53 protein-coding genes (1 of these 53 running past the window's edge) are annotated in these 57,671 nt (G+C 45.1%); 9 read left to right on the top strand and 44 right to left on the bottom strand.

Features of this window, described 5'->3' with window-relative positions; genetic code table 11:
• On the bottom strand, window positions 1-707 hold the 5' portion of the coding sequence (locus tag J2Z65_RS21990; RefSeq protein WP_167058310.1) for a glycosyltransferase family 4 protein. The gene continues 463 nt to the left of window position 1, outside the view; the window shows 707 of its 1,170 coding nt (coding positions 1-707); the start codon lies at window positions 705-707; its stop codon lies off the left edge, out of view.
• 173 nt (window positions 708-880) lie between these two features.
• On the opposite strand from J2Z65_RS21990, the gene J2Z65_RS21985 reads away from it, so the two are divergent.
• Window positions 881-2,017 (top strand): GGDEF domain-containing protein, encoded by a 1,137-nt coding sequence (locus J2Z65_RS21985; RefSeq protein ID WP_167058307.1) that lies wholly within the window; start codon window positions 881-883, stop codon window positions 2,015-2,017.
• 376 nt (window positions 2,018-2,393) lie between these two features.
• On the opposite strand, the gene J2Z65_RS21980 is transcribed toward J2Z65_RS21985, so the two are convergent.
• The 20 genes from J2Z65_RS21980 to J2Z65_RS21885 all read right to left on the bottom strand — a co-directional run bounded on the left by J2Z65_RS21980 (window position 2,394) and on the right by J2Z65_RS21885 (window position 25,856).
• Entirely contained in the window at window positions 2,394-2,693 is a 300-nt protein-coding gene (locus J2Z65_RS21980; protein ID WP_167058304.1) for a DUF6509 family protein, read from the bottom strand.
• 199 nt (window positions 2,694-2,892) lie between these two features.
• Window positions 2,893-4,230: a sialidase family protein gene (locus J2Z65_RS21975; RefSeq protein ID WP_167058301.1), complete on the bottom strand. Its 1,338-nt coding sequence runs from the start codon at window positions 4,228-4,230 to the stop codon at window positions 2,893-2,895.
• A gap of 19 nt (window positions 4,231-4,249) precedes the next feature.
• Window positions 4,250-5,971 (bottom strand): type 2 periplasmic-binding domain-containing protein, encoded by a 1,722-nt coding sequence (locus J2Z65_RS21970; RefSeq protein ID WP_167058298.1) that lies wholly within the window; start codon window positions 5,969-5,971, stop codon window positions 4,250-4,252.
• Window positions 5,972-6,016: 45 nt separating this feature from the next.
• Window positions 6,017-6,889 carry a carbohydrate ABC transporter permease gene (locus J2Z65_RS21965; RefSeq protein ID WP_240159698.1) on the bottom strand — a complete coding sequence of 291 codons (873 nt, stop codon included), beginning with the start codon at window positions 6,887-6,889 and terminating at the stop codon, window positions 6,017-6,019.
• A gap of 16 nt (window positions 6,890-6,905) precedes the next feature.
• Entirely contained in the window at window positions 6,906-7,856 is a 951-nt protein-coding gene (locus J2Z65_RS21960; protein WP_167058292.1) for an ABC transporter permease, read from the bottom strand.
• 129 nt (window positions 7,857-7,985) lie between these two features.
• Window positions 7,986-10,670, bottom strand: a complete 2,685-nt coding sequence (locus J2Z65_RS21955) for a sensor histidine kinase (RefSeq protein WP_193580921.1) — start codon at window positions 10,668-10,670, stop codon at window positions 7,986-7,988.
• Window positions 10,667-12,253 (bottom strand): response regulator, encoded by a 1,587-nt coding sequence (locus J2Z65_RS21950; protein WP_167058285.1) that lies wholly within the window; start codon window positions 12,251-12,253, stop codon window positions 10,667-10,669. Before J2Z65_RS21950 ends, J2Z65_RS21955 begins: the two co-directional genes overlap by 4 nt.
• Window positions 12,254-12,342: 89 nt before the next feature.
• Window positions 12,343-13,443, bottom strand: a complete 1,101-nt coding sequence (locus J2Z65_RS21945) for a Gfo/Idh/MocA family protein (protein ID WP_167058282.1) — start codon at window positions 13,441-13,443, stop codon at window positions 12,343-12,345.
• A 22-nt stretch (window positions 13,444-13,465) separates the two neighbouring features.
• On the bottom strand, window positions 13,466-14,551 hold the full coding sequence (locus J2Z65_RS21940) for a Gfo/Idh/MocA family protein (RefSeq protein ID WP_167058279.1): 1,086 nt from the start codon (window positions 14,549-14,551) through the stop codon (window positions 13,466-13,468).
• Between the two features lie 24 nt (window positions 14,552-14,575).
• Window positions 14,576-15,538: an acetylxylan esterase gene (locus J2Z65_RS21935; RefSeq protein WP_167058276.1), complete on the bottom strand. Its 963-nt coding sequence runs from the start codon at window positions 15,536-15,538 to the stop codon at window positions 14,576-14,578.
• A 6-nt stretch (window positions 15,539-15,544) separates the two neighbouring features.
• Window positions 15,545-16,030 (bottom strand): YhcH/YjgK/YiaL family protein, encoded by a 486-nt coding sequence (locus tag J2Z65_RS21930; protein ID WP_167058273.1) that lies wholly within the window; start codon window positions 16,028-16,030, stop codon window positions 15,545-15,547.
• Window positions 16,027-17,007, bottom strand: a complete 981-nt coding sequence (locus J2Z65_RS21925; RefSeq protein WP_167058270.1) for an ROK family protein — start codon at window positions 17,005-17,007, stop codon at window positions 16,027-16,029. The genes J2Z65_RS21930 and J2Z65_RS21925 overlap by 4 nt, the downstream gene beginning before the upstream one ends.
• On the bottom strand, window positions 17,004-17,699 hold the full coding sequence (locus tag J2Z65_RS21920; RefSeq protein WP_167058620.1) for an N-acetylmannosamine-6-phosphate 2-epimerase: 696 nt from the start codon (window positions 17,697-17,699) through the stop codon (window positions 17,004-17,006). The genes J2Z65_RS21925 and J2Z65_RS21920 overlap by 4 nt, the downstream gene beginning before the upstream one ends.
• A gap of 37 nt (window positions 17,700-17,736) precedes the next feature.
• The gene (locus tag J2Z65_RS21915; protein WP_167058268.1) at window positions 17,737-18,654 is read right to left on the bottom strand and encodes a dihydrodipicolinate synthase family protein; all 918 of its coding nucleotides are present in this window, start codon (window positions 18,652-18,654) and stop codon (window positions 17,737-17,739) included.
• An 89-nt stretch (window positions 18,655-18,743) separates the two neighbouring features.
• On the bottom strand, window positions 18,744-20,072 hold the full coding sequence (locus J2Z65_RS21910; RefSeq protein ID WP_167058265.1) for an ABC transporter substrate-binding protein: 1,329 nt from the start codon (window positions 20,070-20,072) through the stop codon (window positions 18,744-18,746).
• A gap of 111 nt (window positions 20,073-20,183) precedes the next feature.
• Window positions 20,184-21,014 (bottom strand): carbohydrate ABC transporter permease, encoded by an 831-nt coding sequence (locus tag J2Z65_RS21905; RefSeq protein ID WP_167058262.1) that lies wholly within the window; start codon window positions 21,012-21,014, stop codon window positions 20,184-20,186.
• A gap of 13 nt (window positions 21,015-21,027) precedes the next feature.
• Window positions 21,028-21,921 carry a carbohydrate ABC transporter permease gene (locus tag J2Z65_RS21900; protein ID WP_167058259.1) on the bottom strand — a complete coding sequence of 298 codons (894 nt, stop codon included), beginning with the start codon at window positions 21,919-21,921 and terminating at the stop codon, window positions 21,028-21,030.
• Window positions 21,922-22,133: 212 nt separating this feature from the next.
• Window positions 22,134-23,735 carry a response regulator gene (locus J2Z65_RS21895; RefSeq protein ID WP_167058256.1) on the bottom strand — a complete coding sequence of 534 codons (1,602 nt, stop codon included), beginning with the start codon at window positions 23,733-23,735 and terminating at the stop codon, window positions 22,134-22,136.
• A complete protein-coding gene (locus tag J2Z65_RS21890) occupies window positions 23,707-25,491 on the bottom strand; it encodes a sensor histidine kinase (RefSeq protein ID WP_167058253.1) in 1,785 nt (594 codons plus the stop codon). Before J2Z65_RS21890 ends, J2Z65_RS21895 begins: the two co-directional genes overlap by 29 nt.
• Before the next feature lie 152 nt (window positions 25,492-25,643).
• Window positions 25,644-25,856 (bottom strand): helix-turn-helix transcriptional regulator, encoded by a 213-nt coding sequence (locus J2Z65_RS21885; RefSeq protein ID WP_167058250.1) that lies wholly within the window; start codon window positions 25,854-25,856, stop codon window positions 25,644-25,646.
• 217 nt (window positions 25,857-26,073) lie between these two features.
• On the opposite strand from J2Z65_RS21885, the gene J2Z65_RS21880 reads away from it, so the two are divergent.
• On the top strand, window positions 26,074-26,478 hold the full coding sequence (locus J2Z65_RS21880; RefSeq protein ID WP_167058246.1) for a helix-turn-helix domain-containing protein: 405 nt from the start codon (window positions 26,074-26,076) through the stop codon (window positions 26,476-26,478).
• A 108-nt stretch (window positions 26,479-26,586) separates the two neighbouring features.
• Here J2Z65_RS21880 and J2Z65_RS21875 read toward each other — a convergent pair whose 3' ends face one another.
• From J2Z65_RS21875 to J2Z65_RS21865, 3 genes are all read right to left on the bottom strand, one after another.
• Complete coding sequence (locus J2Z65_RS21875; RefSeq protein WP_167058243.1) at window positions 26,587-26,889, bottom strand: Dabb family protein; 303 nt, start codon at window positions 26,887-26,889, stop codon at window positions 26,587-26,589.
• A 31-nt stretch (window positions 26,890-26,920) separates the two neighbouring features.
• Window positions 26,921-27,610 (bottom strand): metal-dependent hydrolase, encoded by a 690-nt coding sequence (locus tag J2Z65_RS21870; RefSeq protein WP_167058240.1) that lies wholly within the window; start codon window positions 27,608-27,610, stop codon window positions 26,921-26,923.
• A gap of 105 nt (window positions 27,611-27,715) precedes the next feature.
• Window positions 27,716-28,621 carry an ATP-dependent DNA ligase gene (locus J2Z65_RS21865; protein WP_167058237.1) on the bottom strand — a complete coding sequence of 302 codons (906 nt, stop codon included), beginning with the start codon at window positions 28,619-28,621 and terminating at the stop codon, window positions 27,716-27,718.
• A 138-nt stretch (window positions 28,622-28,759) separates the two neighbouring features.
• Between J2Z65_RS21865 and J2Z65_RS21860 the strand changes: the two genes are divergently transcribed.
• Entirely contained in the window at window positions 28,760-29,143 is a 384-nt protein-coding gene (locus J2Z65_RS21860; RefSeq protein WP_167058234.1) for a DoxX family protein, read from the top strand.
• 69 nt (window positions 29,144-29,212) lie between these two features.
• Here J2Z65_RS21860 and J2Z65_RS21855 read toward each other — a convergent pair whose 3' ends face one another.
• Window positions 29,213-30,304: a threonine aldolase family protein gene (locus J2Z65_RS21855; RefSeq protein WP_167058231.1), complete on the bottom strand. Its 1,092-nt coding sequence runs from the start codon at window positions 30,302-30,304 to the stop codon at window positions 29,213-29,215.
• A 96-nt stretch (window positions 30,305-30,400) separates the two neighbouring features.
• On the opposite strand from J2Z65_RS21855, the gene J2Z65_RS21850 reads away from it, so the two are divergent.
• Together J2Z65_RS21850 and J2Z65_RS21845 are read left to right on the top strand one after the other, a co-directional pair.
• Entirely contained in the window at window positions 30,401-30,697 is a 297-nt protein-coding gene (locus tag J2Z65_RS21850) for a Rieske (2Fe-2S) protein (RefSeq protein WP_167058228.1), read from the top strand.
• Window positions 30,698-30,772: 75 nt separating this feature from the next.
• Window positions 30,773-32,173: an amino acid permease gene (locus tag J2Z65_RS21845; RefSeq protein WP_167058225.1), complete on the top strand. Its 1,401-nt coding sequence runs from the start codon at window positions 30,773-30,775 to the stop codon at window positions 32,171-32,173.
• A 2-nt stretch (window positions 32,174-32,175) separates the two neighbouring features.
• On the opposite strand, the gene J2Z65_RS21840 is transcribed toward J2Z65_RS21845, so the two are convergent.
• Entirely contained in the window at window positions 32,176-32,802 is a 627-nt protein-coding gene (locus J2Z65_RS21840; RefSeq protein ID WP_167058222.1) for a LysE family transporter, read from the bottom strand.
• Between the two features lie 164 nt (window positions 32,803-32,966).
• Between J2Z65_RS21840 and J2Z65_RS21835 the strand changes: the two genes are divergently transcribed.
• Window positions 32,967-33,731 carry a MerR family transcriptional regulator gene (locus tag J2Z65_RS21835; RefSeq protein ID WP_167058219.1) on the top strand — a complete coding sequence of 255 codons (765 nt, stop codon included), beginning with the start codon at window positions 32,967-32,969 and terminating at the stop codon, window positions 33,729-33,731.
• 165 nt (window positions 33,732-33,896) lie between these two features.
• Here J2Z65_RS21835 and J2Z65_RS21830 read toward each other — a convergent pair whose 3' ends face one another.
• From J2Z65_RS21830 to J2Z65_RS21820, 3 genes are all read right to left on the bottom strand, one after another.
• Window positions 33,897-35,279 (bottom strand): MATE family efflux transporter, encoded by a 1,383-nt coding sequence (locus tag J2Z65_RS21830; protein ID WP_167058216.1) that lies wholly within the window; start codon window positions 35,277-35,279, stop codon window positions 33,897-33,899.
• A gap of 134 nt (window positions 35,280-35,413) precedes the next feature.
• Window positions 35,414-36,433 (bottom strand): Gfo/Idh/MocA family protein, encoded by a 1,020-nt coding sequence (locus J2Z65_RS21825; RefSeq protein WP_167058213.1) that lies wholly within the window; start codon window positions 36,431-36,433, stop codon window positions 35,414-35,416.
• Between the two features lie 3 nt (window positions 36,434-36,436).
• Complete coding sequence (locus J2Z65_RS21820; protein ID WP_167058210.1) at window positions 36,437-37,279, bottom strand: sugar phosphate isomerase/epimerase family protein; 843 nt, start codon at window positions 37,277-37,279, stop codon at window positions 36,437-36,439.
• A gap of 154 nt (window positions 37,280-37,433) precedes the next feature.
• On the opposite strand from J2Z65_RS21820, the gene J2Z65_RS21815 reads away from it, so the two are divergent.
• Complete coding sequence (locus tag J2Z65_RS21815; RefSeq protein ID WP_167058207.1) at window positions 37,434-38,339, top strand: AraC family transcriptional regulator; 906 nt, start codon at window positions 37,434-37,436, stop codon at window positions 38,337-38,339.
• A 50-nt stretch (window positions 38,340-38,389) separates the two neighbouring features.
• Here the strand turns inward: J2Z65_RS21815 and J2Z65_RS21810 are convergent, their stop codons facing one another.
• The 9 genes from J2Z65_RS21810 to J2Z65_RS21770 form a co-directional block, all read right to left on the bottom strand.
• Window positions 38,390-40,102 carry a hypothetical protein gene (locus tag J2Z65_RS21810; protein ID WP_167058204.1) on the bottom strand — a complete coding sequence of 571 codons (1,713 nt, stop codon included), beginning with the start codon at window positions 40,100-40,102 and terminating at the stop codon, window positions 38,390-38,392.
• A gap of 36 nt (window positions 40,103-40,138) precedes the next feature.
• The gene (locus J2Z65_RS21805; protein ID WP_167058201.1) at window positions 40,139-41,437 is read right to left on the bottom strand and encodes an efflux RND transporter periplasmic adaptor subunit; all 1,299 of its coding nucleotides are present in this window, start codon (window positions 41,435-41,437) and stop codon (window positions 40,139-40,141) included.
• A gap of 12 nt (window positions 41,438-41,449) precedes the next feature.
• Window positions 41,450-44,563: an efflux RND transporter permease subunit gene (locus J2Z65_RS21800; RefSeq protein ID WP_167058199.1), complete on the bottom strand. Its 3,114-nt coding sequence runs from the start codon at window positions 44,561-44,563 to the stop codon at window positions 41,450-41,452.
• A 116-nt stretch (window positions 44,564-44,679) separates the two neighbouring features.
• On the bottom strand, window positions 44,680-46,071 hold the full coding sequence (locus tag J2Z65_RS21795; protein WP_167058196.1) for a HAMP domain-containing sensor histidine kinase: 1,392 nt from the start codon (window positions 46,069-46,071) through the stop codon (window positions 44,680-44,682).
• Window positions 46,068-46,745 carry a response regulator gene (locus J2Z65_RS21790; protein ID WP_167058193.1) on the bottom strand — a complete coding sequence of 226 codons (678 nt, stop codon included), beginning with the start codon at window positions 46,743-46,745 and terminating at the stop codon, window positions 46,068-46,070. Before J2Z65_RS21790 ends, J2Z65_RS21795 begins: the two co-directional genes overlap by 4 nt.
• Window positions 46,746-46,781: 36 nt before the next feature.
• Window positions 46,782-47,486, bottom strand: coding sequence for a 7-cyano-7-deazaguanine synthase QueC (queC, locus tag J2Z65_RS21785; RefSeq protein ID WP_167058190.1), 705 nt, complete (start codon window positions 47,484-47,486; stop codon window positions 46,782-46,784).
• Between the two features lie 61 nt (window positions 47,487-47,547).
• Window positions 47,548-48,228, bottom strand: a complete 681-nt coding sequence (locus J2Z65_RS21780; RefSeq protein ID WP_167058187.1) for a 7-carboxy-7-deazaguanine synthase QueE — start codon at window positions 48,226-48,228, stop codon at window positions 47,548-47,550.
• Window positions 48,228-48,701, bottom strand: a complete 474-nt coding sequence (gene queD / locus J2Z65_RS21775) for a 6-carboxytetrahydropterin synthase QueD (protein ID WP_167058184.1) — start codon at window positions 48,699-48,701, stop codon at window positions 48,228-48,230. Before queD ends, J2Z65_RS21780 begins: the two co-directional genes overlap by 1 nt.
• Window positions 48,702-48,764: 63 nt before the next feature.
• On the bottom strand, window positions 48,765-49,046 hold the full coding sequence (locus tag J2Z65_RS21770; protein ID WP_240159707.1) for a hypothetical protein: 282 nt from the start codon (window positions 49,044-49,046) through the stop codon (window positions 48,765-48,767).
• 219 nt (window positions 49,047-49,265) lie between these two features.
• Between J2Z65_RS21770 and J2Z65_RS21765 the strand changes: the two genes are divergently transcribed.
• Window positions 49,266-49,895 carry a nitroreductase family protein gene (locus J2Z65_RS21765; protein WP_167058178.1) on the top strand — a complete coding sequence of 210 codons (630 nt, stop codon included), beginning with the start codon at window positions 49,266-49,268 and terminating at the stop codon, window positions 49,893-49,895.
• 65 nt (window positions 49,896-49,960) lie between these two features.
• Here the strand turns inward: J2Z65_RS21765 and J2Z65_RS21760 are convergent, their stop codons facing one another.
• Window positions 49,961-51,037 (bottom strand): hypothetical protein, encoded by a 1,077-nt coding sequence (locus J2Z65_RS21760; protein WP_193580924.1) that lies wholly within the window; start codon window positions 51,035-51,037, stop codon window positions 49,961-49,963.
• 158 nt (window positions 51,038-51,195) lie between these two features.
• Between J2Z65_RS21760 and J2Z65_RS21755 the strand changes: the two genes are divergently transcribed.
• Window positions 51,196-51,279, top strand: coding sequence for a hypothetical protein (locus J2Z65_RS21755; RefSeq protein ID WP_167058617.1), 84 nt, complete (start codon window positions 51,196-51,198; stop codon window positions 51,277-51,279).
• Window positions 51,280-51,339: 60 nt separating this feature from the next.
• Here J2Z65_RS21755 and J2Z65_RS21750 read toward each other — a convergent pair whose 3' ends face one another.
• The 5 genes from J2Z65_RS21750 to J2Z65_RS35905 form a co-directional block, all read right to left on the bottom strand.
• Entirely contained in the window at window positions 51,340-52,773 is a 1,434-nt protein-coding gene (locus J2Z65_RS21750) for a glycosyltransferase family 2 protein (protein ID WP_167058172.1), read from the bottom strand.
• Between the two features lie 6 nt (window positions 52,774-52,779).
• A complete protein-coding gene (locus J2Z65_RS21745; RefSeq protein WP_167058169.1) occupies window positions 52,780-54,618 on the bottom strand; it encodes a hypothetical protein in 1,839 nt (612 codons plus the stop codon).
• 107 nt (window positions 54,619-54,725) lie between these two features.
• Window positions 54,726-55,532, bottom strand: coding sequence for a Cof-type HAD-IIB family hydrolase (locus J2Z65_RS21740; RefSeq protein ID WP_167058166.1), 807 nt, complete (start codon window positions 55,530-55,532; stop codon window positions 54,726-54,728).
• Between the two features lie 73 nt (window positions 55,533-55,605).
• Complete coding sequence (locus J2Z65_RS21735; protein WP_338111681.1) at window positions 55,606-56,292, bottom strand: PKD domain-containing protein; 687 nt, start codon at window positions 56,290-56,292, stop codon at window positions 55,606-55,608.
• A gap of 112 nt (window positions 56,293-56,404) precedes the next feature.
• Window positions 56,405-57,565, bottom strand: coding sequence for a group II intron reverse transcriptase (locus tag J2Z65_RS35905; protein WP_338111680.1), 1,161 nt, complete (start codon window positions 57,563-57,565; stop codon window positions 56,405-56,407).
• Window positions 57,566-57,671 lie beyond the last annotated feature (106 nt).

The raw sequence follows: 57,671 nt of genomic DNA, 5'->3' as shown, positions 1-57,671 counted from the left end.
TCCCCAATAATATGTAAAACGAAAGGATGACCTCGCTTTTTCAGCTCTCCGCAAGCGATCAGCAGCGTATCCAATCCTTTCGCAGGAACCAGACGACAAACCGTAATAAATTGTGTCACGGCGTTTTCATGGGAAATCGGACGGAAACGCTTCTCATCAAATCCGTTCGGGATGACCCCGATCCTTTCGCTGTCCTGCACAAACTCTGAAATGTATTGCTTGAACGAATTCGACACCGTGATGATCTGATCGACCTTTGATTCAAGCTCCCCATAGATCTGAGTAAGGAACTGATGCTCTACGCCATTCTCCTGTATCCGTCCGTTCAAAACGAGCTCTCGCTCAAAACTGGAGTGAATGGTCAGAATCACCGGCGTTGCCGGATAAATTTGCTTCATTGCCAGCGCTGCAATCGGATGATGCGCATGGATAATATCATATTTCTTGGTCAATCTTAGCTTCGTCCACCATACATAATCCTTGAAAGTCTGAATGTATTTATCAACGATCGGGTTTCCGGCATACTTCCGCCAATCGAAAGTGGCGAATTCCACTTCCTCTGTGCCCTTATTGCGAATCCGCTTAGGCAGCGAAAATAGTTCCATTTCCCATCCCTTTTTATTAAAACGGTCCAATATATAGGGAACCATGGATGACACCCCACCCGGTTGTTCCGGGGGGAAAAACAATGCTTGCAAGATGTTCATTGCATGAGCCCCTCTCCCAAAGCCTTGAGCTTTCCTTCTTATTGTAACTTGTGCGCGCCGAATAGAAAAGAGAACAACTATCGAGCCCTATGAATCGATTCTATCCCTCTTTTCCATTTTCCTTTATAATAGAGTGACTACTTGTCGAAAAATAGGTTTTTTTGGGGGAAAGCATGAACACTGTTGATCTCTTGTTCGGTGATTTAGCTTCATTATTATCGAATGCTATTGTGTTGGTCATTGTTACACTTATGTTCGTCATTTCTCTTCGATTATTTCTCGATCGTCGTAAAAAAGGCTACATGTCCATGACCTTCTCGCTTGTTTTCGTTGGCATTCATTATCTGCTCAAGTTATACGTCTTGCTCACAGCTTTAAATACGAGCTTAACGGCTTACTCGCTGCTTATGCTGAAAATTGTCTCGTTTGTACTCCTCAACTTCGGGATCTATCAATTATACAATCGCACGCACCGCAAACAGTACATATTCTTCTATGGCTTAATTATCATGGGTTTCGTCGTTTCTATTCTTCATTTTAGCGTGCCGCAAATGTATAACGGAACGATTCAGCAGGTCCGGATGCTGCAGGACATTGGTCTTGAGCTGTATGTCTTTGTGCTGATCTTCCTCTGCTTTTACATGATTCCTCCCTATATCGGCCAACAGGTGAAATATCAATCAGCGCTTACGATCTATTTTTTCATCCAATCCTGTCATCTTATTAATGTATATATGTATGGCGATGCGCAGATTTGGCTAACCGTGGCGGGTAATATTTTGCCCATTGTCTTCTATTTCGTATTATTTACCTTACTGTTCGATCGTGTTGTTGAACTGATGCAGGCTATTTACAATTCGTCTATCACGGACGGGCTAACCCGCTTGTACAACCGCAAGTTTTTCTATAATCGTGTCACACAGTACGTCGGGAGACATCTTCCCGTGTATATCTTGTTCAGTGACATTGATAATTTCAAGAAATTGAATGATACAAAGGGTCATCAGATGGGCGACGATGTGCTGAAGCAAGTGGCTCAAATCATGAAGGAAGAAGTCGAGGAATGCGGCATAGCCGGCCGCTATGGCGGGGAAGAAATGGTGCTTATGGTCACGGACCCTAGTGTCAAAATGGATGCATTTGCGGAACGCGTTCGCAGCCGGATTGAAAAGGAAACCATCGTTACCGCCAGTATCGGGTATAGTAAATATAAAAACGGCGTAAGCGCCGAGGAACTCATCAAGCAAGCGGATGAGGCTATGTATAAAGCGAAAACAACCGGGAAAAACAAGGTCGTCAAATATGCCTAGCCTGCCTAACCTGATGGTTTAATCAAGCACCTGCACCTGCATACTCGCCCCACCCGATTTAAGAGAACTCCATTCCCTTATTCAGGCGAAATGCGAGATTTCGAGGGCTGAAGGGGAACTACAGGGTCTTAATTCAGCTAAATCTGGCGCTTATCTGTCCAGAATGGGAAATAGCGGACCCCAGTTCCCTTGCCCTCGCCCATTGGGCTCCTTTTGGCAAAATAGCGGATTGTAGTGCCCCTACCTGCCTGTGATATGCATGGAAACTCGCCGTCTCCGAATGAAATTCAGGGTACATTTCGCCCACCCCAACCTCATTCTCAAAGAAAGGGCTGTCCCCCGGGTCAATACATGACCTTCGAGACAGCCCTTCGTTCTACTCGTCGTCCGCTTCCAGCACATGCTCTTTGCAAAATGCTTCCACTGCCGCGACTTCATCATCCTCTAGATCAAAATCCAAGTAAATTTGCGTCGTTTTCTCATAAAGCTCGTATTTCAACAGACCTGACTTGCCTTCGTCCACGTTATAAATGGCGCGAATATACAATCCGCTCTCGGAGTATAACTCATCATCTTCCTCGACTTCGATATCTATGAGAAATTCGTATCGCTGCCCGCTCAAAATGCCAAACGGATCTTTGATCACTTCAACGGTATAACTCGTAATCGTAAACATCGTATCCCCCCTTTTTCATCTGCAGGCTATAGTATACCTGATTCTGGGAAGAATCGCACACAACAGCAGAAAGAAGCCCGCAGATTCACCTTTAATTAAAAGGAACCTGCGGTGCCTTATCTCAATATGGAGGATAGCCCTATTTTCCCTACCTTCAACCTGCTAAGACAAACCATTCATGATTCCCGTAGGACTGATCTCAGGATGACGCGAGCCCGTCCAGTGTAAACGTTGTAAATTTGATGGTCATCTCTTTGGTTTCAGAAAAATCGCTTTCATACAGCAGTGCAATATCCCCATTAGCCAAGACCGTCAAACAGCTATACGAAAACGTATAGGCATCGACCTCTTTGGCATACTTCCAGGTGCTTCCTCCGTCTTCGCTCAAACGGATCGTCCCGTTTCTCCGCTTGTTGGGATCCGCTGGATTGGCAAACAAAACTCTTGTTTTTCCGTCTCCCATGTCCGGATAAGTGATTACGCTAGATTGGCAAACCGGGTCCAATAACACCTGATCATACTTCGTATCACTCCAGGTCTCACCGCCATCCATGCTCATTGCCACAGCGGTACGATGCAGACCGGCATGGTTTCTCATATAAACGCGCAGCCCGCCATCCGGAAGTTCAATTACCTGCGATTCGGTCAAATCCGCACCCTCCGCGCTTAATGTCTCTGCCATCATCGTTTGCCCGATGAACGTTCTTCCATCATTCGGAGAGGCACCTCTGCGCCAGCTTTTCCCATGGTCATCGCTGAAAATAACAGCGCATGACATTTTTCCATGGTGATTCGAAAAATAAATCGGGAAGACAAGCCTTCCTTTGTAATCACCACGCTGGATCTGAATGCCTCTTCCGGGCCCTGCCCCAATAAATGCCATCCAGGCTTCTTTCACCGCGGGATTTAACTCGATCGGCCTCGACCATGTCAGACCGTCATCATCACTTTTAATGATTTGCAAAAAAGATGTTCTCGCTTCTAATAACGTTTCATCGGGGTCTATCCCTTTTTTCAGAAAAATATTGCCCTTTGTCCCCCCGTCAACATGAACGTTTCCTTCTTCATCAACCGTGAAAGGGGTCATCTCTCCTTGGCTATTGGCCACATGACCGTTCGGAAGCAGTCGATAGGCGCTCCCACTGCTGTCAAATAGCAGTCTTTCGGCGTTCTCGCTAAACCCCGTTCCTATCTCGGAGGACCTTAGGCCAATCCCCCCAGGTGTATGTGAAAATAGCATCCAAATCGTTCCTGTCACTTCGTCCTCGAGCAGAGCGGTGTCGATCGCTGCCGCCCCGTCCCGTCCTTCTCCCGGATAGGACACAAGCTCCTGCACATCATCCCATGTCATTCCATTATCCCTACTTCGTCTTATTGCTGTATTGATTTTATTGGGATTATCCAAGCTGTTGCTTATACGCGCATCGATGCCGGCAATAATTGTTCCTCTTGAAGTCGTGATCATGGATGGGATTCGATAGGTCGCCGATCCAGCTAACCCCGGATAAAATAAAGAAATCGCTTCGCTTTTTTTCATGAGATACACATCCTATTTTTTATTTTTGATTGAGCAAATCGATGACTTTCGGCGCCTTATCAAGTTCGGCCAAAATTTCTTTTCCCCCGCTGTTCAAATAATTCTGAACATATTTATCCCATTCCTTATCGATATCGACTTGTCCGGCAATGGCTTTCAATCGGAATTCATTCACGATCGTATTCAGTTGACCGCTGTATTGTTTGTTGAGATCGGCATATTTCGTTTGGTTCATCAAATCCCATTTGAAAGGTCTGATTTCCATCTTCTTCAACACGTCCGGTTTGCCGAAGAAATCATTTTTCAACTTGGTCGTTGCTTCGGAGGTCTGATAGGACGCCCGTCTATCATCGTACGATCTGAAGTTATATGCCCAGAAGCCCATATTCCCTTCGTTCTCTGGGTACTCTGGCTTGACTTTAATCTCCGATTTCTCCGGAGTTCCCTGCCATGTGGAATGGGTACCGATATCTCCGTAAAGTGTCCAGCGGGAATCGTCATCAAAGTTGATATAATCGAAAATTTGCAGAATACGCGCCAGCTGCTCATCCGTCACTTTCTTGGAAATGTAGAAAGCATCGCCCAGCCTGTTAACTGGAGTGAAGGCGCCTTCCCCTTGCTGCCCGTTCGGGCCGATCTCGGGTGCGGTCACGAGTAATTTAACGGCGGGGTCCTTCTCTACAATGTTTGCCGGAGCACGTCCCTTCGTCCAAGCGTCCATACCGACATAAGCAGGCTGCGCCGGATAATAACCGGTTTTGCCGAGCTTGAATTTCTCCCAGCTCTTGTTCACGTCGATCGTCGTCCACTCTGGATCGATCAAGCCTTCTTTGTTCCATCTCGCCATCATCTTCAAGAACTCTTTGTATTTATCGGAAATTTCAGCGGCAGTCAGTTTGCCGTTCTCCTCCAGGTTGTAGCCGCTAGCTACCCCGTATGCCCCAAGCAGCGTGCTTCCCCAGGCAGTAAACGAATTGTTGAACGGCAGCATGCCATAAGTATCGTTTTTCCCGTTGCTGTCCGGGTCCTTCTGGGCGAAAGCCTTTAGGATTTCTTCCGTCTGCTCCAGCGTATATGCCTTATCCGTGAAGTAAATCCGTTCCAGGCCTCCGCTTGTGCCAATAGGTTTAATGTCGCCCGGCGGCTTAATCCCCAGTTTCTCAAGCCAATCGAGCCGGAAGGTTGGAGCCCATATTAAATTTTTGGTATGTCCCTGATAACCGACGAGAGCTAAATATTCGTCTTTTTTGCCCGGCGCAATATTCATATCCCAGCCCGGCACATTCTCATCCAGCATTTTGGAATAACGGGGCGCGTATTTCTTCAGCATCTCTTTCGGGACCGTTCTCGTCAGGCCGTTTTCGTAAAATTCCAACGCCGACAGGGACTGCACCGTAAAAGAAAACGTATCCGGCAAATCTCCAGATGCGACCAGCAATTGCACCTGGTCTTTGTTAAACGTATCCACCTTCACGTTGCTGATCTTGATATTGTACTTTTCTTCCAATTTCTTCTGTACCCAGTTCCCGTCCTCAATCTTCCCTCTTGTAAAAGATCCTGTCAGCCTTAAATTAAGCTGCTTGGCGAAGTCCCCCGGCGCAGGCAGCCCCGAAGCTGTATCTCCTTGCGCCTGGCCTGTTGAGCTGACGCCGGATGCCTCTTGCTGACTGCACCCTACCGATCCGATCACTAGCGATCCGGCAAGCATCGCCGAATATAAAACCTTGAATCGAATTTGCATATAAACTGCCTCCCCTATATTTGTCTTATCGGTTCGCGACTGTTACTAACCTTTTAAAGAGCCGATCATAATGCCCTTGATGAAATATTTCTGCGCGAACGGGTAAATGAGAATGATCGGACCAATCGACATCATAACCGTCGCTGCACGAACATTGCTCAGCAATAAATTGGTATTTGTCGCCCCGCCGCCGCCGAATTGTGTCTGCGACAAATCCAAAGCAACGATCATTTGCCTGACAATCATCTGCAGAACCGTTTTGGAAGGGTCGCGAATATAGATCATTGCATCAAACCATGCGTTCCAGTGCCCCACCGCCGCCCACAGCGCAACTGTCGCAATGACCGGTTTGGACAAGGGGACGATAATCTTGGTCAAAATCTTGAAATAACCGGCTCCATCCATCAACGCCGACTCCTCAATCGCTTTATCGAGCGTCATCAAATAATTGCGCATAATGATAATCGAGAACACATTAACCGCCCCGGGTAAAATGAGTGCAAGACGGTTATCAAGCAGACCTAAATTTTTAATCAATAAGTAGGTGGGGATCATTCCCCCCGAGAAGAACATGGCGATAAGGAAAAAGGCTGTGAAGTAGTTACGGAAAGGCAGATCTTTCTTGGATAACGGATAAGCGACCAGTAAGGTAAAAAAAACGATGAGCGCCGTACCGATAACGGTTCGAAGGATCGTATTCAGATAGGCGGACGTAATGTTTTGATAGCTAAAAACGAACTGATAGGCAACCGTTACCCATTGCTCCGGCCATAGATGAATGCCAAGTGTTGAGGCGCCATTCGCATCCGAGAAGGACAGAACGAACGTTTGCCAGAACGGATATAGGACTGCGAGTGAAAATAAGCTAATGCCTAACATATTTAAAGTGTCAAAAATGGATAATCGCGTTTTGAGCATTCCCTGCTTCTCCTTCCTACCAAATGCCATGTTCACTTCGTTTGCGGATGATCGCATTCGCTCCCAAAATGAGAATCACGCCCACGACATTTTTGAATAAACCGACCGCTGTCGCATAATCCAATTGAAACTGTTCCAGACCTTTCCGGTATACGTAGGTATCAATGATGTCAGCGACTTCATAAACGACCGGGTTATAAAGGTTTAGAATCTGATCGAAACCCCCGTTCAAAATATTGCCTAGGCCCAGAATAAACAAGATCACGATCATCGGAATGAGCGACGGGATTGTAATGTGCAGCATCTTCTTGAAACGTCCCGCCCCGTCTACATCTGCTGCTTCATAAAGATCCGGATTAATCGAAGAAATAGCTGCCAAATAAACGATTGCCCCCCAGCCGATCTCTTTCCATACATCCGTCAAGATCAGCATGGGAATAAAATAATGGGTATCCGATAAAAAATTGATCGGTGTTCCCCCGAGCGAATGGATGACATAATTGATGATCCCCCGTTGAGGAGAAAGCACCTCGCCCACCATGGACGCTAAGATGACCCAAGACATAAAATGTGGCAAATACGAAACGGACTGAGCCACTTTTTTAAACAACACATGTTTGACTTCGTTTAACAGCACGGCCAGCACGATGGGAGCCGGAAAAGCCACGACCAACTTTAACACGCTGATAATCAGCGTATTTTTAAGAGCTCGAATAAAAAGGGAGTCGTGTAACAAGCTTTTGAAATGCGCAAAATCGTTCCATGGACTTTTCCAGATACCTAAGCCGGGCGAAAACTTTTTGAAAGCGATCACAATGCCATAGATAGGAATGTAATGAAAAACGAATAACAAAATCATCGGAAGCAGCATCATGAGGTAGAGCATCTTCATCTTCTTGGCTCTAAGCCAGATTTCATTTTTTTTGCGTACCGACTGAGCGTCAGCATGCTGAAGGGTGATTTCCATGGTTAAGTTGCCTCTCCTTTCTACGATATCTTGGTAACGCTTACAATTTCGATTATAGAAAAAAGCAGCTTCGATTAGTGACACGATCTTTAGATCTTGTACCACAATCTCAATATGTTTCGGCTGCTTTTAATATTTTGCCGGAAGTTGGATGGTCACCCTCGTACCCTCTCCATACTGGCTGTCAATGTCCAGTCCATATGCCTCTCCGAAATGCAATTTGATCCGTGCATGGACATTATAAATGCCTGCCTTCTTCACACTGGGATCCGCAAGCTGCTCGCGAACTTCCGACAATTGTTCCTGCCGCATGCCTAACGCATTGTCCGTAACGGTAATACGGATAGTACCCTCTTGCAGCATACAGGAAATTTCAATGGTTACCTGTTTTCTGGTTTGCCTTGCTCCATGATGTATGGCATTCTCGATAATCGGCTGCAGAATCAGCTTTAGGGCGCCGCATTCCAGGATCGCATCATCCATAAGCCACACACATTGAAAGTTATCGTACCTGCAGGACATGATGTGTATATAGGTTTTGGCATACATGATTTCATCTTTCATTCGGTTCATTTGTTCCCGGTTCGTGATATAGCGAAATAGTCTGCTGAGCGAATTGATCATTTCGACGGCTCTGTCCACTTCTTTTGATTCGACAAGATAAATGAGATTATCCAATGTGTTGTACAGAAAATGCGGGTTGATTTGCGATTGCAAGGCGATCAATTGAATTTCTTTTTTCTCATATTCCAGCTTGACTCTTTCTTTGTCTGCAACGAGCGTTTCAACGACCAAATCATCGATTCGTCTGACCATTTGATTGAAATTACGGCTGAGCAGATCCACTTCGTCAATGCCGGAAATACGGTCCAAAACAATCCGGTGGCTTTCCCCGAGCTCATATTCATTCAACATATGATTCAGTCTGCCGAGCGGTTTGAGCATGCGCTGCGACATATAGAAAGAAAACAACAGCATGAGAAGGAAAATAAGAAAGAACAAATACGAATTGCTTAAAAATAAGTCGATAACCTGGTTTTCCACGTCCGATTCGTTATACCTGGATATAAATGTCCATGAAACACCGCCTATCTCCTTAGCGAAGTCGTAATAATTCCCCCTGTAGGACCCAATTGGCGAATCTAGCACTTTCCCGATTTGTGCCGCAATAGGATGGGATACAATCCGGCTGTCTTTGTCAACGATAAACATTTCACTGCCGTTTTGCTTGAATTCCCCATACAGATTGGAAAGGTACCCACTATCTAATTCGACTGTCACGTAGCCTACAATTTCCGGATATTTCTCCAGCGAGATGATCGGCATTCCCAAGACGATTGAAGCATTGCCGAAGTCATCCTTGGTCAAATGATAACTTATTTTTCTTCCTGATCCTTTCATTTGATTGTAAAAGTCAAGGTCCAGCTCTCCGGTTTGTTTATATCGATTTGAAAATATCAACGTGTTGGATCGGTCGTAAATGCGAATGACATCCCGATTCAGCCCTAAATCATGATTCTCATAAAGCAGCTCTTTTTCAAGCGTTTTAATATCTTTTGCCAAGATCTCATGCTGTACGGCCGTATCCAATGAAATTCGAGCCATCAGCACTTCTTTTTGATTGATATCATGTTCTAAATAACTGGCTGTTTTCGCAAATAATGAATAATGGCTCTTTTTTAAATCGTCTACCACGATGTTGGAGGATTTCCAGTAAAAGATAACCATATAGACTACAAGAGGCAGTAATATTGTGATGATAAAATAAAGTAAAAACCGGTCTCGCAGATTGAACCGGCCTTTGTCCGTCACGAATTTCCTTTCATCCGAACATCGGTCTTTGGCAAACTCATACGTCTTAAATAATTGGATGACCTGATAAACCGGCTTTAGGATTTTGCTTGAAATGACCCTGGAAGAAACGAAGGCAACAAGTAAAGCCAGCAGACAAGTCGCTGCCGTTAATTTGGCCATGAAAAGGAGCTGCTGCTGATAAAAGTCCATCCGCTCAACGTAGACCAGTTGCATATTATTAAAAGGTATGGTCGTAGAATGAGCTTCCACGCCAACAGATAAATTCACTTCAGCCCCTCGGAAAATCAAATTGCGGTTTGCATCAAACAACATGATGTTCTCGTTGTAAGGTACAGCGTCCTTCACATACTGAGGGTTCAATAGGATCAAAATAACGCCGTTATTGGCCCCGTCTTTCCCTATCAGATTGGCGGCAAAAAACACTCGTTTATTCAATTCTTCGAGCGCACGCGACACTCCCTTTGGATGATCTGGATCAGAAGGCGGGATGATGCTTGCAGCGGCTTTCCCCTGGAGCACCAAATGATGTTCTTTTGCTAACTCGCTTTTCACTTGAATCCCGTTAAGATCGAAGTCCAAATAAGTGTGATCGGAACTGAACTGATTTTGGGATGTAATGACGACGATGGAGTCGATGAATTCATTTTCTTGCCGGATGTTGTACAAATATTTTTCAAAATCCATGGAGAGTTCGTATTTCGTGATGACGTTTGTATTCGGCACGCCCATTTGCTGCATATAGTCGGCAATCCGCCCATTCGTCGTTAAATTATTGACCATCGCGTACATGTTGCCCAGGCTCGTATTTAACTCATAGGAAATCTGGTTCATTCGGGTACTGATGACAAACTGCTTTTTTTCTTCAATGAAGTTTTTGATCTTAACAAAAAAAACGCTGCTTAGCAGCAATAATAAAATAAGCATGGCGCTTAAAGAGAACAGCATAAGAAAATTTCGAAACGAAATCCTCTGGAATCCCCTCATTTTCCGAAACATCATAAACCTCCGCTTTGGTTACAAGTAGGGTTGGACCGAAATACAAGAGGTTTGACGCCCATCACTTTCTTAAACACCTTATTGAAATAAGAATGATTATGAATGCCGACCATCACAGAAATTTCCTTGATCTTATAATCTTTGTGCTTTAGTAATTCTACGGATTTGCGAACCCTGACTTCATTCACATAATCAATAAAATTATGACCGGTTTCTTTTTTGAAAATCGAACTGAAGTAAGACGGATGAATAAATAATTGCCCCGCCATATCCTCCAGCGTAATCCTTTCAGTGTAGTGCTTATGCACGTATTGCTTGGCTGTATGTACGTAACGATTTTCATCTCTTTGTTCGATAGGAGCGATTGATATCTTTTCGATCGTTTGTTTTAGCCATATTTTCAAATCTCCGAGGGATGGAGCGGCATAAATATAGGCAAGTGCCTGCTTCTTATCCAGAGTCGGCATCGCCAGTCCTTTTTCTTTGGCTTTCAAAGAAAGCGACAGAATGATCTCTGAAAAGGCAATTCTGATTTCTTCTATATTCAATCGTTTCCCCTGTTCCACTGCATCAAAGAAGCCCCGGAGCCGGGAAGCGGTATCATCATTTTCACGGGTAAGAACGGATTGAATCAATCTGTCCATGACAATGCTCAATTGTTCTTGCTCATTCTCTTTGGCACTTTCGCCAATGTCTCCATCCAACAATTCCTGGTAAAAAAAGATCGCATGTTGATGATTATAAAATTGATAACTCAATGCATAAACGGCTTGATTAAAGGAAGAATGGATCTCGCTAGGATCCTTAATCAGATTGCCGACACTGATTGACAGCACGCATTCTTTCCCAAAGACGGATCTGAGCGACGCTTTGAGCAAATCAGAATAATGTTCAAGTTGGTCTTTCAGATCATATTTGCTGATTGGCCGGGGATGGTGTGCAAAAAGAACCAATTGGTTGCCATAATATAAGACTGGAGTCTGGCTATCCTTCCAATAATCCATCGTCCATTCGGCAATATAATGCCTAATCGATAAACTTAAGTCCTTTTCAAACCATCTTCCGAACGAACACACGATGACCCGCATATAATCCCGAAGCCATGGTTCATCGTACTGCTGTACATTTTCCCCTTTGACCAGGTCGATGAGCATCGCTTCTTCCTGTATGTCCGGAAGTCCCGTCTTTTGGCCATCCGCTATGTCTTCATCCTTCTTTAACTCAATGGCCAAATCATGCATAACCCCCATAATCTCTTCTTTCATCACAGGCTTCAATAAATAGCCCTTTACTCCGAAGCGTATGGCATCTTGGGCATATTTGAAATCATCGTAGGCTGAAAGGATAAGCACTTTCATGTTGGGATATTTTTCTTGGACCGTTTGGGCAAGCTCCAGACCGTTCATTTCCGGCATCCGGATATCCGTCAACACCACATGGGGGTTATGCTGCTCAATGCTTTCAAGAGCTTCCCGGCCATCACAGGCTGAACCGATGACTTGGAATCCCGCTTCCTTCCATGGAAACAAGGTGACTAATCGCTCCCTGATGTTTTTTTCATCATCCACGATAAGAACTTTATACATGGACCCACCTCCGTCTAACTGTGTACGACTAATAGAAAAACCGCACAAGCCATTTCTGCTTAGGCACATGCGGTTCTCCTTCATATCACTTACTTATATGTTCTTACTCGTTTCCACGATTGTTCCCCAAGCGAGACCATAGCAGCCTCTGCGGTTGCGATCGAAGAACGGGCTGACGTCCCGTCGAAAAGCGAGATATACGCCGGATCCACAGGCTTGCCTGCGATCGCATCGCGAAAACACGCCATTTCCGCTTCCATCGGCTTCCTTAAGAAAAGAGGCGGACGGGTTTGAGGGCTTGTAAATACAACTTTCCCTTCTGCCTTCCTATAGTCATTAACACGGTCCGCATCTTCATCCGGCCTCCCATTGATGCCAAACGATTCTATTTGATTGCCGCTTTTCACGACAATTTCGGACCGTTTAAAGTTGACCAACACAGCGCCTTCCGTTCCGTTGATTTTGACAAAGTGCCCTCCTTGTCTAAATCCGGAGCCGTACTGCATCGTGCCTAATGCTCCGTTTGAGAATTCCATGGTCAGCAGCAGATGATCCGGATTGCTGGAAGCTTGAAGTGCCGGATCTATCCATGATCCCGCCAAGACAACAGATGCCGCTCTTCCAATAAGTGTTTGAACAAGGTCGAGCTCGTGGATAAAATGAAATAAATACCCTCCGGTCTTTGCAGGATCCTGCTTCCAGCCGGTGCCGGCTCGTTTATCCTGCCAGCCTGTTCGTTCCGCGTGAGAAACGATTGGTTTCCCAATGGCACCATGTTCGATCAAGCGCTTCACTTGCTGCACTCCGCTCATAAAATGAAGGATATGTCCAGCCATCATGTGGACAGAGGCACTCCGGCAAGCCGCAATCATTTCCTCGCAGTCGGCCAAAGATAAAGCAATCGGCTTCTCACAAAATACGTGCTTTCCATGCTGCGCCGCGAGAATGACATGCTGTTTGTGAAGATGATTCGGACTGGCCACAATGACGGCGTCCACATCATCGCGTGCGACCAGCTCTTGAACACTTGCAGCCGTGGCACAATGCAGCTCTTCCGACAACAGCTTGGCGCTATCGTCCGCCCCTCCAACAACAGCAACCGTTCTCGTTCCTTCCAGGTGATTCAAAATTCTGGCGAACTCGCCTCCGAAATTACCGCATCCGATGACGCCGAATCCCAATGAAGTCATTGCATCCCGCTCCTTCGCTCCATTATAGGCTGATCCACTTCTTCTCACGGAGAGAGGTCATAGCGGCTTCAGCGGTGGCAATGGACGTTGTGGCGGCCGTCCCGTCAAACAGCATTTGCACACTTTCACCTACAGGTATTCCATTTACGGCATCCCGGAAAGCGGACATTTCCTTCTCGATCAGAGTAGCTAACCAGCCCGGCATCCTGGAAGCGGCTGTCCCGTAAGCGACTGCTCCGTCGACGTTTTGATAGGACCGCGCGCGTTCCATATCTTCTTTGGCGGAGTCGTTTAGATGACAGCTGATGATACGTCCGTTTTGATTCAATTCAACTTTCGACTGCTTCAAATCTAGCAGGATCGCACCTTCGGTTCCGTTGATCTTGACGAAATGCTCGCCCCAACGAAATCCCGAGCCGTATTGCATCGTACCGAGCGTACCGTCTGCGAACACTAATGTCAGGAGCAGGACGTCTTCTTCATCACCGAAGCCTTCTCCCTGATGCGCCAGGTTGCCCCCTGCCATGCAAACCGAAACCGCCGGTCCCATTATGGCTTGCAAGAAATCAAGCTCATGAATGTGGTGAAATAGATGCCCTCCTGAGGTGGCATTGTTTTTCTTCCAGCTGACGCTGGCTTGCTTGTCCTCCCAGCCGGTCCGTTCGGAATGGCAGACGAGCGGTCGGCCAATCTTGCCGCTGGCAATCCAAGCTTTGACTTGGTTGACGCCGTTCATAAAATGCATGATATGCCCCGCCATAAATACAACGCCCGCCGACCTGCATGCCTTGACCATCTCTTCACAATCGCTCAATGTAAGAGCAATCGGTTTTTCACAAAACACATGCTTGCCATGTTTGGCTGCTAGCATGACCGGTTCTTTATGAGCATGGCTCGGGGATGCCACGATAATCGCATCGATATCGTCACGCTGCACCAAGTTTTCCAGGCTTTCGATCGCTTCACAATGCAGCTCCTCCGCCAACAGCGCGGCTCGACTGCCCCCATGAACGGCAACGACGCTTGAGCCTTCAAGCCGATTTAACGTCCTGGCCAGCTCCCCGCCGAAATATCCACTGCCCACTACCCCAAAACGCACGCTCTTCATCTCATTAAGCTCCTCTGCCATGTTCTACAAACGGGCCATAAATTGCAGGATCTGATCCTTCATGCCGGGAATCGGTTCATGACCGAAATCCGGATAAATTTCAAGCTTGACCGATGTTTTCATTTTATTGATTGCAGCAAATTGCGAAGACGGCGGACAAACGGTATCCATCAGACCGACACCGATCAATGCGTCTGCTTGAATCCGCGGTGCTAAATTTTGAATATCGATATAACCCAATTTGGTAAACCACTCTTCCTCTCGAAGATGCTGGGGATCGAAATAACGGAAGAAATTCTGAAGCTCCCAATACGCATCCTTCGCTAAGTCCATTTCCCATACTCTCTTATAATCGCTCAAGAAGGGATAAACCGAGGCCACTTTGCGAACTCTCGGCTCAAGCGCCGCACAGGCTATCGCAAGCGCGCCTCCTTGCGACCAACCTGTTGCACCAACCCGGTTCGCATCCACTTCCGGAAAGTTCATGACGATGGAGGCTAGTTGGGCCGTATCCAAAAACACATGACGGAAGAACAGCTTGTGCGGGTCATGATCCTGCAATCCGCGGATGATATGACCTCGCAGCGTATTGCCGACGACACCGCCTCTATCTTCGGATAACCCCCCTTGGCCGCGAACGTCAAGCCATGCGGTTGAACAGCCAAGCGCTGTGTACGCCAACATCTCCGACCAATCCCCGCTACAGCCGGAATAGCCATGAAACTGCAGGACAGCCGGATGCTGTCCTACAGTAGCTTTGGGCCGCACATATTTGGCGTGAATGCGCGCTCCGTTTACTCCTGTAAAATACAAATGAAAGCATTCTGCAGAAGGCACTTGGAACTCAGCCGGAATCAGTTCCACACTGGGATCAACTGCCTGCATCTCCTGAAGTGCTTGATCCCAATAGGCGTCAAAATCGATCGGCCTCGGATTACACCCTTCATAGGTTTTCAACTGCTCCAACGACAAATCAATGACCGGCATCCTGGACTATCCTCCTATGAAAAGGTCTTTGTTAACTTTCACGACAGCTTTCCGTATGCGGGAAGGAGCCGGGTCGTCTTTTCCCCTCAGGCCGGGCCTATGAACATCATGCGGATAGAAGACAGCGTACATGCCTGGAGTAAGCTCTAGGAACTGTTCCCCGGCAGCGGAATCGTACAAGCTATAATCATTCTCTATGCTGCTTTCAACCACGGTAAGATTAGAGGATTCTCCCGCCCAACCGATCGTTTCTTTACCGTCTAACAAATAGTGAATATCGATATACGCGCCATGCTTCTCTGCCCGGGTTTCTTGCATGTCCCTTGCATTCAGCTCCATGACCGTATAGTAAATATCATCGCCTTGTAACGTATACTTGCCATTATCCATCTTAGAGAAGTCCACGTTTTGTACCTCATCCATGATTGTCCTTAGCACCGGATGGACAAACTGGCGTTCCTTGCTCCAATTTTCCTTATTTCCTATAATCACAGCTGCACCCCTTTATCTGCGTATTCCCAGATTTGCAAAGCCGCGCCGATCATGCCGCTCCAATTGCCTTTATAAGCCGGCTCGATGCGAACGGCATCCAACATAGAAGCCATCGTTCGACTGCGAACTTCTTGACGCAGCCGGTCAAACAGGAGCTCACCCGCTTCTGCAACGCCGCCGCCGATGACAATCAGCCCCGGATTAAATGTGTGAATCAACGATGCGATACCTGTGCCTAGAGCGGCTATCGTCTCTTCCATGATCGTACTAGCCAGCGGTTCGCCAGCATGCCACCGGGCAAAAACTTCGCGCGTATCCACATCCTCCGCAGGAAGCCCTTCTGAGACCAGCTTCTCTCTCATCCTTCTGGCGATACTGGTCCCAGATGCGTATTGCTCCAGACAGCCTTTCCCTCCGCAGATGCATAAGGGACCTTGAAAATTAACGGACATATGGCCAATCTCACCTGCTCCGCCCCATGCACCATGCACTAGGCGACCTTCAACTACGATGGCTCCCCCTACCCCGGTTCCGAGAGCAAGGCATATAAAATGATCGATTCCCTTTCCCGCTCCAAACCGTTTTTCCGTGAGAGCGAGTACATTCACATCGTTATCGACGTGCACGGGCAGATGAAATCTTTCCTCCATTAACCTCTTAAGCTGCGTACCTTGGTAACCCGGTATAAGGTCGGAGGAAAATCGAATTTGACCGCTCGTCCATTCAATCTGCCCCGCGCTTCCGACACCGATGCCCCGTACCCGAAAATCCGGCTGCTCCAGCACCACTTTCTTCAGCAAACTTTGAACGGCTTCCATTGCCCGATTGCCCGTATGCGTTTGTCCAGCTAAGGTGCTGAGGCTTATCGAATGAAGGACTTCTCCCGACTCACTAACGATGCCCGCATTGATTTTGGTACCGCCGATGTCCACACCAATCGCATAAGCGGATTGAGCGTCATACCATCCGGATTTCATCGTTTCACTTCCCCGGAGTCAATGACATTGCGCAGGGCATTCACATATCGGGAAGTAATCAGCTGCGGACGGGTAATCGCACTTCCGACGACTACGTATGGAACCCCGGCTTTCATCGCCTTAGCCGCATCCTCCGGCGTCCATATGCGACCTTCCGCAACGACGGGAACCTGAACGGACGCACACAATTGAGACAACAACTCGAAATCAGGCTCATCTTGCTGCCGGCTGTAAGGCGTATAACCCGACAAAGTCGTACCGATTAAATCTACGCCCAGTTTCTCCGCGGCCAACCCTTCCTCCAGCGTGGAGACATCGGCCATAACAGCAACTCCATGCTCGTGGGCATAAGCAATCAGCGGCTTCACAGCCTCCAGCCGTCCTTCGCGGTCCGTGACATCCAATGCGACAATATCCGCCCCAGCCGATATGATGGCTTTTACCTCTGTAAGGGTCGGTGTAATAAAAATATCCGATCCCGGTATATCTCTCTTGATGAGTCCGATCACAGGCACATCAACTTCTTGTTTAATGCACAGAATATCAAATACACCATTCGTGCGAATGCCAATCGCTCCGGATTGAACCGCGGCTCTTGCCATTTTCGTCATCGTATCGCCGCTGTGCAAAGGTTCATCAGCAAGTGCCTGACATGAAACAATTAAACCCTTTTTCGGAAAAATGCTGCTCATTCCACTCATGTGTAATCCTTCCTCTCCCAAAAATGAATTAGACTTGAGCTTGATTTATATATGTCATGATTTTCTCGTTAATTCTTTCTAAACGGCCCATTTCTGCCTCTGGAACCGGCAAGAACGGCAATCTAGCTTCGCCGGTGTTCAATCCGCGCAGCTTCAGAATCTCTTTACAAGCACCATACAAGGACGGGAAGGATAGCAATTCCGCAATCAGATCATTCACAATAAACTGCCATTTGCGGGCTTCTTCCGCTTTACCCTCGACATAGCACTTTTCAATTTTCATAAATAACTCTGGCATAACGCCATATGTGCCGCCGATACCGCCATCCGCGCCAATGCTGCGGCCTGCCAAATACTGCTCGTCCGGACCGTTAAAGACAAGGAAATCATCTCCTCCGGCCGCTTTAAACTGCTGCAATTCAAATGTGCTTTCGGCAGATATTTTCACACCGATGACTTTGTCTTGTGCTGCCATTTTCGTAAGTAAAGCTTTCGACAATTGAAACCCTGTCGTTTGGGGAATATGATAAATAATGAACGGCAGCGAGGTGCTGTCAATCATCTGTTGCCAGTGATGTTCAACGCTTTGCGGTGACAAACGGTAATAAATCGACGGTACGGCCGATATCGCATGAGCGCCTACTTGCTCAGCATGTTTGGATAGCTCGACGCTATCTCGGGTGGAAGGTGCACCAACATGCGCGATGATCGTCATTTCTTGGCCAACTTCCTCCATAACCGCCTCAAGCGTTTGCTTCCGTTCCTCGACGTTTTGAAGCATCCCTTCCCCGGAACTACCTCCCACGTATAAACCATTTACACCAATATTGGCGTAGTGACGAGCTAATTTTTTAGCCGCCTCTTTGCTGACTTCGCCTTTCTCGTCATAGCAAGAATACATAGCAACTGTTATACCTTTGAATCGATCTAAGTCATAAGTTTTCATGTTTGTTCATTCTCCTTTGATTTTGTCTTGAATGAAATACGTTTCCGGTGATACGAACCCCGGAAACGTATTTTCACTTATTGAAAGATCTATTTAGACGAAGCTGCAATAATATCGTTTGACTTCTTCACCCAGTCGTCCAATGCTTGCTGAGCCGTTTTGGCCTTCGTCAATGCGGCCTGGACCTCAGGGTAGAAAGCAGCGCGAGTTTGCGGATATCCTGGAACGGACACACCGATGTCTCCAGCGTATTTGAACAACTCGATGGTTTTGCTTTTCATTGTGCCTGCCTCATAACTTTTCGCAAGCGATTTGCGCGCTACAATGACAGATTCAGCCTGGGTCATCTTGCCCATGTTTTCCGGGTTGTTCGCAAATTTCACAAACTCTTTTGCCCATTTCATTTTCACTTCATTCTTCGTATTCCACATCCAAGTTCCATAACCGAACAATACCGTGTTTGAAGATTTTCCGTCCACCGAAGGGAAAGGAACGATATCGACATCGAATTTCTTGGCATTTCCTTCAGCGAACGCCTTGTTCAACGTCGGTAAATTCCCGATATTACCAAACGCCATTCCAAGCTTGCCTTGAACGAACATATCGTTGAATACCGCAGTCGCTTTTAGGCCGGCAGCGCCTGGCGGAACCACGCCCTCATCCGTCAGCTTGGTCAAGAATTCAAGCCCCTTAACGCCTTCCGGAGAGTTGAGAGTTGCCTTGGTATCGTCTTCATTCCACGTTTTTGCGCCAAAACCCCATAGAATAGAATGAGTTCCTTGGTCACCGCCGGAATCCCCTGCATAAAGTCCGTAACCGTAAGTTTGCTTCGACGGATCCGTCACTGCCTTTGCCGCTTTTAAAAACTGTTCGGAAGACCACGGCTGCATGTTTTGAGGGAGCAGATCTAGCGCACCTTTTGCTTTGAATAAATCTTTATTAACTAATAGACCGATTGCTACCGTGCTGTTTGGATAAATATAGACCTTGTTGTCAACCGAAACGGATTTCAATGTTTTTTCTTCGAAATCTTGTTTGTCGATAATATCGTCAAGCGGAACCAGCAATCCTTTTTTGGCATAAGACAATGGCCAGAAGAATGAACCTTGTTGAATGTCAGGCACTTCGTTCGTATTGGCGGCGACGCTGATTCGTTCATTGATTTTGTCGTCCGGTGTTACAACCATGTTAATTTTCACATTTGGATTCGCTTTTTCAAATCCTGCTTTGATATCATCATAGACTTGCTTCACATCACCGCGTGCATCAACCCACCAAGTAAGCTCTACTTTCTCTTTCGAAGCCGTTGTCGCTGCCGGCGCATTGCCCGCATTTTTTTTCTCGTCTGTTTTGGCGCATCCCGCGGCAGCTGTTACTACTAACGCGGAAGTCAACAAAGTAATGGCAAGCTTTTTCATGTAAACCCCTCCAATTTTTAATTCATCAAATCGGAAACCGTAAAACAATCATCTTACTCGATTGGGCGAAGGCTCACCTCCTAAAGTAGTATCAAAGGGGCAAATTGGAATTTAGCCCTTTACACCGCCAAGTGTGATGCCTTTAACGAAATATTTCTGAAAACTGATGAAAATTAAGAATACCGGTATAAAACCAAGGGAAGCGGCAGCCATTTGCAGCCCATAATTGGCCACATATTCCGATACGAGTGTTGAGATACCCACATTTATCGTCATTTTGGTCTTATCGCTGAGCATAATCAGCTGCCAGAGGTAATCGTTCCAGGCATACGTAAATGTAAAGATCGCAAGCGCACCAATTGCAGGTTTAATGATCGGAAAGAACAGTTTGAAAAACAATCCGATTTCAGAGCAGCCATCGATTCTTCCGGCTTCCAGCAGTTCGGTCGGCACGGATTCGCTGAATTGCTTCATCATGAACACCGCAAACGGAATGGTCAACACAGGCAAAATGGCGCTTGCCAAATTGTTCACAAGACCAAGGTCCCGCATCATCGTAAATAAAGGGACAAGTGTAATTTGTCTGGGAATGAACATTGCAATTAAGACGGCACTAAAGAAAAATTCGGAGCCTTTGAACTTCCGTTTGGTTAGCGCATAACCAGCCATCGATGCAATGAGGACAACGCCAACTGTGGCAACAACGGAAACGAAACCGCTATTATATAGCCAATAAAATATGGAACCGTCATTGATCAGATTGTAGAAGTTCGCCATTGTTATTTTTGTAGGAATCCAGTCAGGGGGGATTTTCACACTTGAAGACTGGTTCTTAAAAGCGCCGGTAACCATCCAATACAGCGGAAAGATAAACAATGCGGCAGACACATACAGAAGGATATTCCCCAATACCTTCATGATCAAGTAAGATGATTTAGCCATGAGTACTCCTCCCTTAGTATTGAATATCTGACTTCATGAGCTTAAATTGAACAACGGCAACAATCGAAATCAAGACAGTAATAATGATGCCCATTGCAGAGGCTGCGCCAAGCTTTCCATACACGAATGCGGTTTCATATAACAAAAACATAATCGTGGAAGTGGCGTAGTTGGGTCCGCCGCCCGTTAGCATTTGTACAACGACAAAGGTTTGAAAAGCCCATATCGTTGACATGACCAGAATATACAACGAAGTCGGTTTCAAGAGCGGCAGCGTAATATGCCAGAACTTTCTTGGCGCTGAAGCCCCATCGATATCCGCGGCCTCATAGTACTCAGGAGATATGTTACCCAAAGCGGCTAATAGTAAAATAATAGGTTGTCCCACGTTAAAGGTCACAACGACTAGAATCAGCGCTAACAAGGCAACGCGCTCATCAGAGAGCCACATGACGGGCTTTGCGCCGAACAAGGATAAGGCATAGTTGGCAATCCCGTTCACGGGGCTGTAGATCCAAGCCCAAATCAAGGAAAGAATGACTTGAGAAGTGATGATTGGCAAGTAAAACGCACCTCTGAAAAAAGAGGCTATATGCTTATGTTTGCCATAAATGAGAACGGCAGCAAATATGGCAAAAATAAATGTCAGTGGCACCGTACCGAAAACAAAACCGAATGTGTTGGCGATGGAGCGTAAAAAGACGCGATCTGACATCAATTCCGCATAGTTCCCAAGCCCAATCCATTCCTTCTTCCCTAGTCCGTAGTCAAAAAAACTAAGATAGAAGGCGTTTACAATCGGGTAAATCTCAAAAATAAGAAACAAAATTGCAAATGGAGCAATAAAAAAGAGCCCCCAAAATTCACCTCGAATAGACCGCGACGCCTTAGCAACTCTGGTCGTCATCTTCACCCCTCCAAATCATAATCTGTTATTCTAGTTGTTTTTCTTTTTGTATAGCGCTTACAGAAATTATTATAGTTTACTGAAACTTTATAAAACAGGAACGTATCTATCGGTTTTGTTCATAAAAATAAGAAGTTTTTTCGGCTGTTCACTTTTCCACGATCATTGTTCACTTTATTACGAATAAGCAAACGAACAACAACAAATCCTCCTTAGGATAAGGAGGATTTGAACTTTACACGGTATTGTTGAGGGCTTACACCCATCGTTTTCTTAAAGATTCGGCCAAAATAATTGAAGTTCTCATAGCCTACCTTTTCTGCAATCGCATAGACAGGCAGCTTGGATTCAAGCAATAATTCGGCAGCTTTTCCTACACGAATTTGATTGAGATATTCCGAAAAACCGACCTGCGTTTCTTTCTTAAACAAATAACTTAAATAATTTTCACTCATTCTGACTCTTTCGGCGGCATGCCTCAAAGAGATGTCCTCTGTATAATTGGTTTTCATGTAAAGAATTAATTGTTGAATATCTTCCCGGAAGTTTCCTCCCCCAAGTGCTTTCCCTTGACCGCAGCAGTCATCAATGAGTTGTTCGAACCATTGCTTCGCCTTACTTAATTCATCAAACTTCAGGACTTGTTTATATAAGGGCTCTTCCTGCTCAAGTTCTTTGAACATGTCTTCTTGGTAAGGTTTTAGGCCGTTCTGAATCGTATGCAGCAACTGCAAACACAATTGGATGCACTTCTCGACAGGACCTTTCCACATTTCCATCCGTTCAAATATTCTGTCCAGCACTTGCTTAATCCCCATCGCGTTCATCCGGTCCAATTCGACTTTCAATACCGTCTCATCCTCTTGCGTAATCACATTCCCTGCCGGAATGTTCTCCAAATGATCGGCATATAGATAAACCCTTTCTTTTCCTTCATAAAAATAATTTTGGAGCGCGCGTTTTGCCCTCGAGTACACGTCAGGCAGACTCTGTATACCTTGAGACCCTTCACTGATCCCTATGCTAAGAGATAAATTAATAAATCGTCTTGCGGCCTCAATGATCTCCTTGCCGAATCTAACCCCTTCGTCAATGGGATGGACTCCCTCCTTCTTTTTGGGAAAAAGCAGGACGATTTCTTCCTCATTCACATCTTGAAATATGCCCTCTGTGCTCTTGTCCAGCTGTAAGGAAATAAGATTCACTAATTTCTGCTTGTCCGAACTATCCGTTCGATGCTGATCGCGATGAATGGTTATCAGAACAAAAACATACCCATTCAGAAAGAATACTCTATCTTTTTCCGCAACATGCTCATCTTCTGCCATGGCATTCGGCTGAAAAATCCACTGCTTCAGCTGCCGCGAACCTCCATTTTCATTCATTTCCACCGCGGGCTTTGTATCGATTTGGCGCTGCCGAACCTCCCGGCTTGATGAAATTTTCTTCGAAACGTCGAGCAACATTTGCAAAAGTTCTTCAGGCTTTAAAGAAGCTTTCAGGATATAGTCCTCTACGCCCAATTTCATCGCTTTCCGCACATATTCATAATCATTATGGGAACTGAGCACAATGATATGCGTATCCGGATATTCGCTCTTTACTTTCTCAATCAGCTCGATACCGTTCATTCTAGGCATGACGATGTCGGTCAGCATGATATCAGGCCTCGTCTTCTCGATAATCTCCAACGCTTCCAAACCATCCTGTGCATCCCCGACATAGGTCAGCTGATGCTGCTCCCAGTCAATCAATGATTTTATACCTAATCGAACCAAAAATTCGTCATCTACGAGCAGTACTTTCAGATGCATAAGCGTTCCCTTCCTCGATCGTTTTAAGCGGCAATTTGAACTCGACCGTCGTCTCGTTCGCCTTACTTTGAATATGCAAACCGTACCCTTCACCGTATTGAAGCCGGATGCGCTCATGCACATTCATAATACCGATACTTTGCGATGCGGCATGTCCATGTCCTTGCAATAAGCACTGATTGATTTCATCGATTTTGTCCGGATGGATCCCCGTACCATTGTCTGTGACGGTTAATATCATTTGATCTTGGTCAGCCACAGCCTTAATTGTAATAACACCTCTCCCTTCCATCGGCTCTATTCCATGGTGAATACTATTCTCTATAATGGGCTGGAGCATAAATTTGATGGCTTCCTGCTTCATTAACGGCTCGGGAATATGAAACTCGACACTCAATTTATCGTTGTATCTCAATTTCATTAGGGTAATGTAATGCTGAACATAATCCATTTCCTCTTTAAGCGAAATCAACGTTTCTCCTCTTCCAATACTCGCTTCCATCATACTTCCCAGGCTGGACAGCATCTCCCCGACCTCCCGGTCATTGCGGATGTAAGCCATCCATTTGATGTTGTTCAACGTATTCAAAATAAAATGCGGGTTAATTTGCGCCTGAAGCGCTCGAAAACGCATTTCTTCTTTCTGAAAATATTCATCCTTCAACCTTTGAAGCAGGTCCCGGATTTGTCTGGCCATATGGTTATAGGTATCAATCAGCGTAGCAATTTCATTGGGACCCGAAAGCGCCAGTGAGCTGTTAAAGTCGTTTTTCTCTATTTCTTTCATTCGTTTATTTAAAAGCTTGACCGGCTTGGATACTCGGTAAGATATGCTGAAAGCGAGCAGCATAAACACAATGACAATGATCCCGACCGTGATCATATTCGTTCTGCGTAAATCAAATATTTCTTTAAACACCGTATCGTAAGGAATAAACTGTATTAATTTCCAGCCGGTTAAGCCGATCGTGTCAAAGCTGGCAATCCATTTCTGATGATTCTTTTCCACAATCAACTGCCCTTTGGAGGAGTCCCATATTTTGGAGACATCTTCTGGTAAAACCTCGATTGGATCCATGCCCTCTTTCATGGAACTGGAAATAATTTTCCCATGTTGGTCCATGATCATGACATTACCGTCCAATTTCGACATGTACTTGCGAAAATCGCTTTCGCTTACACTAAAGAGCTCGATCCCGATATTTTGATTGGTTTGCACATCTGTAATGGTTTTAATCAGAGTAACGAGCTGGCTCCTGTCATAATAAATATAATTCCTGCTGTCATTCGCCATCCAGCTAATGCCAAATGGTTCTTTTAACATCTCTTTATACCAATCCGATTGAATATACTCGTCATATAAATCTTGTTGGACAATTTTGTTGCTTAACCAATTTCCGTGCATATCGAGCAAAGTAACATAGCTTTCCGAAAAATAAGAAGAATAAAGCTTATTCATTGCGTTATCTGCAAGCCTCAGCTTTTCGTAATAGGTAACGGAATTGGGCTGTTTCAGCAAGGAGGTAATATTGGGGTTCGTTGAGATGTCTACCGCAGATTTCAGCATATCCTGCAGCAATAACTCAATATTGAAATCGATTTGGTACAAAGCTTCTGATGTAGCATTGCCGATTTTATTCTCAATCACGCGCTCTAAAGGCTTATCGATCCAAAAGGCGCTTATAAATAGGGGAATAATGAGAAACAACAGAATGAAAAAAAGAATCTGGTTGTGAATAGAATTCCAGCGTTGCATTGATTTTCTCACCCATTGCATGGCGCGACCCCACTCTGCTTAAAATTTACATGCCTTCTTCCCTAATTCTCCAATTTGAGAAAGAAAACGAAGAGCAACTTTTAGGTGAAGTCTACCACACTAAGCACAATGGCACAATTTAGGATAAGCAATCAGAGCGACTCAATCCGAAACACGTCCTCGAAATCCTTTCCCAGTAAATCGCACAATTTCTTGGCTGTCGCAGGTCCTACTGATTTATGCGATCTTTCCAGTAAGCTGATATAGGAGTGGCTTAAACCTGAATGTTTAGCTAACTCTCTTTGCGAAAAGCCTTTAATAATTCTTGCCTTCATGAACGCATCGGTCTTTGCTCTTATCCTCATATCCATCTTGTCCCCCTGATTACAAATGTTCTCATTCTGTTCCCGTAATTCCAATTATAGCATGAGATTTAACTTTTGTAACCAAAAATGTTTACTTTAAGCAACGTAAATTTCAACAACAACTATCCATTTTCCAGTTATTGAAATTACTTTTGTATACTGATATTATTATTATGTTTACTACTGTTTACTTTTTTAAACTGCGAGGGTGAAAGTGATGTATTTCTATGATAAATTAAGAGATTTGCGTAAATTAAAAGGATTCACCCTTCGAGAGCTGGCTGACCGTTCGGGCGTATCCGCGGCGTATATCTCCCAATTAGAAAACGGCAATCGAGGCATCCCGTCGCCTGAAGTTTTAATGAAGCTCTCCGAAGGACTCAATACATCGTATTCTGAGCTTATGGATCTTGCGGGATATTTGGAATCAACGCCGTCCATGGAGAAGTTTCAAAGCAATCCCGTTAATTTGCGCCGATTTCTGCGTGAGAATGAACTTATGTTCGATGGTCATCTGTTAACCGATGAAGACAAGGAATGGGTTGAGCGAATGCTGACCGTCTTATTCTGGAAGCAGCGGCAAGAAGCAAAGCAGCATGACCGGGAAGCGACACAAGGATAAACGACTTCGTCGTCAAGGTAGATGCGAAGCAAAAGTATAAAACTTATACTTTCTTATTTATTAAAAAAGAAGGAACCGGCAGCAAGGCCATGTTCCTTCTTTTTTTGGTTATCGAACCGGATAATCAATGACGATCACATTGTCAATGATGCCGCCTATTGATTTGACGAATTCCTGATGAACAGGGTGGGGACCATATTGCTGCAAGGACTCGCGATCTTGGAAGGTCACCCGCAAACCCAGCGTGTAACCCTGCACATTGTTTGTTTCTTCGGTCTCATTCACCCCAGCGGAAATTTCAACGATGCCGGGAATTTTTCCTTTAAAAGACAATAAGGTTTCAATCAATTCCTGTTCCTTCTGCGCTGCTAATGTTTCCTTAAATCTGAAACAAACCAAGTGCTCAAACATCGTTCTGACCAACCCTCCTGCCTATTTTCTTTTACAAGGTTAAATTCTGGCCTGGCTCCAGTACAAGCCCTTTTATGCCTTCTGCAGCCAGACTTTCCACAAATGCATGCGGATTTTGTTCAATGACCGGGAACGTGTTGTAGTGCATAGGAATAACAGTTTTGGCCTTTAAATACTGGGCGGCGATCACCGCATCTCGCGGACCCATCGTATAGTTGTCGCCTATCGGAAGGAAGGCAAGATCAATATCACTAAGTTTGCCGATCAATTGCATATCCCCGAATAGACCTGTATCCCCTGCATGATAGATGGTTTTCCCCTCTACCGTAATTAAGAAGCCACTGGCCATACCCGTATAAATATTTTCTGTCGTTCCGGGCGGATTATAGGAAGAATCGTGCAACGCCAGCGTCATTTTTAACTGACCGAAAGGAAATTCATAGGTCCCGCCGATCCCCATGCCATGAGTCTTCGCCCCTTGAAAGCCAAGGAATCTGGCCAAGTCATTAGGAGCAATAACGGTTGCCCCATTGCGCTCGGCTATCTCCAAAGTATCCCCTACGTGATCGCCATGACCATGCGTAACGAGGATGTAATCCGCCTTGATTTCCTCTGGTTTCACGACGGCCTGAGGATTATGGTTTAAGAAAGGATCTATAATGAGCGTATGTTCCTGCAATCGAATCTCCACACAGCTTTGTCCGTGAAAAATAATATTCATGTAATCGCTCCTTTTGATATGTACTGAACTCATAATCAACCTTTGGTTCAAAAACTATTTTATCATACTTTATTTGCCAAGTTGAAATGCTGCGCATATCTTTCCTCACCCCACCCAAACACAATCCTCAGGCCTCTTATCCAAAAGAAACCCCCGAAACTTCGTCGTCCCCAACTGATGCATGTCCGATCTGTCAAGATAGTCGATTCTGCAGCATATACGCGGCTCAATCCACTGTGTGTTCCCCTCTTTTACGGTGCACAGCGGCGCAGCCAACGTAAGAAATAATTCCTTGTCCGAGGGTGTAATGCCCGCTTCCACCACACCAACCGGTTTATGCTTCACTGTCCTGAAATTCAAACCGATAACGAGTTCGAAAGGGTCCATTCGATATCCCAATATTTCCACGTCGATTGACTTCACATACTTCACCTTAAGCCACTCTTCGCTTCTCGCACCGGGCACATAGATGGAACGCTTTCGCTTGGCCACAATCCCTTCCATATTCCGTTCTTTCATCAACTCGAAAAGCGCCTTCCCCTGCCCTTCCACGAACATTGTTGGCATCAGAACCGGCGTAGAATCGACAATATCAATTAAGCGCTGTTTCCGCTCCATTAATGGGTCTTTAAGATGTTCTCTGACGCTATATAAAAGGTCAAAAACAACAAAAGTCGCCGGATGCGTATGCACGGCACTGCTTATTTTGCCGGACTGACTGATCCGGTCACGATACGAAAAATCATCAAATACCGGTCTGCCGCCGCGCAGCACAATCCCCTCGCAATCCAAAATAGCAGTATGCGCTTTAATCGCTGTGAGGGCATCCTGTAACTCCGGGAATTTGCTGGTTACCGCCCGTCCACTTCGCGAGTAGGCTTCAATACGGCTTCCCTGCTTATGGAGAAGAATTCGGAAGCCGTCCCATTTGGGCTCAAATATAAATTGATCATCGTCAAAAGGCTCTTTACCGACGCTGACGTTCATTGGCTTTATCGCAGAAAATAACATGAACATCCCCTCCTGTTAACAGTTTGGGATTTTTTTCTCCCGTCTAACCCCCCTTCCTTTATGTCAAAATACACATATCGCAAACATATGTTCCTTGTTTTATAATTACCTTATTAGAAAATTATAGGAGAACTGATTATGACCAAAGAAAGAATGAAGAATATCGCTTATTGGGTAACGACCATTCTGGGACCAGCAAGTTTCGTCATCGGCGGTTACCTTCATCTTGTTCACAGCGATCAAGTCATGGGGACTATTCTGCATCTTGGGTACCCCGCTTACTTCGCAACACTTCTAGGAATAGGGAAATTATGCGGTGCAATCATAACTGTGATTCCTCGCTTTCCACGCTTGAAGGAATGGGCCTATGCGGGTTTTTTTATCGACCTCACCAGCGCAGCCGCTTCGAGCGCCTTCTCCGGCGAAAGTCTCGGCGTTATTGCACAGCCTTTGCTTTACTTCGTATTAGTCATGGCATCTTGGGCACTTCGGCCGCCGAGTCGGAAGCTTAAATCCAATTGAAAGACAGTACCGATGCATGACAAAAGCTCTGGTCGCATCTTTTAGCGCCAGAGCCGTTGTATCCCTCAATTAGCTTTCTCTCAAATTTCTATCCATCCATTCAAAAGCTTTCCTAAGCTCATCCTTCGGAACATTTGCATACCGATCACCAATCGAAACTTCATAACAACAGGATGACTCATGCACTTCCTTAACATAATGGGTAAGGCCCACTCCCGTCGTCTCATACAGCTTAATTAGCAAAGACTCCAGTTTTTCTTTTGGCCTGTCAATATGAACATGGAACATGTTCGTTTCAGGTACAAGCGGTTTCGTTTCAACGCCAGGGACTTGATTGTACATCGCAGCCAGCTCTTTCGCTTCCTCGTAGTACTGCTCCATTTTGTGCAGCCGTTGTTTGAAATAATAGCTGGCACTAATGATGTACGGATACAGACTGATTAAATCGCCGCCGTGGCGCCTTTTCCATACTTTTGACTCTTTCGTAAATGTCTCATCTCCCGCAAGAATGGCCCCTGCAATGCCGCCGATCCCTTTGTAGAACGAAATATACACACTATCAAACAAGTCACAAATTTCACGCGCCGACTTCTGATAATAGGGCAGCACTTCATACAGTCTAGCCCCGTCCAAATGCAACTTGATGCCATGGCTGCGGCAAAAAGCAGAAATCTCTGCAAGCTCGGCGTAATCAGGAAGTTGTCCGCCAATTTCCCGCTGCGGTAATTCAAGCAATAAACAGGCGATTTCTTCTTTCATTTGAAGCACATCTTCCAAACGGATTAATCGGTCTTTTTCACCAAGTAAGATAGGCTCGATATGGTGAAGTTCTTTTAATCCGTCTTCCTCATGGATTTCCAAATGACTCAACGGGTGATAGGCGACTTTCTTTACACCTTTCTTATCACACCAGATTCTTAGGGCAATTTGCTGAGCCATTGTTCCACTAGGGAAAAATACCGCTGATTCTTTGCCAAGATAAGCCGCCATTTCCGCTTGAAAATCCTCTATTAATTTCCCTGTTCCATAAATGTCACTTTCCAAATTTCCATCGACTTCTTGTAAAGCTTCTATCAATACTTGGATATTTCTTTTGCCATGTCCGCCTACCGGGAAGCCGGTTTGTTGAAAAGCTGCTAATAATGGATTGATTTTGTTCATTTGTATCGTACTCCTTTGATTGTCACGACTCACTTGGTCTCAGATCAGTTGTGGCTTATAATCGAACTAACTCAACTCGTAAAAGGAGATTCAATCATGAAGGAAATCCTCATCGGTTCCAAAGATCAATTTACATCTTTTCCAGTCGAGGTTCAGCTTGAGCGTGACCTGTATTTTTTGGTGCAGATTGACGATGACCAATACAACTTATATTCAAGCATTTGCCCCCATGGGGGATACACGGTGGACCTGATCGATGGAGAGCTTGAATGCCCCTTGCATGGCTGGACCTTTGAAGTGCATACCGGGCGTTGTCATAACGTTCCTAGCGCTAGACTCGCCTCTTATAACGTCATACTGCGGGACAACCAACTCTTCGTTCAGATGACATGACTCAACGTATATTTTACCAGTGGTCAAGCTATAATAACAGCTGTTGTTATCAAATAAACGGCTGTAGGAGGCTTAATGTCCGGCAATATGAAAAGGAATACGTCCAGAGGGATGAAGTGGTGGCAGTTGAGCCTGCTCGGAGTCGCTTGTACGATTGGTACCGGTTACTTTCTTGGCTCCGGAATTGGGATTCAAATGGGCGGCGCTTCTGTCATTTTCATGTTTATACTTGCTGCCTTTGGCACTTATATTGTCTTCGACGTCTTAGCCCGGATGACAGGAACCGATCCTGAGCAAGGTTCGTTTCAAGCCTATGCCGCCAAAGCATTTGGACGCTGGGCTGGTTTCAGCAGCGGTTGGGTCTATTGGTGCTCTGAGCTTTTAATTATGGGGAGCCAATTAACAGCTTTATCCTTTTTCACCCGCTTCTGGTTCCCTGGGATACCGATGTGGGTTTTTGCGACGGCCTACGCCCTATTAGGTCTTGGCGTTATACTGCTCGGTACGCATGTTTTTGAACGCGCTGAGCATGTCTTTGCCATTATCAAAGTATCTGCCATCGTGATGTTTGTGATCATCGCAGGCACAGCCGTCTTTGGATTTATTTCAGGCACTTTTCCACCGAAGTTCCCCACCTCGAGCGAAGCCTTTTTGCCTAAAGGGCTGCTTGGGATATGGTCTTCCTTCATCTATGCCTTTTATGCGTTTGGCGGTATTGAAATCATGGGCATAATGGCTGCCAGATTAAAACGGCCCGAAGATGCCCCAAAAGCCGGAAACATGATGATCTTACTACTAACTATCATTTATATCGCCTCTTTAGCTCTTGTTCTTGCCTTGGTCCCCCCGCATGCACTGCAAGGCAAAGAGAGCCCTTTTCAAACTGCATTAAACTCGTACAAGCTTCCTTTTGTCCCCCATGTATTTAACGCGATCTTAATCATTGCCGGATTTTCGACGATGGTCGCCTCCCTTTTTGCTGTCACAACGATTCTTGTTGCGTTAGCTGAGAGTCACAATGCTCCTGCGATATTCGCGAAACGAACAACCGGAAAACGCAAAATGCCGTTACCCGCCGTTGGATTTACAATCGGAGGGATAACGGCAGCGGTGCTTATGGCTCTTTTGCTACCAGAAGAACTATACACTTATATCACAACGGCTGCAGGCATTATGCTGCTAATGAATTGGCTGTTCATCCTTCTTTCATCAGGACGTTTGTTGCGCTTATCGGCATGGGGGAAGACCAAAAGATATACAGGCATGCTACTCATCCTTACTGCTATTACGGGCACCGTCTTCCATTCTACAAGCAGGCCGGGATTCTGGATCAGCCTCTTATTTCTCGCAATTATTGGCCTTGTGACGTTTGGACTGAGTTTCAAATGGAAGAAGAATGCGCACGGAACCATAGCCTCTTACAGTGCTGACAATAGGTCCAAACCTAAACGCAACAATCGCGAAGGCGCTACATAACGTTAAGCAAACAGTGCCTGAAAAGCTTTTAATCCAAAATGCAGCCCAAAACCGATCAGGGAAAGTCCTGAGATGATTGAGATCAGTGAGAGCCCGCGAGGCGTAACATAATTGCGAAATATACTGGCTAATGAAGCCATAATGAGATCCCAAAGTATGATCCCTACGAACATGATCCCCGTGTACAATAACACATGGTTTCTATCATATTTAGCAACTGTCTCCGCTAACACCGACCCATAGATGCCTAACCAAAAAAGGATGGATAAGGGAGAACTGAGCGCCATCATTAAGCCTGTGAAGAAAGATCTGGTTAGCGTCTCTTCCGACCTATACGCTGGATCTTTCATTTTACCGGCGCCAATTACGCTCTCGATTCCTGAATAGAGTAAAATAAAACAACCGAATAACCATAGAAACGTCTTCATAAAAGGTGTTGTTAAAAAATGTACAAGACCGAAATAAATGAGGGTAATCAAAATAACGTCAGCAATCATTCCTCCAACGCCTACCATCCAAGCATGCATAAAGCCGCGCTTTATGCCTTTATCCAACATAGCTGCATTAATGGGACCGATTGGTGCGGAAAGTGATAATCCCAGCAGTAAAAAACTTAACATCACATACATGTCATTCACCCATTCGTTGGTTAGACATACAAGCTCCTAGGCTCGTATTATCCTATTCCTCGAACAAGGCTTGTATAACTTTGAGCATATCTGAAGCTGTAAAAAAAGTGTTTGACATTGACGCTGCGTAAAGCTGTACAGTTAAGTTGTCAGGAGGTGAACAGATGGAATACACCGTACAAAGCCTCGGAAAGTTGGCTGGCGTAAGCACCAGAACGCTTCGTTATTATGATGAAATTGAGCTTCTTAAGCCGGCAAGAATCAATTCCTCAGGATACCGAATCTATGGTCAGGCGGAGGTTGATAGACTTCAGCAGATTCTATTTTTCAGAGAATTAGGTGTCAATCTGGATCGCATCAAAGAATTGATAAACGCCCCCACCTTTAACGGAGCCAAAGCATTGAAAGAACACCGTGAGCAGCTCCTTGACAAAAGAGCTCAGCTTGATGCGCTGATTGCCAATGTTGAAAAAACGATTGCTTTAACCGAAGGGAGACTATCCATGTCAAATAAAGAGAAATTTGAAGGCTTCAAACAACAGCTTATTGATGATAACGAGAACAAATACGGGAAAGAAATCCGCGAGAAATATGGCGATGATGCCGTTCATACATCCAATCAAAAAGTGAAAAACATGACGCCAGAAGAGCATGACGAGGTTACGCGTCTAGCGAATGAAGTGACCGCTTCTCTAGCAGAAGCATACAAAACGGGTGACCCTGCCAGCGAAGCCGCGCAAAGAGCAGCAGATTTGCATAAACAATGGCTTTCCTACTATTGGAGCGAATATAGCAAGGAAGCTCATGCCGGTCTAGCCCAAATGTATGTGGATGACGAACGGTTTACAGCTTACTATGACGCCAAACAACCAGGAACTGCACAATTTCTGAGAGATGCCATACACATTTATACCGGTTATATGAAATAATAGCCCAGTGATCGGGACACTAGCATTTTTTCTACTCTATCCTTCAAACATCCAGTTATTTAACAGAAAGCTGAATAGAATAGTATTACACCAGCCACCAGCAGCCGTGTGTATGTCTACCTCCAACCCACAAAAGCACAGAGCCCTCGGGCTCTGTGCTTTTGGTTATGACTTGGCTACGACGCCTCCGCCGATTGGTTTGACCAGCGATTTACTTTCCCATACGCGGCTTCTCCACCGCAGATACATAATCAAACCACGCAACCACTCGTCAACAGCGAAAGCAATCCACACGCCTAGCAGTCCCATCTCCATATGAATGCCGAGCCAGTACGCTAACGGCACCGCAACGCCCCACATAGATAGAACCCCCATGGCAACGGGAAATCTCGCATCACCCGCAGCGCGGAGAGAATTAATAACCACAAGATTGAAGGTACGTCCAGGTTCCAATATGACGCTTAACAACAAAATCCCCGAACCCATAGCGATAATTTCCGGATTATCCGTAAACAACCCTAGCAGTTCCTTGCGGAAGATGGAAGCAATGCCTACAACCACAAAGGTCAGTAAGAAGGTAATCCGCAGACTCCGAATTAACTTATGGTAGGCGGCCTTAAATTCACCGGCACCAACCATATGACCGACGATGATTTCCGTGCCCATGCCGATCGCCATGCCCAGCGCCATAAAGTAATTCGTAACATTCATGACATACACATGGGTACTTAATGCAATTTGACCGATGATATTAACGAAGCTCACGATCATTAAATACTGAGACTGCCAAGACAGATGCTCGCCAGCCGAAGGGAGCCCGATGCTCAAAATTTGCTTCACGATCCGTTTATCAAATGTAAGGTAATCTTTGAAGCGAATCGGAAACGGAATCCGGCGATATAAGATGACAAAAAGCACGATAAGTCCAAGCAGACGGCTTATGACAGTGGAGACAGCAGCCCCCGTTACTCCCCATTCCGGAAAGCCGAGGTTTCCAAAAATGAGCAGGCTGTTGCCGGCTACATGAACCAGGTTCACGCCGAGTGTCACGTACATCACATCTCTGGTTTGACCATTCGAACGAAGCACCGAAGATACGGCATATGACAAAGCTTCGATCCAGATAAAAGCGCTGATCAGGTTTAAGTATTTCTTAGCAATAGCAATCTGATCCGGCGCCAAGTTCATCAGCTGCATGATCGATTCCCCGAATAGCACTAGTACAACACTGACCGCGATACCAAATATCAGGTTAATGGTAATGGCCAGTGCAGAAATACGGCTGGCTTCCTTCGCTCTGCCTGCACCTAAATTTTGGGCGACCGCTACACTCGTTCCGATTCCGACGAAGCCAAACATCAGGATGCAGAAGACGATGATTTCATTCGCTAATCCGACCGCTCCGGTTACTTCATCTGAGATCCGACTGAGCATGAACACGTCCGCGGTACCGAGCATCATCCGTAGAACGGAATCAATGAAGATCGGCCATGTAACGGCGAATAGACTGAGTTTTTTCCAAGTTGCTGTTGATTGAGTGTCTATCATTGTGTGTGCTCCTCAATTTCAAATGCCTTTAGTTTAGGATACGTAAGCGATTTCAGTCAAATGCTACTATCATCCAATAAAAAACCTTGGAAATCTCTCTTTCGAGGATGTCCAAGGTTTCTATGATTAACAACCTATTTTACACGAACCCATGCCCCACGATTGTCTGCAGACTCGATTTCAGCTTCTGCAATCACAATGCTGTCCATCGTACTGAAAGGTGTGGCTGTAGCAACGCTTTGTCCGGAAATTAACGTTTCAACGAAATATTTTAGCTCCTGGTAGTAGCCCATTTCTGCAGATATCTCTGGACTGAAGCCAGGGCCATCGTTCACATTCACTTTTAAGCCGTCTGCGGTGAAAACAATGTTCGCTTTTTCAAAGTTAACACGGAATTGCATATCAAAGCCGTAATCACCTTGCAGCGTCCAATCCGCTTGCGCGTTAATGACCTTGCCGTCTTCATACAAATAGTTCGTGGAAACAAGGTCATACCCGCTGCCTGGAACAACATTTCGAGCCAAGCTGGATACGGATTCCGGTTTACCGAACAACCAGTTAATCATATCGATGTCATGAACGTGCATGTCAAGGAGAGCTCCGCCGCTTTTGGCATTCTGTAACAGCCATGGTCCCCAAGTCGGCGTACCGCCGCCGCGGTAGAAATACCCGGCTAGCACTTTGCCATACGTTTCGTTCGCAACGGCTTGCTTCAAGTACTCATAGGCTGGCCAGAAACGCAGGCATTGACCGATCATCAGCTGTTTGCCGTTCTTTTCGGCAGCTTCAATCATATCTTTACACTCATCTGCGTTCAGCGCCATCGGCTTCTCACACAAAACATGAAGGCCATGATTCAAGCATTGGATGGAAATATCTCTGTGCAAAAACGTAGGCAAGGTCATGTCTACACAATCAAGTTCTTCTTTTTCAAGCATGTCGGCAACACTCGTATATTTATTGTAGACGCTGAAGTCGATGCCGGATGATCCCGTATCAATGTTACCACCAGATGCATGTCCTTCCAGCTTCGCAATATCAACATCGCACAAAGCTACAACTTTGATAGGAACGCCTTCCGCCTCAAGGCGAATATAATTTTCCAAGTGCGTTCTTCCCATAAAACCTAAACCAATTAATCCGATTTTCAACATGGCTTATTTCCTCCCCAAAATTGCGTCCATAGCACCTGATGTATTATAAATAATTTGCTGACCGTGATGCGTGTAGCCAGGAATCATTTCGGCGATGACATAGTCCTCGTACCCAATTGCTTGCAGTGCTTTCAGAACTTCCGGATAATTCACATCACCGGCAAGCAGATCCACGAAGCCGTGTAAGCCACCCGCTGCGCGGCGGTAATCTTTGAAATGCACTTTTTTGATGCGGCTGTTTAAAATGGAAATCCAGTGCTCCGGGTAACCGGAGAATAAGACATTCCCAACGTCGAAGTAAGATCCGACATACGGAGAATTGATTTTATCGATAAAGTCTCTCAACTCAAGCGGCGATAACAAAAATTTGTTCCAAACATTCTCGATGCCAATCGACACCTTCAAGGATTGTGCAACCTCTGAAAGCTCACGAATACCGTCCAAAGCGTAATCGTACGCTTGATCATAAGGAACTACTTCGGAGTCCGGTATGAAATCTACGCCAACTGCACCAGGTACAACGAGAATTGTATCTACGCCCAAAATCGCTGCGCTTTCCAGCTGCTTTTTGACGATGTCTTTCGCTTTTTGGCGTGTAGCGGCATTCCCGCTTGTTAAGGAGTATGTCCAATACAAACCACTGGCTAAGCTCGTTAGTTCAATGCCTTGGTCATCCGCAATCTTGCGGTACTGTTTGATTTCGCTTTCATTGCTTTCCAGGCTGAGCTCTCCTGTTTCGTTCAAAGCCAACTCAATGCCGTCGAATCCTGCATCCTTCGCTAATGCTATACATTGCTCCACCTTCATGGAGCCTGGAAATGACCAAATATTGATCCCTTTTTTCATCGTTATCTCCTCCGTCTCTTGCCTTTATTATAAAAGAGGCGAGCCGGATTAGATTTATCCAAAAAGCCGATTTATTTGCACTTTTACAAAAACGAATATGTTAAAATAAGTCTGGGTCCTATCACCGACAATGCCCTGAGAAAGGACGGACAGCATGGAGTTCCCACGCATACAACTTCAACAATCAATAACCATTCAAAACCTCATTTCCTTCCACTATTTCGAGTATGCGAAGGGATATGTATTTGACGGCGAACAGCATGACTTTTGGGAAATTCTTTATGTCGACAAAGGAGAGGTGGAGGTTCGGGCCGACGATCAGATCCATACGCTTCAGCAAGGACATATGATTTTTCATAAACCCGAAGAGTTCCATACCGTAAGCGTGAAGCACGAACATAAACCGCCTAATCTTATTGTCATTTCCTTCGAATGCGCGTCAGAAGCGATGTCTTCTTTTGAAAATAAAATTCTGCCTTTAGGAGATCGGGAAAGAAATATGCTATCCTTGATCATTCAGGAAGGGTTTCAGGCATTTCTCCCTCCTTTTGACAGACCTTCCGTTCATATTCTTGAGCGGAATCCAGAGGCGCCATTTGCCAGCGAGCAGATGATCAAATCGTACTTGGAAGCCCTGCTTATCACGTTGATTCGTAATCAGAGGATAGCCTCTTCAACCCTAGATGCAGCCATCAAGATTAAGCAGTCATCTCTGCAAAAAGAAAAAGCTGAACAACGCATCGTTCAGCAAATTATCGCTTATTTAAAAGAAAATCTCTCTCAATCTTTTACCCAGGATCAGTTATGCCAGACATTTCACTTAGGAAAAAGCCGATTAAAGGAGCTTTTCCAGTCACAAATGCAAACCGGTGTCTTAGAAGCGTTCAAATCTCTGAAAATCGAACAAGCCAAAACCTATATCAGAGAAGGCCGGTACAATTTCACGGAAATTGCCGCGATGCTCGGATATGCCAGTATCCACTATTTCTCCAGAGACTTTAAGAAAACGGTTGGCATGTCTCCCTCGGATTATGCGAAATCGGTTAAGGCGCGTGTTTAATCATATACAGCAAAAAAGCACCCAGGACGGGTGCTTTTTTGATATCCACTTTATTTAATAACTTTCAATAAACGTTTTGCTGTACCACTTGCCGTTTCAATTGTTTCATACACATTCACTGTGAATGGATAGCTAAATTGATCGGTTGTAATGTTCGAAGCATCCAACGTTTGTACGCCGCTAATCAGTTTATTGTCACCAGTGAAAGCCGCATCTTTAGAGCCAATGACACGTCCTGCACTATCGACGATCTCGAATCTCAATTTGGAGAAGTTATTGTCTACAACGACATTCTCATTTTGTTTGATGTCAAGATCCAGACGAACCTTGTAAGAATACGTCAATTGAGGCGTCGTTACCGAGTTAACCGTCACATCATTAAATTTCAGATCGAATGGATACAAGGAAATCGTTGAATCCGTCTCTTCTTGCTGCAGATCCGTTTGCAGTGCTGCAATTGTCGTTGTGTACGGCGCAGCAGCAACAGCATCAAGCAGCTTCAAGGAAAAGCTAGTTCCCGTTTCCGATTGCGGAACAATGTAGGAGTAGCTTACGACGTAGCTAAGTCCCGGGTTCATCATTTCTGTCACATTAGCTTGGCGAGATCCTTGGTACGTTAAACCTTGCGTACTCACCAACTCCGACATGAAGGCAGGTAACGCTATTGGTGTTGTGCTCGTATTTGTTAGTTTGAACTTCGCTACTGCTGTTTTGAAACCTTCGCCTGGATTCTCATGCAGATGAAGTTCCATCAAGGATACTTGTGTTGATTTATCGACTACTTTGGTCAAAGCATCAAACGCGATCGGTTGACCGATCGTATAAGGAACTGCTGTTGAAGATCCTTGTTCTTTCGGCCATGCAATAGCCAGCTTACCTGTAGCTAATGTTGCAGCTTCGGTTCCACCCTTTGGAACAAAGGTGTCCGTTGATAAAACCACCAGGTTAGACAATGTCACGCCATTTTCAACCGGGATTGCAAAATGAATATATTTTTTCTCACCAGCTTCCAACGTTACAGGTTCCGCTTCAGAACGTTTCCCTTCATAGTTCTTGGTTTCTGATTGGGCATCCATTCGGAAGGAAGGAACCGTTTCGCGGCCTGCGCCCGGATTGCTGGCAAGGACCGTAACCACCGCTACGCGGCCTGTCGTCGTGTTTTGCATAGAAGCCTCAACCGCCGAGTAGGTTAGTCCGGAGTTCACGCCAGGAATGGAGAACGATTGTCCCCATGCCAAATTGTCGAGATTCTGTAGCGCCGCGCTGCCGGTCCCCCCGTACCATACGGATTTAGTCGGCATAGCCAGTAAAGTCGTTTCAAGCTTCGGATACGAATAAACATCGACATTAACGAACGAAAGTTGATCGATTGTGCCGATCTCCTTCGTATCGACGGCAGTCATGTAAACAAGTTCGCCGATTTCTTTAGGCTGCAATGCTTCTTTGTTGCTCCCGCTTGGTTTCAATGTATAAGAAACACCTGTCGAAGTTTGAACACGAAGCTCGTGTTCAGGCACTCGGTTCTGAGTGACGCCTCCATTGTACAAGCGCACTGTGACGGCAAGCTGTGAGCCGGACGCGGTTGGCGTCACAGCTACACTTTTAACTGCTGCGCGAATGTCACTTGTTAGTCCATAATTAACGGTAGGAGTAGCAACAGGTGCTGGCGCGGAATCGGCTGCCCACACGGCAGTGCCTCCTTGCACGATCATTGCGCCCAGCATAATCGCGGTCAGACTGGATTTCCATGGTCTTTTTTTCATGTACATACTCTCCTCATTGTATAGTTTCGCTGATGCTTATTTCGCTGCTGGTGTCGTAGTTGGTGCTGGAGAAGCGCTGGCGCTCTCTACTTTTTGCCCGTCCTTCAAAGTGTTTTGTCCGGTAATGACTAAGTTCTCGCCATCTTTTACGCCCTCAAGCACTTCTTGATTCTCCCCACTGATACGACCAAGCTTCACTTTGCGCTTCATATATTGACCATTTTGCTCCACAAAAACGAAGGTATCCGATTCTTCACGAATTACACTTAACGTTGGAATTGCTACAACTTGCTCTTCGGTTTCGGTTGTGAGCTGCACCATGAATCGGTTACCAGGCTGAAGTTGGTGATCGGCATTCGGAACTTCTAATTCCAGCGTGTACGTTTTCGTTGCTGCGCTCATGATCGGTGCTAAGTAGCTAATCTTAGCTGTTCCTTTTTTATCAGGTGAATCCGGATTATAGTAAACGAGCTCCTGCTTGCCTTTCACAAGTTGGTAGTTCGATTCTGTAAGCTCAGTCTTAATTTTAATTGGATCGATTTGCTGGACTTGACCGACTTTCCCAGCCGCGGCAGCGACCGTTTGCCCAACGACTACGTTGAAATCGGTAAGAACCCCGCTGCCTGGCGCTTTAACTTGATAATTGTCTAAGGATCGAGTCGCATCCTCTAACGATAAGCTCGCAGATTCAGCCTGCGTTTGAGCCGCAGAGATCGAATCCGAATTATCAAATGCCGCCAATTTGCTCTGTGCAGCCTCCAAACTCATTTGAGCGTTATCTAAAGCTTGCTTCGATTGATCCACTTGATGCTGAACAGCGGTACCCGCATCATAATCGTTGCGGATTTTGTTGTAATCCTGCTGCGCGTTAGTCAGCGCTGTCTGCGATCTAGTGACATTGTCAGCCAAATCCTTGCGGTTGTTTACTTTGTTATCACGTGCTTGCTGTAATGATTCTTGAGCGCTTTTTAGAGCCAGCTCACTTTTACGTTTCGCGGACACTGCGTCTTTATCATCGATTACGAAAAGGACTTCGCCTTTCTCTACGTACTCTCCGCGTTTTTTCAACACTTCAAGCACTTCACCGTTTGCTTTGGTTACTACATCAAGTGTCGTTCCTGCCGCGACATCAGCAACCTGCTCAATGGGATTGCTAATTTTTTGTTTTTTAACAACCTCTGTTTTAATCGCTTTAGGCGTTAGTTGAACCGTCGCAGCCCCCTTGGATCCTGGCGCTGAACATGCGGACGCTAAGACCGCAGCTGCGGTCAATAGCGCAATTACGCCCATCGAGCGATATTTGAATTTACGTTTTCGCGAACTATCGTTAATCATCTATGTGCCTCCTTATACGTCTATCGTACTTGTGGTTGTGTTTTGGTTATTTTTTTTACGATTGAACATGCGACCCATCCGGTTCTTTATGCTTTCAATCAACTCGTACACAATAGGTACGACAACTAGAGTAAGAACAGTAGAGGTAATCAGACCACCGATAACGACAACACCCAGTCCTTTACCAATTAACCCACCCTCTGCAGAAATACCTAATGCCAGCGGCACCAAAGCCATAATCGTAGCTCCAGCTGTCATAATAATCGGGCGAAGTCTCACTTTCCCAGCTTCAATTAAAGCATGGCGAACCGTATAGCCTTCTTGGCGCAATTGCTGCGCACGGTCGATCAAAACGATGGCATTCGTGACGACAATTCCGATGAGCATGAGGAAACCAATCATAGATGTAACCGTTAATGGCTCGCGCGCAATAACGAGTCCGAGCAATCCTCCGATAACCGCAAGCGGCAGAGAGAACAAGATGGCAAATGGTGCACTTGCGTTTCCAAAAGCTAGAACCATGATGAGGTAAACAACGAAAATCGCAGCTCCCATGGCGACGAACAATTGACCGAAGCTCTCATTGACATCGTCGGAAACACCAGTCACTTTCGGTGTTACGCCTTCCGGCAATTCAACATCTTTTAATGCCGCAGTAAGTTTAGCACTTACGCCGGTTTTATTGGAATCATTAATTTTGGCGGATACTTTGACTAGCTGCTGCTGATCTTCACGTGCAAGGGAGGCAGCGCCCTTCGTTTCGTTGATTTTGGCTACTTCCTTCAACAGAATCGTTGATCCGTTTGATCCAGCTAACGGAATGTTGCCCAATTTTTCAAGCGTGTTTTTATCCGATTTGTCTAACGATACCGTTGTTGTATACGTGATATTATCGAATTTCATATCTCCCAGACTTTGTTTTTGAATCCAGGCACGTGCTGTATCTCGAACAGAGGAGGAGCTCAAGCCATAAGCTCTTGCTTTTTTCTGATCCACAGCAATCTCTATTTCTGTTTTGGCATCACTTAAATTATCTTCAATCTCAGAAAGCTCTGGGAAAGTTTGCAGCTTATCCTTAACAATCTTAGCTGCTTTCTCCAGTTGAAGTTGATCCTCGCCTTGCAGCGTATAGGCAAAATCCGTCGATGAAACGCCGAAATCACCTTCCATTGCTTTAGGCTCAACTTCAGATCCGTTTGGCAATTCTGAGAGAATATAAGCCTTCATTTGATCTTTTACTTGATTTCCATCTACTTTATCATTTACTTGAACGAAAATCTGTGAAGCATACGGTGTACGCTCATCATCATTGCCAGCATAGCCGACTAATGATTCCACAAATTTAAAGACAGGCTCGCCATTTGAATCTTTTGTATCTAACAAGACTTTTTCGATTTCCTTCGTTTTCGCATCTGTCGCTTCAAACGAAGTTGAATATGGCAGCTTCAGTTGGAAATACATCGTCGTCGCAGGACCTGATTCAGGTAAGAAGGCCACTGACAAGAATGGAATGGTTCCGGCCATTGTCACAACGAGCATTAGCGCTGAGATAAGAAGCGTTTTGATTCTGTTTTTCAAACTCCAAGTCAATACTTTCTCGTAAAACGTTGTTAGCTTAGTTGGTTGCGACTCATCGTGATGACCTTTGCCTGGTTTACTGCGAAGAACAAGCAGCTTAGCCAGCATCGGAATAACCGTTAACGCTACAATCAAGGAAGAAAGCAGCGCACAAGCGATAGTTAACGCAAAGGGTCTAAAGAATCCGCCGACAACGCCCGTAACCAAAGCAAGCGGTGCGAATACCCCAACAGTTGCAAGCGTAGATGACGTAATCGCCATGGATACTTGCTTCGTAGCTAACGCAATAACGGACTCTTTACGCTCTTGTGCTTTCTCTAAGGAGGCGTATATATTTTCAATAACGACAATCGAGTCATCCACGACCCGCCCTACTGCGATAAAAATACCGCCGAGCGTCATCGTATTGAGCGTTAAATTTAAGGAAGACATTAATAGTAAAGTAATCAAAATTGAAAGTGGAATTGAAACAAGAACGATTAACGTCATCCGTACATTGCGCAGGAAGATCAGAATCATCAAGGATGCCAAGACAGCCCCTACGATACCTTCGCGTACAAGTCCTGCAATGGATTCGTTAATTTGGTCTGCACTATCGTACGTGCTCTTGAAAGTAACGTTAGGCAACGTTGTTTTCCAATCTTCAATTTGTTTCTGAATCTCATTTGAGAATTCAACAGCATTCGCACTGCCCGCTTTGTACAAAATCATCCCAATCGCCGGCTTGCTATCCAGTCGACCGATGAAATCAGATTCCGTAATCGCTTTGACGTTCGCAACCTGATCAAGGGTTACGATATCGCCTTTTGGCGTTGTGATTTCTAGCTGCTCCAACTCGTACAAGCTGGTCAAGTTGCCCGTTACACGTGTCATCTTATCATTGCCGCTGATTTCTACACTGCCGATCGGACTTTTCGTAGCAGCGGCATTGATCGCATTCGATACCATGCCTGGTGATAAACCATACACGTCAAGCGCGGCGGCATCTAGCTCAATATCCAGCGATGTGTCTCTGGCTCCAATTACGTCCATATGGTCAATGCCTTTAATTCCTTCAAGAGCAGGCTTAATTTTATCTTTAAAAGATTTATCAAGCTCTGTTTGGCTGATTCCGTTATCCGCATAAGCAACTAAGTAGTTGGAAGGGAAGGAAGCCGCGCCAAAAGTTGAAGCTTTCGGTGTTCCGGCAGTAGCCGGAAGAGAAACTTCAGCCAGCATATCCTGCACGGCCTGTTTCTTCTTATCTGTGTCTACATTTTGTTTGAACATCAGAATGATCATGGAGAAATTATCGCTTGATGTCGATTGCATCGAGTCCAGATCTTCGAGATTCGCGAGCTTCTTCTCGATCGGAGATGTAATTTCATCCATGACATCCTTCGGCGCACCGGTATAAGTTGTTGTTACAGCAACTACCGGGAAAGAAACGTTCGGCATGTTCTCTACTTTCAGCTGCGATGATGAATATAAGCCGCCTACAAAAAGCATGATCATGATAATGAATAATGCCGAAACATTTTTCATGGAAAAGTGTGTGAGTCGATTCATTCCTGTACTCCCCTCATATCATCATTGTTTCTATAAGATACATTTCGAATATGAACCCAATATGAACAAACATCAAAAAAAGCTTGGAAATAAGCTTTCCAAGCTTTCAACGTTCATTACTTCTTCAATTGATAGGTTAAGATAGGAATTGTGACTAAAAATTGGGAACCTTTTCCTTCTTGACTCTGTACTTCAATCGTTCCTTGGTGCAGATCAATGATTTTCCGAACAATCGCAAGTCCAAGCCCGCTGCCGGTGTCCCGCTGCCTGGCTTGATCTACTTTGAAGAATCGTTCAAAAATTCGTCCTTGATCCTCTTCCGACATACCGATTCCATTATCTTGAATCCAGACCTGAACACGGTCTCTTAATGGGACAAGCTTTATAAAAATATGCCCGCCAGCCGGCGTGAATTTGACCGCATTCCCAATCAGATTCATCCAAACTTGGTTTAACTGATCGGCATCCGCCGAAATTTTCACTCGCGGTAATGACAAATCCATATCAAGCTGTTTCTCTGACCATAACGGCTCATAGAAAACAACGATTCTTCTTAGCTGCTCATCCAAATCAAACGTTGTCCGATGAAACGGATGATGCTCGGATTCCAGCGAAGCCAACTTTAACAAATTATCACTTAGCCGGGACAAACGATCACTTTCCCGTTCAATGATTTCCAGGTAGCGCAGACGCTCTGACTCCTCGATTTCGGACCCTCGCAATGCTTTAGAGAAGCCGCGGATCGACGTAAGCGGAGTTTGAAACTCATGCGACACATTCGAAACAAAATCCTGCCGCATCTGCTCAAGCTGTTTCAGCTCGCCTGCCATATGATTAAAACTGTCTGCCAGCTGTCCCAGCTCGTCCTTCTGCTTCACAGTAACATGCACATTGAAATTTCCTCGAGCGAGCCGCTGCGTGGCCAGAGTCAATTTATTCAGCGGATTGACCAGGTATCGCGAAGCAACGAGAATGAGCAAGCTGCCCACGACAAGCACAATAACAAGAACCGTAATGATCGCTGTCTGCACTTGACGACGGGTCGCTTCAGATAAATTCGGATGAATGAAGAGAGCAAACGTCTTATCTCCGACCTTAAGAGGGATGCCTACTTTCATATCGCTGAGTGGATCTCTTATCATGCCATAATCCAAGCTTTTGAATACGCTGCCTTTCAAAACAAAGGCTACTTCCGCTGCGTTGATACGAGGGACTCCGTTTTTATTTAATGAAACTACCGTCATCGGCTCGCCATTCTCGTTAAACAGCGTGAAAATATAATTTTCATTAAAACGGTTGCTCTCCGTCACGAAAGTATCCAGCTGCCTCACCTGCATATCCTCGCTAAGCTTAACGATCTGACTGCCTATCGTGAGCATTTCATCCTGAAATTCACTTGTTATCAAGCTTCTGAAAAATAACGTTGCCAACGGAAAGGCTACAGACACACTCACGACCACAACGGCCAAGAAAGTCAGCACTACGCGCAGGTAAAGCGACTTTATCATGCGTTCACCTCAAGTCGGTATCCCAAGCCACGGATCGTGACGATTCGAAACTCCTCCGTTAGCGGTTCAAAACGCTCTCGTAATCTTTTGATATGCACGTCAATGGTCCGATCGTCACCTTCGTAATCGATCCCCCAAATTTGTTCAATCAGCTGCGTTCGCGTAAAGATTTGCGCCGGATAACTGGCCAGCTTATACAGCAGTTCAAACTCTTTCATCGGAAGTGAGAGCCTCTGATTCTGTAAGCGAACCTCAAAGGCCGTTCGGTCAATGATGACATTTCCGACCGCAATCGTCTGAGAGGCGTTGATGCGATAGCGCTTCAAGAGAGCTTTGACCCGCATGACAAGCTCCAAAGGGTCAAAGGGCTTCACGAGGTAGTCATCCGTCCCCAGTTGAAACCCTTTCACCTTGTGGACGGACTCGCTTTTGGCCGTCACCATCAGAAGAGGCATATCGTCGTAGCGAGCCCTTAACTCGCGGCAAAGCTCCCAACCGTCCATCAAGGGCATCATAATATCCAGAACGACTAAATCCGCCGGGGTCGTTTCCAACATGCTAAGCGCTTCAACGCCATTGCTGGCTTGCATCACCGTTAAGCCTTCTCCCACCAAGTAAACGCGTATCAACTCCCTGATATCCGCGTCATCATCCACCACCAAGATTCTGGTCACGATACGCCCTGCCTTTCCTAAGCTTCCAAGCTTTCTTTACAAATATGGAATAGGGTCCTTCGAGCCCGCTTCCTCAAAGCCTTTCAAGCGCAAACGGCAGCTGTCGCAAACTCCGCATGCTTCGGCTTTCCCATTGTAGCATGATGTTGTCAACTCGTACGGAACGCCGATTTTCAAACCTTCCTCAATGATTTTCGCTTTCGTCCAGTCAATGAGAGGCGTTTGTATCGTGATGCCTTTGCCTTCAACACCCACTTTAGTTGCAAGGGCAATGACTTCCTCTACTTTATGAATAAATTCAGGACGGCAATCCGGATACCCGCTGTAATCCAGGGCGTTCACTCCGATATAAATCGCTTCGGAACCCGTTACTTCCGCATAAGACGTTGCGATCGAAAGAAAAAGCAGATTTCGTCCCGGCACATAAGTCACAGGGATTTCAGATTCTTCGGATTCTCCGTTCATAACGTTCGGCACGTCAATACGATCGTCCGTTAATGCGCTGCCGCCAAAATCACGCAAGAAATCAAGTTTAATAATCTTGTGGCGCTGGCTCACACCATAATGCTCCGCGACTTGCTTCGCATTTTCCAATTCAATTTTGTGGCGCTGTCCATAATCAAAAGAAATCGGATATAGGTCGTATCCAGCCTCTTGGGCAAGGCCCATGCAAGTTGTGCTGTCTAATCCGCCGCTCAATATAATGACGGCTCGCTTCTTGTTATCATTGCTCACGCTCATGAAGGACACCTCTTTATTTTTCTATTATAGTGGAAAAAGGGATACCACGGCTGGCGCGCGACTAAACGCCGCGCATCGCCGGATCCCAAATGATTTTGTGAAGCTGCATATTCAGCTTTACTTTGGAAAGCCCCGCTTCCAGCATAAGCTGGACAAGTTTGTGCGGCGGCATTGTCTCCCATACCGGACTGAACATCGGCAGCGCCTTTGTCGGATACTTCTCGAGCACGTCCACCGCGGTGCGGAAATCGTGATCGCTGCCGATCACGAACTTCAGCTCATCCTGCTCGCGCAGCAGCGCGAAGTTATTGACAATCATCTGCTCCATCTCACCGGAGTCGGGCAGCTTAAAGTCCATGATGTATCGCACCTTTGGCGAAGCAACACGCTCTACAAACATAGCGAGATCGATCGCGCCGTTCGTCTCGATGTGCAGGTCATCGACCTGCTCCAGCTCTGCGAGCGCTTCGATCAGCGCAAGCGACTTCTCGCCATACAGGAGCGGCTCGCCGCCGGTCAAGCAAATATGCCGGGAGCGGAACGTTGTGACTTTGCTGATAATATCAGCAATGGTCATGACGTTTTCCGCCTCCGCGGGCGGGTAGCTGTACTTGGTGTCGCACCAGGTACAGCGCAGGTTGCAACCAAAAAGACGGACGAAGACCGTTGGGAACCCGGCACGGGTCCCTTCGCCTTCAACCGTCTCGAAGATCTCGACCATCGGAATGCGGATATCTCGCATTACTCTTCCTCCTCCATCATCGAGCGAGTGATGGCCGCGTAAGAGGTCGGCGTCTCCCACAGGCGGATTTCCTCCAGCTTAATCGCTGGATAAAGCTCCTCTTCCAGAAGCGCCTGATGAATCTCCTCGTACATCCAAACAACCATATTTTCAGCCGTTGTATTCATAGGCGGCAGCACATCATTCAAATATTTATGATCCAAACGATCGATGACGCGTTCTTTCGCAATACGTTTAATATCTCCAAAATCTATCGCGATCCCCCGGCTGTCTACTTTGCCGCGCATAATTACTTGCAGCTTATAAGTGTGGCCGTGCAGATTTTTACATTTTCCCTCATAACAATGCAAATGATGCGCACTGTCAAACGTAAATTCCTTGGAAATCAAAACGGATTTGTGATGATATTTTAATTGACTCTCTGTGATGTCACGCCCCAACATTTGCACATCTCTGGGGATTTCATAGCTCATATCTATCACCTCTTAATTTTGAAAAAAACAGTACTCTACATTATATCATGAGGTGCCCATTTCTCACAATCTATCTAAATCTGGAGGATTCCGCTTTCGTTTTTGCTTCCAATCCAGATGTCCCCTTATTTCCTGCATCCGCTCATTCTCATCACGCAAATCCGATTCAATCATCGCCATCAAACATTCGATCTGATCGACAACTGTATCCGGAAGCTCTACCTCTTCCACAGATTTTACGATATATAGCAGGCATTGCAGCGTTTCGTCCATCAGGCTTTTCTTCTTACCGGTAAGGACAACTTCGGACAAAAAAATGAGGTGGCTCAGCTCTTTCTGCGTCATTTTCAAGAGGGACATCCCCTTTCTTATTTCCATTATCCAACATTTTCCGACATCCCGAAAGTCCCCTTGACAACTCCAACTATAACATTTATGATTACAGTAAATTGTTATTATTTCTTTTACAGTTCAACATCTTTTTTTCAAGCATTTTACAGCATGTTTTTGAACCTTAGAAAACAAACTAAAAAGAATAATTTCAGATCCTTGGAGGGAAATTACATGAGCACACAAGTACAATCCGCTGTTTTAAAAGTTTTGGAAGAACGTCATTCCGTGAAACAATATCAAGCTGGGCACAAAATGCCGCAAGCTGATCTAGAGCAACTTTTAACTTCTACATCCCAAGCCCCATCCTCTTGGAACCTGCAGCATTGGAAGCTTCTCGTCATTGACGATCAAGCACAGAAAGAGAAATTGCTCCCAATTGCCTACGGTCAAAAACAAATCGTCGAAAGCTCCGTGGTTATCGCTGTTCTGGGTGATCTCGAAGCTAACAAAAATGCTGAGCTCGTTTTTGGTCCTGCCGTAGACGCTGGCTTCATGCCGAAACAATTGAAAGACACCTTGGTTGCTCAAATCGAAGGCGCTTATCAATATCCGCAAGTTGCTCGTGATGAAGCAATTCGCAATGCTTCCCTTGCTGCTATGCAGCTTATGATTGCTGCTAAAGCAATGGGATATGACACTTGCCCAATGGGCGGATACGATGCCACTAAGTTCGTAGAAGCATTCAACGTTCCAGCCCGTTATGTACCGGTTATGCTAATTAGCGTTGGTTTGGCTGCATCTCCAGCTCGTTCTGCCGGCCGTCTTTCCTTAGATCAAATTACAGTTTCTAACACATTCTAATCGTACAAAAAAAAGGCATGAGTCTCCTACCAGTTTGGGAGTTCATGCCTTTTATAGTTGAGCTGTTAATGCAGTTGATCCGTTTCAAACCAAATTTCGTCGATCAGCTTATTCCGGTACAGCATAGATACATTGAAAGTTTCGTAATCTTTTTCCTTATCCAACTCTTCTAGCAGCAATGCCGCAATTAGCTCCCGATCATCCGAGTCTCCCGGCTCACGGAAATCAATGAATCCGGTTAGCTGACGAGAACTAATGTCCACCGTTGCCGTTCCAATGGGTAAACCGCCATACGACTGCTGGTAAATTTCATACGTCAACGTGTCCCCATCGTCTCTCGCCAAAATAATCGAGTAATCCTCTCGATTGGGCGGAATAAGGGACTCTGCCTTAATGTCATCCACCAGATCCAACAAATCTATATGCGTTAATTCCACCGTGTCGATCATTTCACCATTATAGATCATATTGAAAATAAACGTATCCGTTTCATCCTCGTCATAATCAGCCACAACAAGCTCCGTCACTGTGTCCATTTCTTCATCAAACGGATCGAATTGCCACATAACTTCCCCAACCACGTCGGAACCGTACATATGTGTGATTACTTCTGCAACCAGTTCCGACTCCTTATCATAAACATGGTATTCCACACGGTTTCTGTACTCGCCCACATTCACAAGCTCATAACCCAACTGCTGTCTACGCTGCTCAATCATATCCAAACTTTCCGGACCGTTCGTCCCTTCGATATCATCAAACCGGGTCTCATCATCGTTTACCCATTCATAGTCGGCATCATCATCATCCAAATAATAATGGTTTGAGCGAGTATCCTCCTCAACAACCATCTGCCCGATGGCATGATCCGTCGCAATCACAAAATCATAGTCACTATAACTGACGACTACTTCGCACTCCTTAATGTTTAGTGCATCAATCACATTCTGAACGTAAGACTGGGTGAATTCATACATCCTATTCTTGTCCACCTGATTAATGGACTGCCGCTCCAGATGAATCGAGCCTTTAAGTCGATCCGATTCCCTGTAGACTAGCGTTAACGTACCGACAAACTCCCCATTATACATAATATCGCAGACTTCTCCGCCTGCTGTTTTCAGGTCGGGTCTAAGCATCATATCGGCCACGACTTTTTTCGCCTCCTCTACAGATCTTGTAATTCTTCTGTAGATTGTCCCAATATCGTCCAAAATATGAGTATACAGGATAAACGTCTATACACTTCTGTCCTTCACTTCATATGCTAACCTATAGACTAAGAAGGAGGGATTCTGACATGTCTGCTGGGCATAATAACGTAGGTGCTATCTTAGTTCTTTTCATCTTGCTGGTTATCATCACTAGTGCTTTTGTTATTTAATAATTAACTAACCACAAAGACTGTTCCTTTCCTCATCTGATGAGGGGGAACAGTCTTTTTTTATTCGTTATATTGATTTAAGCGTTGGCGTTCTGCTTCTATAGCAGCGAGTTTTTTTTGCATGCTTGGCCCGGCATCTATATGAATGATATGTTTGTCAAAAATCTTTTTCGCTCTTGCTAATTTCCCTGATCGCATGGCCAATTCTCCAAGTGATACTTCAGCTTTCCACTCACCGATCTGGTAATCAGCACTTACATTTCCACGATATGCAGGTAAACTTGTCAATGATTGCTTAATGCTCGCTTCCGCTAGCCGGAGCAATTCATCAGCCTGTCTAATACGTACTTGGGCAAGCAAATAATGTGCATCAGGAAATTCAGGATGCGTCGCAATTACTTTATGGCAATAGGCTTCTGCTTCCTGGTAATTCTTACGTTTTAGCATCAACTGAATGAGCAGTCTATAGATTTCCGGCATCCTTCCGAATGCTTTGGTCTGCTGACCTAAACGTTCAGCCTCAAGCAATGCCGTGTGCGCTTGCTCTTCGTAACCTAATCCAAGTGACTCTCTCCCCAAAAATAACCAGTGCCCAGGATTGCTTGGCTCTTCCTCGATCATGTATTGGAGCAAGCGATGATTTCTTTCCAGCTTGCCTTTGTTACTCATAACAGCAGGTTCATATCCGGTATGATTCAGTCTGATTTTTACTGCACGGCGGTATGTATCATTCTCATATATTCCTTTGGATGTACCCACCTGCTCATGAATACGGCCATAGTAACGCAGCCCTCTTCGTACCGGAAACATGCGAACTTGAGAAAAATCATGACGAACACTGCCGTTCACCTGATTCAAATGCCATGCATGGAGAATCGGGACATCCTTTACATGATTGAAGACGCCTGCCGCTTCCCTTACGGAAGGGGCATCCTCGGGGACAAGCCGTTCATCCGCATCCACCCAAAGCACCCAATCCGACTGCACATATTGAAGTCCCTGATTACGGGCGGCAGCAAAGTCATCTTCCCACTTAATCCGGACAACCTTTACCTTTGGATACTGCAGGGCGATCTTGGATGTATCATCGGTTGAGGAATCAATAACGATGATTTCATCAACAGCGTCTTGTAAAGCCTGAATGCATTTGACAATGTTAGCAGCCTCATTGTATGTCAGGATTGCCGCGGCAACGGTTACCTTGGGAACTAACAGTAACTGATCGATATCCAATCGCGGCTCGCCTAATGGTACATGTTGCAAACCTTCATAAATATGATTGACCCATTGCGCTTGGGGATCAAGCAGCCAAGCACGATCAAATGCTTTCCTGGATGCTTGTCCGAAATTTTGGAGTAAAAGCGTTTCACCAAGAAGCACCCATAGTTGGGCATTTAGTGAATCTCGACTTATTGCTAGCTTCAACTCAGCCTCGGCTTCCAAATACTTCTTTGCTTCGATAAGAGAAATAAGCTGATCTTGTTGATTTCGCATAGTCAGCTAATCCGTTGGCTGATTCATGTAAGGGATATAAGGAACATAGTAAATTCGTTTACCTTCATCAAGATCAATTTTAAATAAAATCTGTGTGTGTGTCGGAACATTAGCCTCTAATCGAATTGACATCAATGAACTTGTCTCATAGGTCCAATGTATCTCATCATTATATGTTTCCGGTATTACTGAAACGGATTGTCCTATATTGTATGGCCCTGTCCAATAGCCATCATTATAATAATCTGGATACAGTGATCTAAGACGAATAGCTGGAATATTTGTTTCAGGATACAGGGTGTCTTCTGTGGAAATAACCCTGAAGTTAAAGTCATCCTGATATAGAATCGATTGGGTTTCTCGATTATGTCCATAAATTTTTATTTTTGATAAACTCTCTGTTCGGCCTTTTGCATCAAACTTCAAATAAACATTTTGATACACCGAAGCTGTAACTGCATTACTGTCTCTTTTATGTATATCCGCGTTTGTAATTTCTGTATAATTAAAAGCATCGAAACCAACATCACTTTTGTAATCAAATATGTAACTGCTTGTTCCGGAAGCATTTGATTCATACATATCTAGGGAAGCAGGGAACGGATCTTGGATAGCATGTTCAATATCTACATTTAGTACCGATTGAAAAGACGTATTCTCACGCTCATGCGCGCGAAGTTCCTTAATTCTCTTTATGCCATTCGGCATTGAAGAAGATAAAGATTCCCAAGTCAGTATTGGCGATGAGTCAAGTGAAATCGTATTGATCGCTGTGCCTGGCGAACCATAGCCTTCCACAACAATCTCATAGTCCAGAGCAGAGTTTTCTGCATCAAAAAACACTTCACTTAGATCAATCTCAGCATCATTGGATAAATACATAATCGGATTGTTCACACCATCGAGCGAGAAGTGTTTGGCTAATACACTATCTGTTTTTAATTGTGGCGGCGTGTTAACCGTACAATGAAAAGGGATGATTCCTCTGGTCATGCCGCCATGGTGATCGACGACAAGAACGTTCAGATCGAAATCACCTGCAGTTAACGGAGTTAACTCATATCCATGACTGTTGTCATACACTTCATCTATTCTTATATTAGGGTTGTTTCTGTCAATGAACACAACATCTAACTCATCGTAATCGTAATCTCCAAAATAACTTTGTAAACTAGCACGAATCGTCTCCCTCGAGATTTTCTCCCCAACTACACCTTGTAACCGGTTAGTCATATTCAACTGATAAGGTGCAGAATTATCCAGATGATAATCAATAGGGCTATCGTTAACAATAGTTAGAGGGCTTACATTGCCGAGCAAGCTTTTCACCTTATCATGCGACTGTAGTTCTAAAGGCATTTGACTCATCATTGTAAACACATTTGAAAGATCAAACTTATATGTGTCCGGATCTCCAGTATTCGGTACAACAACGACTTCAAAACTGTCTGTGAAAGGCAGGTACGACATCTCTTCACCTGCTGGGTATTTCATTCCGCTTACTGTGAAGGTTGCTTTGCCGATTTCTCCAGCCTTGATCTCATAAAATTCATCTACACCTAAAGTGCGGCTGCCTCTTGCTGTATTCATCTCATTTTCATTCTGTGTAATATTCAAATCAGCTGCATCATATAGTGCTCTCAAAGCATCTAAATCAATGTATTTCGTTCCGTTTGCGGGGATAACAATCGTATCTATATGATCAACGTGTTCTACCGGAAGTTCAACTTCCGTATTTGCCGCAACAGGAACAGCCATAAACGGCACCGCCAGCATAGCCGTACTCGCAATAGCCCCTACTATCTTTTTCTTGTTGCGAAAATTCTTCTGCTCTCTCCCCATCATTTACACCACCGTCGTCTAGTTATTTCCCTCATTCTACCATAGCAAAGTAGTAGGAAGAACCCCCTGAAACGACAAAAATCCTCAAAAAACGAGGATTTTGCAGGAAATTAATAGGATAAACAATATTTAACTAGGGCTTTATGCACACCCTCATCGTTATTTGATGCAGTCACCGCATCCGCGGCTTCCTTCACGCCTTCAGGCGAATTTTCTACTGCGATACCAAGCCCGGCAAATGCCATCATTTCCAAATCGTTATAGTAATTACCGATGGCCAGGATTTCGCTCGATTCGACCTCTAATGAGGCTGCCAAAGCTTTCAGCGCATTTCCTTTATTAGCCTTCGCGCTCATCACATCAATAAATAAATCGCCGCTGCGAATCATCCGGAGATGTCCGTAAAGCTTCTGCTCCTCCCATTCCCGCTGAACACGATCCAAGACCTCTGGCTGACTAAAAAGCGTAAATTTCACAATCGGCATTCCCAGTTCAGATACATCCGTCACGAGTTTGGGAGTAATCAGAAACTTGTTGTACATCATCTTCTCGTATTCCCCAATACGCTCAATATACATGTTAAAGGATGTGCAGACATCGAAATGAATGCCTTCTCTCCTTACATAATCCAACATAGGCGCTATTTCTGGCAGCGTAAAAGAAAACTCATTGATTAATGATTGCCCGCGTTCATCCGCATGAACCGTTGCCGCCCCATTATGTGTGATCATCGTTCCTTCTAATCCGAGTTGTTGCAGGATAGGCAGCGTACTGCCCGGGGCTCTTCCGGTACACAGTACGATATGACTTCCTTGATCATGAACTTCCTGAATCGTTTCAATCGTCTGCTCGCTTAATTCGTGCTCGTCATTCAAAAGCGTTCCATCAACATCCAATGCAATTAAACGATAGTTCAAGGTTTTCGCTCTCCCTTATGCTTAGCCTTTTTATCGACTAATTGTATCATACGACGGCTCGCTATTCCTATTATTATTGAACTCTATGAACACCGACGGATTGATTGACATTACCGATAATGTGGATGGGAACATCTTCTGTCTTAATAACTCCGTTACGATATCGTATCCGAAAATGAATGGTTTGCAAGCCTGGCGGCAGCCCCTCCGAGAATGACTGAAATCTAGCATCGAAAATTTCTCCGCTAAACTTGGTTGCATCTCCTGCTGCAGCAGTTAGCCGTTCTGATACATACAGCGTTTTAGCGTCCAAACCAGTTGTATCCATCCACGCCGTAACCTCGTCAACAGGAGCCGGCGAGCTCTGACAAGCTACAACGAATATTTCCCCGGAGTAGAAGTCCTTCGGCGCTGCTGCGGTCTGGTGACCGCTTTTTTCATGTAACAGCAGCCAGTTATCGGTATAAGTTACGTCGGAGTGAATCGTCAGTGGCGCTGCTGCAATCATTTTAACAGTTGAACTCGATAGCAGCCCATCTGAAACCGTAAGCGTCACCTTATACACGCCGGGAGCTAGAAACTCATGTCTGAAATCTTGTGAGGACGATGTAATCACAGCCCCATCAGGTTGCTCCACTTTCCAAGCATAGCTAAGAGCATCGCCATCGGGATCAGAAGAGGAGTTGATGCTTTGAACCACATCGCCTTCCCAGACCGGTTTAGGTGTCCAATCAAATTCAGCTGCAGGAGCCCGATTGATATAATAGGAATAGGTGAGGATAATCCTCGACTACACGTTAGGATTTCCTTTTCCCCTCCTTCACACCGTACGTGCCACTTTCATGGCATACGGCGTTCCATCTAAGAAATGTTTATGTATAAATCAATTTTTCTCTTAACGCCGAGATTTTCTTCCAAGTTTGGTTCTCTAAATTGGAATGATCCTTATTGTCGTGAATCATCTGATGACAGGTTTTATGTGTACTTATCAAATTCGGGACTCTGTTTATAAGGTCTAGTGATAACTTAGGGTCAACATGATGTGTCTCTAAATTATTAAGAATCTCTTCACCACAAACTTTACATTTTCCTTTGTCTCTGTTGAACGCATATGCGCGGTTTAGATAATATTCAAAATTGTATATGCGTCGAGTCAAGCCTCTAGAGATCAGCTCTGATAATTGTGTGGTTAATAGTTCATCCGCTCGAATCTTCAGAGGTTTCTTTCCCGTTCGGCTAATGTATATTTGTCTACCCAAATGAGAATAAGGCGTTTCATCAGGGATTTTTTGGTGTACCCTTTTCCATTTACAAAACCCAATACATGTTATTCCTATTAGGGAATTAAAATATGTAATAGTTGCGAGTTGTGTTTTGTAATTCATATGGATTGAGTTAAGATTATTTACCTTATTGGCAGGTTTCCACTGTCCGTTAAACCTTTTCAACGAGTTAATACCTGCGTATCCAAGAATTCGGGAGTATTTTCTAAGTATTATGTGTACCCAAGTTGCATTCTCGTAGTAATTAATAAGTCCACGTATCTTGCTATTGATGAGGTTAATATGATGAATGACATCTTCGATTCTTGTGAATCTTCTTAACCTCTTTATCTCTTGATGGATTGTTATTATTTTACTTCTGAGTTTTTGTCTGTTGGGAACAGTTCTTGTTATAAAACCATTTTCATTAGATGTTTTAACAAGTTTGTATTCGTATCCTAGGAATTTAACGTAATCTTTCCTAACATTAGTTATCAGAGTTTTTTCCGCTGATAGTTCCAGTTGGAGCTTGTCTTTAAGAAAGGTTGTAATACTACGTTTCCATTCCTCAGCGTTTCTCTTGTTGTTAGTCACAATTACCCAGTCATCGGCGTAACGAATAAGATATGCAGGTCTAAGTTTAGTCTTTTTTAATGCCCTAATTCTGTGTCTTTTATCTGCATATTTATATTCTGTTTGTTTTTGTTCCCATTGTTTGTTGATCCAATGATCGAAGGTATCTAGGTAGGCATTAGCCAATAGAGGAGAGATAATTCCACCTTGGAGACCTCCGAAAAAGTGGTTCCATATTACTAATTTGTCGCTGATTTAGAGTAATTTAAGCCGTTTTAGGGCTGAATCGCTAAGGAAAAGCCTT

The organism is Paenibacillus aceris (assembly GCF_017874035.1).
Lineage (GTDB): Bacteria > Bacillota > Bacilli > Paenibacillales > NBRC-103111 > Paenibacillus_E > Paenibacillus_E aceris.
The sequence above is the reverse complement of the archived record's forward strand: the minus strand, read 5'-3'. Positions and strand labels throughout refer to the sequence as shown.

Excerpts from the sequence above, each read along its gene's own strand:
- J2Z65_RS21985 (WP_167058307.1), top strand. The coding sequence starts at position 881 with ATGAACACTGTTGATCTCTTGTTCGGTGATTTAGCTTCATTATTATCG.
- J2Z65_RS21980 (WP_167058304.1), bottom strand. The coding sequence starts at position 2,693 with ATGTTTACGATTACGAGTTATACCGTTGAAGTGATCAAAGATCCGTTT.
- J2Z65_RS21975 (WP_167058301.1), bottom strand. The coding sequence starts at position 4,230 with ATGAAAAAAAGCGAAGCGATTTCTTTATTTTATCCGGGGTTAGCTGGA.
- J2Z65_RS21970 (WP_167058298.1), bottom strand. The coding sequence starts at position 5,971 with ATGCAAATTCGATTCAAGGTTTTATATTCGGCGATGCTTGCCGGATCG.
- J2Z65_RS21965 (WP_240159698.1), bottom strand. The coding sequence starts at position 6,889 with ATGCTCAAAACGCGATTATCCATTTTTGACACTTTAAATATGTTAGGC.
- J2Z65_RS21960 (WP_167058292.1), bottom strand. The coding sequence starts at position 7,856 with ATGGAAATCACCCTTCAGCATGCTGACGCTCAGTCGGTACGCAAAAAA.
- J2Z65_RS21955 (WP_193580921.1), bottom strand. The coding sequence starts at position 10,670 with ATGATGTTTCGGAAAATGAGGGGATTCCAGAGGATTTCGTTTCGAAAT.
- J2Z65_RS21950 (WP_167058285.1), bottom strand. The coding sequence starts at position 12,253 with ATGTATAAAGTTCTTATCGTGGATGATGAAAAAAACATCAGGGAGCGA.
- J2Z65_RS21945 (WP_167058282.1), bottom strand. The coding sequence starts at position 13,443 with ATGACTTCATTGGGATTCGGCGTCATCGGATGCGGTAATTTCGGAGGC.
- J2Z65_RS21940 (WP_167058279.1), bottom strand. The coding sequence starts at position 14,551 with ATGAAGAGCGTGCGTTTTGGGGTAGTGGGCAGTGGATATTTCGGCGGG.
- J2Z65_RS21935 (WP_167058276.1), bottom strand. The coding sequence starts at position 15,538 with ATGCCGGTCATTGATTTGTCGTTGGAGCAGTTGAAAACCTATGAAGGG.
- J2Z65_RS21925 (WP_167058270.1), bottom strand. The coding sequence starts at position 17,007 with ATGAAATCCGGATGGTATGACGCTCAATCCGCTTATGCGATTGGTGTG.
- J2Z65_RS21920 (WP_167058620.1), bottom strand. The coding sequence starts at position 17,699 with ATGAGCAGCATTTTTCCGAAAAAGGGTTTAATTGTTTCATGTCAGGCA.
- J2Z65_RS21915 (WP_167058268.1), bottom strand. The coding sequence starts at position 18,654 with ATGAAAACTTATGACTTAGATCGATTCAAAGGTATAACAGTTGCTATG.
- J2Z65_RS21910 (WP_167058265.1), bottom strand. The coding sequence starts at position 20,072 with ATGAAAAAGCTTGCCATTACTTTGTTGACTTCCGCGTTAGTAGTAACA.
- J2Z65_RS21905 (WP_167058262.1), bottom strand. The coding sequence starts at position 21,014 with ATGGCTAAATCATCTTACTTGATCATGAAGGTATTGGGGAATATCCTT.
- J2Z65_RS21900 (WP_167058259.1), bottom strand. The coding sequence starts at position 21,921 with ATGACGACCAGAGTTGCTAAGGCGTCGCGGTCTATTCGAGGTGAATTT.
- J2Z65_RS21895 (WP_167058256.1), bottom strand. The coding sequence starts at position 23,735 with ATGCATCTGAAAGTACTGCTCGTAGATGACGAATTTTTGGTTCGATTA.
- J2Z65_RS21890 (WP_167058253.1), bottom strand. The coding sequence starts at position 25,491 with ATGCAACGCTGGAATTCTATTCACAACCAGATTCTTTTTTTCATTCTG.
- J2Z65_RS21885 (WP_167058250.1), bottom strand. The coding sequence starts at position 25,856 with ATGAGGATAAGAGCAAAGACCGATGCGTTCATGAAGGCAAGAATTATT.
- J2Z65_RS21880 (WP_167058246.1), top strand. The coding sequence starts at position 26,074 with ATGTATTTCTATGATAAATTAAGAGATTTGCGTAAATTAAAAGGATTC.
- J2Z65_RS21875 (WP_167058243.1), bottom strand. The coding sequence starts at position 26,889 with ATGTTTGAGCACTTGGTTTGTTTCAGATTTAAGGAAACATTAGCAGCG.
- J2Z65_RS21870 (WP_167058240.1), bottom strand. The coding sequence starts at position 27,610 with ATGAATATTATTTTTCACGGACAAAGCTGTGTGGAGATTCGATTGCAG.
- J2Z65_RS21865 (WP_167058237.1), bottom strand. The coding sequence starts at position 28,621 with ATGTTATTTTCTGCGATAAAGCCAATGAACGTCAGCGTCGGTAAAGAG.
- J2Z65_RS21860 (WP_167058234.1), top strand. The coding sequence starts at position 28,760 with ATGACCAAAGAAAGAATGAAGAATATCGCTTATTGGGTAACGACCATT.
- J2Z65_RS21855 (WP_167058231.1), bottom strand. The coding sequence starts at position 30,304 with ATGAACAAAATCAATCCATTATTAGCAGCTTTTCAACAAACCGGCTTC.
- J2Z65_RS21850 (WP_167058228.1), top strand. The coding sequence starts at position 30,401 with ATGAAGGAAATCCTCATCGGTTCCAAAGATCAATTTACATCTTTTCCA.
- J2Z65_RS21845 (WP_167058225.1), top strand. The coding sequence starts at position 30,773 with ATGTCCGGCAATATGAAAAGGAATACGTCCAGAGGGATGAAGTGGTGG.
- J2Z65_RS21840 (WP_167058222.1), bottom strand. The coding sequence starts at position 32,802 with ATGTATGTGATGTTAAGTTTTTTACTGCTGGGATTATCACTTTCCGCA.
- J2Z65_RS21835 (WP_167058219.1), top strand. The coding sequence starts at position 32,967 with ATGGAATACACCGTACAAAGCCTCGGAAAGTTGGCTGGCGTAAGCACC.
- J2Z65_RS21830 (WP_167058216.1), bottom strand. The coding sequence starts at position 35,279 with ATGATAGACACTCAATCAACAGCAACTTGGAAAAAACTCAGTCTATTC.
- J2Z65_RS21825 (WP_167058213.1), bottom strand. The coding sequence starts at position 36,433 with ATGTTGAAAATCGGATTAATTGGTTTAGGTTTTATGGGAAGAACGCAC.
- J2Z65_RS21820 (WP_167058210.1), bottom strand. The coding sequence starts at position 37,279 with ATGAAAAAAGGGATCAATATTTGGTCATTTCCAGGCTCCATGAAGGTG.
- J2Z65_RS21815 (WP_167058207.1), top strand. The coding sequence starts at position 37,434 with ATGGAGTTCCCACGCATACAACTTCAACAATCAATAACCATTCAAAAC.
- J2Z65_RS21810 (WP_167058204.1), bottom strand. The coding sequence starts at position 40,102 with ATGAAAAAAAGACCATGGAAATCCAGTCTGACCGCGATTATGCTGGGC.
- J2Z65_RS21805 (WP_167058201.1), bottom strand. The coding sequence starts at position 41,437 with ATGATTAACGATAGTTCGCGAAAACGTAAATTCAAATATCGCTCGATG.
- J2Z65_RS21800 (WP_167058199.1), bottom strand. The coding sequence starts at position 44,563 with ATGAATCGACTCACACACTTTTCCATGAAAAATGTTTCGGCATTATTC.
- J2Z65_RS21795 (WP_167058196.1), bottom strand. The coding sequence starts at position 46,071 with ATGATAAAGTCGCTTTACCTGCGCGTAGTGCTGACTTTCTTGGCCGTT.
- queC (WP_167058190.1), bottom strand. The coding sequence starts at position 47,486 with ATGAGCGTGAGCAATGATAACAAGAAGCGAGCCGTCATTATATTGAGC.
- J2Z65_RS21780 (WP_167058187.1), bottom strand. The coding sequence starts at position 48,228 with ATGCGAGATATCCGCATTCCGATGGTCGAGATCTTCGAGACGGTTGAA.
- queD (WP_167058184.1), bottom strand. The coding sequence starts at position 48,701 with ATGAGCTATGAAATCCCCAGAGATGTGCAAATGTTGGGGCGTGACATC.
- J2Z65_RS21770 (WP_240159707.1), bottom strand. The coding sequence starts at position 49,046 with ATGACGCAGAAAGAGCTGAGCCACCTCATTTTTTTGTCCGAAGTTGTC.
- J2Z65_RS21765 (WP_167058178.1), top strand. The coding sequence starts at position 49,266 with ATGAGCACACAAGTACAATCCGCTGTTTTAAAAGTTTTGGAAGAACGT.
- J2Z65_RS21760 (WP_193580924.1), bottom strand. The coding sequence starts at position 51,037 with ATGATGCTTAGACCCGACCTGAAAACAGCAGGCGGAGAAGTCTGCGAT.
- J2Z65_RS21755 (WP_167058617.1), top strand. The coding sequence starts at position 51,196 with ATGTCTGCTGGGCATAATAACGTAGGTGCTATCTTAGTTCTTTTCATC.
- J2Z65_RS21750 (WP_167058172.1), bottom strand. The coding sequence starts at position 52,773 with ATGCGAAATCAACAAGATCAGCTTATTTCTCTTATCGAAGCAAAGAAG.
- J2Z65_RS21745 (WP_167058169.1), bottom strand. The coding sequence starts at position 54,618 with ATGATGGGGAGAGAGCAGAAGAATTTTCGCAACAAGAAAAAGATAGTA.